Here is a 57,034-nt window from a genome sequence, read left to right on the forward strand (position 1 = left end):
AGCGAACTGCACGCCGGCCTGCACAAGGCCGAAGCCGCCGAAGAAACGCTTGACCTCGATGGGGCCCATGGCGCCCAGCGACTCGGCCAACTCGAGCGCTCGCCCGTGCGAACGCTCGGCACCGCCGACGGTGGCCGCGCCTTTCGCGCGGCTCAAACGACCGCCTTGCGTCGCGCGTCGGTCACGGGCGCACCGCCATGCACTTCGAGCAGGCGCAGCAGTGCCTCGGAGCTGTGGGCCTTGGCCCAGTCGCGTTCGGAATCGTTGATGCCGACGAGGTGCAAAAAGTCGAAGCGGCCCGAATCGAGCTGCGCCGTCGCAGGGTAGTGCTTCGGCTCCATCAGCACCACATGGCGCAGGACCACGGTGCCCTTCTCGCGGATCGCTTCGCCGACGGGAATGCGGTCGCCGTAGTCGAAGGGCTGTTTGTCTTCGCCGAAGTGCGAGTGCGCGAGCAGCACGTTGTAGGCGAGCAGGCGGCGCAGCAGCTTGATGGCCCATTGGTCCTGCGGCTGCGACCGCACTTCGATGACCAGCTCGGAGCCGATCCACGAATAGTCTTCCGGGTCGTAGTCGGCCGGCTCCGTTTCCCAGGGCGTGGAGCCGCCCGAGGTCACGTACAGCCAGGTGTTGCGCACGGGCGTGGGTGCGAACTCGAACACGCCCAGGTGCAGCCAGCGCGGATCGACGTCTTCGGCGCCCAGCGCCTTGAAGTCGTCGAAGTCCAGCACGTAGATGCCGGTGCGCTCGGGGCCGAACAGGCGCGGGTAGAGCGTCTCTTCGCGGTAGGCCCACACGTCTTCCATGGAACTCATCGGCGCATCCTCCTCGTTGGAACGAGGGCATTCTCGTCGTTCAACGTGACCGTTGCATACGCCGCAAGGCGGGCCATTCGAGGTTGGTGAAGGCGCGCAGCACCCACTCCACCGGACCGTACGCAAAGCGTGCCAGCCACCAGCGGCTGACCAGCATCTGCGCGCCGAAGATGCCGAAGGCCACCATCAGGCTCATGAACGGCCCGAACTCGCCGATGAGCCGCAGCCCATACGCCAGGAAGAGCCACGCGCACACCGCCGACTGCAGCAGGTAGTTCGACAGCGCCATGCGCCCCGCCGGTGCGAGCGCGTCCGCCAGCCAGCCGCCCCAGCGCGACTGGAACAGCAGCATCATCGCGCCCACGTACGTCGCCGTGAGCAGCGGCGAGGTGAAGACGCCGACCGCCAGGCCGAGCACGTCCCAGCGCGAGCCCGGCACGATCGACGCGGTCCACGCATACACGGCCGCGCCCGGCAGCCCCAGCACCAGGCCGGGCACCAGCAGGCGCTTGAACAGCGGGCGGTAGCGGTCGGCCCGTGCGAACAGATTGCGGCGGCCCTCGATGACGCCCGCGAAGAACATCGCCAGCGCCATCGGCGCCTGGACCAGCCCGAGCACGATCCACACCTGCGACAGCTCGCGCAGGTGCTGGCGGATGACCGTCGCCGCCGTGCCGCGGTAGGCCGCGAGTGCAGAGGCCGCGTCGGCCCTCGCTGTTCGAAGAACGTCTTCGGTCGCCGGGCCGCCCAGCATCGCGAGCATGCCGATGGCACCCCACACCAGCGCGGTCGCCAGCACCAGCCGCAGCGCCCAGCGCGCCAGCACCGCGTCGCTCTGGTGGCGCAGCGCCAGCAGCACGGCGCCGAGCACCGCGTAGGTCGTGAGGATGTCGCCATGGAACAGCAGCACCGCATGCAGTGCGCCGATGCACCACAGCGCCACCAGCCGGCGCGCCAGGCGCGGCACGAAGGGCTTGCCGCTGCGCTGCGCCGACTGCATCTGCAACGTGAAGCTGTAGCCGAACAGGAACGAGAACAGCAGGTAGAACTTGGTCTCGAACAGGAAGGCGACGGCAAAGGCCGCCACGCGGTCCAGCCCCGAACGCATCATCGGGTCGGGCAGCGGCTGGCCGTAGTACGGCGAGGCAAAGGCCGCGATGTTCACGACCAGGATGCCCAGCAGCGCAAAGCCGCGCAACGCATCGACGAGCGACTGGCGCTCGACTGCAACGGGGGTGTGGTTCATGCGCCCCGCCCCGGCTTCGCGAGAAAGCGGCCCACCACGCGCCGCAGCATCGGCGCCTCGCGCGCGGGGTCGAAGCCCGTGTCGAGCGCCAGGCGCGAGAACACGCCGTCGATGAGCGCGGCGATCCAGTTGGCCGATTGCACGGGGTCGAGCTCGGGGTCGATCTGCCCGCGCGCCGCGGCCTTGCGCAGCAGGGCCGCGAGGCCGTCGCGCATTTCGGTGTCGCCCGCGGCCACGCTGGCGCAGACCACCGGGTTGCGCAGGGTCTCGGCGGCCACCTCCAGCGCCAGCCGCGAGTAGCTGCGGTCGGAGGCAAAGACCATCACCACGTCGAGGAAAGACAGCACCACCTCCAGCGGGTCGGGCGGGTCATCGTCGATCGCGGCGAAGTACGCGGCCGTGTCGCGCCACTCCTCCTCGGCCAGGGCCTCGATGATCGCGTTCTTGCTGGGAAAGTAATGAAAGAGATTGCCCGGGCTCATGCCCGCGGCGGCGCAGATCTCGGCGGTGGTGGTGGCATGAAAGCCGCGCCGCGCAAAGCAGTCGCCCGCGGCCTCCAGGATCTGGCGGCGCTTGGCCTGCTGGCGTTCGGGGTCAACTTTGCGCACGGTGGTTCTCGCAGAATTCGGTCATGTCCGAATTATTAGACCGAGCGCTCGATCTATTCTGAAGGAAGCCTGAAGAAACCCTTCAGGCAGCGCGCGTGGCCGCAATGCCGCGGATGGTGTCCAGCAGCAGGCGCGCGCCCTCGCCCGTCTCGCTGCCGCGCCGCACGGTCACGCCCACCGGGCCTTCGGTGCTTGCCGTGTCGATGGCCACGCGCTGGAGTTCGCCGCGCGCCACGAAGCCTTCCACCGCGCCTTGCGGCGCGAACCACACGGCGTCGGAGCGCTGCAGCAGGCCCACGGCAAAGCTGGTGTCGGTCGCCTCCACCAGCCGCGCCGGCAGCGCCAGCCCCTGCGCGATGAGGAAGGCGTCGGCCGTGTGCCGGATCAGCGTGCCCGACACCGGCAGCACCAGCGGGTAGGCGGCCAGCGCGTCGAGCGTGGGCTTGCGCCGCGACGCCAGCGGATGGCCGGGGCGCACCACCAGCAGCAGCACCTCGCTGTACAGCTGCTCGAAGGCCAGGTCGGCCATGGCCGAGGCCTGCGCCAGCCGGCCCAGCACGAGGTCGATTTCGCCCTGGCGCAGCTGCGTCATGAGCTGCGCGTTGGTGCCGCTCACCACGCGCACGCGCATCGCCGGGTGCGCCGCATGCAGCCGCGCGACCGCTTCGGGCAGCAGGTGCGCCGCCATGTTCGGCAAGGCACCGACCGCCACGCGCAGCTGGTCGGCCTCGGGCTGGTCCATCGCCAGGCCCAGGCCTTCGCGCAGGCCGCGCAGCGCCGACACCGCGTGGCGCACCAGCACCTCGGCGGCCGGCGTGAGCTCCACGCCGCGCCGGCGGCGCAGCAGCAACTGGCGGCCCACGATCTCTTCGAGCTCGGCCACCGTCTTCGACACCGCCGGCTGCGTGAGCGACAGCGCCTCGGCCGCGCGCACCAGGTTGCGCTCCTGCGCCACCATGACCAGGCATTGCAGGTGGCGCATCTTCAGGCGCTCAAAGTTCATGGCTGACATGCAGTTCTCCTCGAAGCCAGTGGGGCGACGCGCTTTCAAATATAACCAGAGGGAATAGCTGGCGGAAGAGACTTCAGTTGTGCCGCGCCGCGCAGCCTTCTAGAGTGCCGTGGATACGGAGACAGACACAGCAGCCATGACCACGTTTTTTTCCTCGAAGCCTTCCTCTTCCTTTGGCGCGCGCCGCCGCCTCACGCTCGCCGCCGCCTGCGCCGCGCTGGCCCTCGGCCTCGCCGCCCCGGCCGCGCAGGCCCAGGCGAACTACCCCGCCAAGCCCGTGAAGTTCCTCGTCAACTTCCCGGCCGGCGGCCCCATCGACATCCTCGGGCGCGCGCTGGCCGACGCGCTGCAGAAAGACCTGAAGCAGCCCTTCGTGGTCGACAACCGCCCCGGCGCGGGCGGCAACATCGGCGCCGACGCCGTGGCCAAGAGCCCGGCCGACGGCTACACCGTGCTGCTGGGCATCGACAGCACCTTCACCATCAACCCGCACCTGTACGCGTCGATGCCCTTCGCGGCCAAGGACCTCAAGCCGCTGATGATCTTCAGCTCGTCGGGCCTGAGCTTCACCACCGCCGCCTCGGTGAAGGCCAGGACGCTGCCCGACTTCATCGCGCAGGCCAAGGCCGAGCCCGCCACCTTCAGCTCTGCCGGCAACGGCAGCCCGGGCCACATTGCCGCCGAGATCTTTGCGAGCGCCACGGGCGCGAAGATCGTGCACGTGCCCTACAAGGGCAACGCCCCGGCCGTGATGGCCATGCTGGGCAACGAGGTGCAGGCCGGCATCGTCGCCACGCCCGGCGTGCTGCCGCAGATCCAGGGCGGCAAGCTGCGCGCCCTGGCCGTCACCGGCCGCCAGCGCGCGCCGCTGCTGCCCGAAGTGCCCACCGTCGGCGAGCTGGGCCTGAAAGACCTGGAGTTCGAAGTGCTCTACCTCGCCATGGTGCCGGCCGCCACGCCCGAGCCCGTGATGCAGACCCTGCGCCAGGCGCTGCACAAGGCGCTGGCCCTGCCCGAACTCAAGGCCCGCCTGGCCTCGCTCGACATGGTGCCGCTGGCCGAAACCGATACGGCCGCCACCACGCGCCTGGCCACCGCGCAGGCGCGCTACGGCCGCATCGTCAAGGCGACCGGGATGAAGGTGGACTGACGGCCTTGCCGCTGCGCGCCGTGTTGTTCTTCTTGCCCTGGCCTGCTGCTGCCGCAGCAGCAGCCGCCGCGTGGCGCCCCCGGTCGGCCTTGGGCAGCACCGCCTGCGCCACCATGGTTTCGGCATGCGCCTGCAGCCGGTGCAGCGCGTCGTCGAAGCGCGCGGCATCGTCCGCGTCGAGCGTGCCCATCAGCTCGGCGTTGATGCGCGTCACCAGCGGAAAGAGTTCGTCGTACAGCGCCTGCCCCGTCGCCGTGAGGCCCAGCCGCACCTGCCGCCGGTCGCCCGCCAGCGCCGTGCGCGACACCAGCCGCTTGGCCACCAGCGAGCCCACCGCCTTCGAGGTGCGCGCCCGGTCCAGCTGCGCATGCTCGGCCAGTTGCGACGAGCCCAGCTCGCCCCGGCTGGCCAGCACCGCGATCAGCCGCCACTCACGCCGCGTGATGCCGAAGCGGCCCTCGCACAGCCGGATCACCATGCTGCCCGCCACCGCGAGCAGGCGCGACAGCCGGTACAGCAGCAGGTCGTCCAGCGGGCGGCGCGGCGTGGCGGCGGCGTCTTCGGCAGTCATGGGGCGGGGTCTCGAAAGGCCGGGTAAATCCGGGCGATGGTTGATTTGATCAATCGAATGTAGCGTCTCCAGAATCGTCCGCAGCCGCGGCCACCCGCCCGGCCACGCACAGACCCTGCCGAACGCCGAACGAGACCCCGGAGAGATTGACGATGCCCCAGCTTCCCGACCCGACCCGCCGCCGCACCCTGACCACCCTTGGCGGGCTGGCCCTTGCCCCCCTTGCGTCCTTCGCACCGCTTGCGTTCGCGCAGCAGCAACCCGCCGCCTTCACCCCCGGCCAGCCGATCAAGGTGCTCATCGGCGTGCCCGCCGGCGGCACGCAGGACGTGCTGACCCGCGCCATTGCCCACCAGGTGCGCGATTCGCTGGGCCCGCTCATCATCGACAACCGCTCGGGCGCGGCCGGCCGCATTGCCGTGGACGCCGTGAAGACCGCGCCGCCCGACGGCCACACCCTGCTGCTGGGCACCGCGAGCATGATGACCATGTTCCCCAGCGCCTACCGCAACCTGTCGTACGACCCGATCAAGGACTTCGTGCCGCTCGTGAACGCCGCGCGCTTCGAGCTGGCGCTCACCGTGCACAAGGACGTGCCCGCCAACACGCTGGCCGAGTTCATCGCCTGGGCCAAGGCGCAGGGCGACAAGGTGAGCTTCGGCTCGTACGGCGCCGGCACGCCCTCGCACTTCCTGGGCGAAATGCTCAACCGCGCGGCCGGCCTGAAGATGGTCCACGTGCCCTACCGCGGCTCCACGCCCGCGCGCCAGGACGTGATGGGCGGCACCGTGCCCGTGTACTTCGACACCATCGGCGGCGCGCAGCAGATGCTGCCCACCGGCCGCGTGAAAGTGCTGGCCACCAGCGGCGACAAGCGCTCGCCGCTCATGCCGCAGCTGCCCAGCTTCGTGGAGAGCGGCTACAAGGACGTGGTGGCCACCGCCTGGTTCGCCTACTACGCGCCGCTGAAGACGCCGCCCGCCACCGCCGAGAAACTGCGCACCGAAATCATCCGCGCCGTGAACAGCCGCGACGTGCGCCAGCTGCTGCTGCAGAACGGCATGTACCCCGTGGCCGACGGCCCCGAGGCGCTCGTGAAGACCATGCGCGAAGACATTGCCCGCTGGGCCGGCATCATGAAGGCCGTGAACTTCCAGGCCAATGACTGACCGACCGATCGACCACAAGGACACCCCCTTCATGATCCCGCGCGCCCTCCCCGCTTTCGCTTCTTCCTTCAACCCGGCCCGCCGCCGCCTCGCCACCGTGCTGGCCATGGCCGGTCTCGTGGCGGCCATCGCCGCCCCCACGCTCGCACGCGCCCAAGCCGCACTCGACAGCCCGCTGCGCATCGTCGTCGGCTACGCGCCCGGCGGCGCCACCGACCGCGTGGCGCGCATCGTGGGCGACAAGCTCGCGGCCCAGCTCGGCGTGCCCGTCATCGTCGACAACAAGCCCGGCGCGGGCGGCCGCCTGGCCGCGCAGCAGGCCAAGGCCACGCCCGCCAACCAGAACGTGCTGATGCTCGCCAACCCTGCCGTGATGGTGGTGGCGCCGCTCGTCTTCAAGGACAACGGCTACGACGCCGAGCGCGACTTCGTGCCCGTGTCGCACGTCAACGCCTACGACTTTGCGCTGGCCGTGTCGCCCACCCTGCCCGTGCGCGAGCTGAACCATTTGCTCGCATGGATGCGCGCCAACCCGCAACAGGCCAACGTGGGCGTGCCCGCCACCGGCAGCCTGCCGCACTTCTTCGGCCTCATGGTGGGCGAGAAGGCCAAGGTGCAGACCCAGGTGATTGGCTACCGCGGCTCCGCCCCGCTGCTGAACGACTTGATCGGCGGTCAGGTGCCCATTGCCGTCGACACCGAAGACGTCGTGCTGCCGCAGCACACCGCCGGCAAGCTGCGCATCCTGGCGCTGTCGGGCGAAAAGCGCTCGCCCTTCGCGCCCACCATTCCGACCTTCAAGGAGGCCGGCCTCGACCTCGCCGCCACCGGCTGGAACACCTTCTTCGCGCCGGCCAGCATGCCCAAGGAGAAAGTCGAGCGCCTGGCCACCACCATCCACGCCGTGATGCAAGACCCCGACACCCAACGCAAGTTCAAGGACGCCGGCATGACGCCGGTGGTGAGCACCCAGGCGCAGACCGCCGCGATGCTCAAGGCCTACAAGGCGCAGTGGGCGCCCGTGGTGCAGAAATCCGGCTACCAGCCCTGATCGAAAAACCTCTCAGCGACCTATGACGACACGCAGCACCCGCCCCAACATCATCTTCATCGTGGCCGACGACCTCGGCTATGCCGACCTCGGCTGCTATGGTGGCCGCGAGGCGCCTTTTGGCCGCGTGTCGCCCGTGCTCGACGGCCTAGCCGCCAACGGTTTGAAGCTCACGCAGGGCTATTCGAACTCGCCCGTGTGCTCGCCCACGCGCTTCGCGATGATCACCGCGCGGTATCAGTACCGCCTGCGCGGCGCGGCCGAAGAGCCCATCAACAGCCGAAGCCGCGGCAGCACCACGCTGGGCCTGCCCACCGAGCACCCCACCCTGCCGTCGCTGCTGAAAGACAGCGGCTACAAGACCGCGCTCATCGGCAAGTGGCACCTGGGCTACCCGCCCAGCTTCGGCCCGCTGCGCTCGGGGTATGAAGAGTTCTTCGGCCCCATGTCGGGCGGTGTCGACTACTTCACCCACTGCGATTCGGCCGGCCGCCACGACCTCTGGTACGGCGAAGAAGAGCACAAGGACGACGAGGGCTACCTGACCGACGTGCTCTCCAAGCGCGCCGTCGACTACGTCGAGCGCATGTCCACGCAAGAGGCGCCCTTCTTCTTGAGCCTGCACTACACCGCGCCCCACTGGCCGTGGGAAACCCGCGACGACGCCGACAAGGCGCCGCTCGTGAAGGACAACCTGTTCGACCTGTCGGGCGGCAACATCCATGTGTACCGCCGCATGATCCATCACATGGACGAAGGCATCGGCTGGATCATGGCCGCGCTCGAAAAGCACGGCATGGCCGACAACACCCTCGTCGTGTTCACCAGCGACAACGGCGGCGAGCGCTTCTCGGACAACTGGCCGCTCGTCGGCGGCAAGATGGATTTGACCGAAGGCGGCATCCGCGTGCCATGGATCGCGCACTGGCCCAAGGTGATCGCCAAGGGCGGCGAGAGCACCCAGCTGTGCATGACCATGGACTGGTCGGCCACCATGCTCGACGCCGCCGGCGTGAAGGCCGACGCGGCGTACCCGCTCGATGGCGTGTCGCTCATGCCCGTGCTGAAAGACGCCACCCACACCTTCCGCCGCCCCCTGCACTGGCGCATGAACCACCGCGGCCAGGAAGCCATGCGCGACGGCGACTGGAAGTACCTGAAGGTCGACGGCAACGAGTACCTGTTCAACATTCCGGCCGATGAGCGCGAACGCGCGAACCTGGGGAAGAAGGAGCCGCAGCGGCTGGAGGCGATGCGGGCGCAGTGGCAGGCGTGGAATGCGACGATGCCGGGGATTCCGGAGGATGCGACTGTGAGCCTTGGGTATTCGGTGAAGGATATGCCGCAGAGGTGAAGAGTGAAGGCGGAAATTTATCGTCGATAAGGCACTGATTTCCCTGTGGCTCCGTCCCCGAAGTACTGCCACTGGAGCATCGTTGGATGGCGGCTTGAAGCGGGGTACGTACTTCAGATTGGACAGTCGCACGGCGGCATCGCACAAAGCGGCCACTGACGGGTACTTCACCACTCCGTCGGCTTTACCCCGGAACAGCCCAGCCGTTGATGGCCACACAGCTATAGCCTCCTCGAACACAGGGTGGACGGCAAGCGGAGGATGTCGGGCATGAACGGAAACCGTCGACTAGCGACCGGCAACGACTTGGCGCCAAAGCGGAAGGCCATTTTTTCGATCGCTAGCCTCTGGAACATCTCTACTGAACGTTGATAGAGCCCCGGCCTTAAGATACAGCTCATTACAGTTGTTCAAGATTCGGGAGGCAGGCCTGCGGCCTTGTTGGGATGTACAAGAACTACTTCGGCGCAGGCCGACAAGAGCTTTTCGATTGGCTCTCACAAGAATGGATCGCTGAAGGGGCGGTCGCATGTTTCGTCGAAGGGTTCCCAGGTGTCGGGAAGTCGGATCTGGCGGCTGCGCTTTCAGCACACATTGAGTTGACCAAAGGCTGGACAAGCATCTACGTTGAAGTTCCTGACCAAGCAGCCCCGTCGTTCGCCGACCTCCTACTGGAAGCAGCCGAACTGCTCGCATTGCAGGGAAAAAAAGCGATGCTGGCTGCAATGGCGCAGGAGAATCCGAACCCGGCCTACGCACTAGAACGAGCGCTTCGCGACGAGGTGCTGATCGTCATCGACGAAGCCGGTCGACTTCTTGGCAGCAACGGCAATGCAACATCAGAACTCTTAGGTGTTCTTTCTTACCTCAGAAATCGTCTAAGCCTGCGTGGCCGCATATTGCTCCTGAGTGACGTGGTGATCGAGCGTGACCGGTGGTCGGAAGTCTTTCCTATTAAGTCGCTGTCCGCCCCTTCGATTCCCGAGGCTGTGGAGCTACTGACGGATCGCCTGGCCACGAGTGGTCATCCCAACGCAGTGCCAACCGAAAGGAAGGCAGACCTCGTACGGATACTCGGGCAGAACCCCCGCGCGATCGAGACACTCGTCGCAACATTGACTTTCGAATCGCTGGACGAAGTCATCGGGCATGAGCCAAGTATGTGGGAGGTCAACGACCGCGCAATGTCGCCCGAGTTTCTTGAAGCACTCGAGCGCCGTTTGTTAGAGCGCACCCTCTCGCATCTGCAGCCGGTGCAGCTAAGGCACCTCTCGATGCTCGCAGTTCATAGAAAAAGCTTCGAGTCATCGGCTTTCGAGGCCGTGACTTCTGGTGCACGCAAAGAGTGGCGTGACCTACGGCACAACCTAGTAAGTAGGTTCTTGATCTCCTTGCGGCTTCAGTGGCATGCACTCAACCCGCTTGTCCGCGAAATCTCCCTATCACGTCTACGAGAAAACACAGCCGAGTTCAAAACCGCGCACTCGTTGGCCGCTGACCACCACATGCGCCACTTTCGAGCGAAGAGCATCGTTCTAGATCATCAGAACCTGACGAATTCCTACGCAGAGCTTCGGTATCACCTCTTCAACGCAGAGCGAACTCAAGAGCTTCGAGATGTTGCATTGAGGCTTTGCGATCACTTCACAACGACATGGAAAGCCAACTCCCCGGTGCCGCAGGACCGTGCTGAACTCGATGAACGCATTGGTGTCCTCTCGACATTGCTACAGGACGAAGGGCCAAAGTCGCTTGAGTACTATCTTGCTCGATGCCTGAAGACTCGCGGCAACCCTAGGGACCTTCAAAAAGCGGTTATTCACGTTTCGCGTGCCACGGACGGAAACGGGCTAGCGGCAGCATGGCTGTCCGCGCCGAAGTAGAACTGAGCCACCGCGCCGCTTGAATCGTGAGCCAGGGGTGGAAGCCGACGCAGCAATGGTCGGCTGTGGATAAGTGTATGTCTTGCCTTGTTCTGTGACCTCCTTTCGCTTCTGTGATCGAACTCATAAGGCGCGAAGGGCGTAGCCCGTAGCGCCTTGCCACGCGCGGCGGCGGTCAATCAGCGGCGTCTGTTGGATCGGCCTTGGCGCCTGTCTTGCGGGTCTGCTCCCTGGCCTTGATGCGCTTCTTCGCCGTGGCGCTGCTGTGCAGGAATCGATGGCTCTCGTTGCCCGTCTCCACGATGTGACAGTGGTGCGTGAGGCGGTCGAGCAACGCGGTCGTCATCTTGGCGTCGCCGAACACCGTCGACCATTCGGCGAAGTCCAGGTTGGTTGTGATCACCACGCTGGTGTGCTCGTACAGCTTGGACAGCAGGTGGAACAACAGCGCGCCGCCGGCCTGACTGAACGGCAGGTAGCCCAGCTCGTCCAGGATCACCAGATCCATTCGCAGCAGGCTCAGCGCGATACGACCGGCCTTGCCTTGGGCCTTCTCCTGCTCCAGTGCATTGACCAGATCGACCGTCGAGTAGAACCGCACGCGCTTGCCGTGGCGCGTGATGCCCGACACGCCCAGAGCCGTTGCCAGATGGGTCTTGCCTGTGCCCGGACCACCGACCAAGACAACGTTGTGCGCGGCCTCGGTGAACTCCAGCATTGCGAGCAGGTGAACCAGCTTCTGGTCGACCACCGACGCGTCGAAGTCGAAGCCCGCCAGATCCCGGTGCACGGGGAAGCGCGCCGAGCTCATCTGGTGCTGCACTGAACGCATCGACCGGTCCGTGGTCTCAGCCTGCAGCAGATGTTCGACCAGCCAGCGCGAGGCATCCAGGCCGGACGCAGTTCCTTGCTCCGCCAGATCGCACCAGGCACTGGCCATGCCGTGCAGGCGCAGTGCCTTGAGTTCGACGGTCACATCACGCATGGTCCACCTCCTGTCCACGCAGGCTGTCGTAGCGTGCCGTGTTGGCCAGCGGCGGCGTGACGATCTGCAGCGCTGTCTCGGCACTCTGCGGTGTTGCCGGCGCGGTGAGCCGGCCGAGCACATTGACGACGTGCTCCACGCTGACCCGTCCTGACGGCGGACCGCTCTCCAGCGCCAACTCGACCGCCACGATCACCGCGTCCAGCCCCGCCGTCGGCACGATGGCCAACACCTGGGCCATCACGCGATCTCCACCGGCCTGGCGCAGCAAGCCGCGGCGCAGTTGCTGCAGCGCTTCGGGCATGTCTGCGAAGGGCGCACCGTTCCTCAATGCACCAGGCTTGCGCTGGATGAGCGGAATGTAGTGCTGCCAGTCGTAGCGAGTGCCCCCAGAGGCGCTCAGGCGCTCGTGGCGCGCCACCGCCGCGTCTTCTGCGACCACCACGACGTTGCCCGGGTACAGCCGCGTGCTGACCATCTGCCCGGCCAGCTCGCATGGCACCGAGTAGCGATTGCGTGCCACCGACACCAGGCAGGTGCTCGACACCCGCGCTGGCTTCTCTACGTAGCCATCGAAGGGCTCAGGCATGGGCATCAGGTGGGGACGCTCGTGCTCGAGCATCTCGGCCACGCTGAACTGGCTGTGCTCGGGATGCCGGACCTCGTTCCACAGCGCCCGGCAGCGCTCCGCCAGCCAGGCATTGAGTTCGACGAAGGAGCCGAAGCGACGCCGGGCCGCCTCGATCCAGATGCGCCGACGGCTGTCCTGCACGTTCTTCTCCACACGCCCCTTCTCCCAGCCCGAGGCCACGTTGCAGAAGTCGGGGTCGTACAGGTAGTGCGCGCACATCACGGCGAAGCGGGCATTGACGGTGCGGCCCTTGCCCTTGTGAACCTTGTCCACTGCGGTGCGCATGTTGTCGTAGATCCCGCGGCGCGCCACACCGCCCAGCGCTGCGAACGATCTCGTATGGGCGTCGAACAGCATCTCGTGGCCTTGGCTCGGGTACGCCACCAGCCAGAACGCACGGCTCGCACACAGCTTCAGGTGCGACACCTGCATGCGGTAATAGATGCCGCCGACAACCAGGCCTTCTTCGCTCCAATCGAACTGGAAGGCTTCGCCCAGCTCGAAGTTCAGCGGTACGAACGCCGTGACGTTGACTGTCTGCCCCTCACCCTGGCGCCACGTCCGCACGAAGTCAGTGATGGCTGAGTAGCCGCCGTTGTAGCCCGCAGCCTTGATCTCGGCGTGCAACGCGCGTGCCGTGCGTCGTTCGTGCTTGGGCCGCCTGGCATCGGCTGTCAATGCCTGCTTGAGTGCTTCCTCAAACGGGCTGAGCTTGTTCGGGCGCGGCTCGCGCCGGTACTTCGGCGCCTCCTTCACTGGTGCGCGCAGCCACTTCGACACCGTGTTGCGAGACAGCCCCGTCCTGCGCGCAATCTCTCGCTCCGACAGCTTGTCCCTCGCGTGCAGCCGTCGGATCTTGCCAATCATGTCCATGGTGATCACTCCTCGAACCCCGCCGCTTAAATAAACAGCAGGGTAGGTTGAACACCTGGCTCACTTTTACTTCGGCACTACGTACAAAACTGGCTCAGTTTCCGGTCGGCGCCAACATTCTGTAGCCGCTCCTCGCACAACGGAACAGCTTGTATCGCTATGGCCGGCATTGAGCCGAGACCTTGAGTTCAGAACACTACCTCGACTGGCTGCAACCAATGGTCCCGCACCGATCAATGGGCAATTGCCGCAATTCCTTCCTTGGCAACGGTAAGCAGCTTCAACGAGCGTTAAATTGAGGTCCGGTGCCAATGGCCCACATCAAAACCGGACACACAGTACAAATTGACGCTCGACCACGACCACACAAGAATTGGAGAGAGTGAACCGCCGCTGAATCGGAAAAATGCGGCGGCCCGACCAGTACCCTACCCCCTCCCACTCTCCCCCAACAACCTCTCCGCCTCCCTCGCCAGATCCGCCGCAATCCACAGCATGTGATCCCGGTGTTTCTCGCCGGCTTCCTCGAACCATCCGTTGCCGTCGCCGTAGCAGCACCACAGCAGGGAGTTCAGCTGGGCCAGTTTGATTTCGAGGAGGTCTCGGGCGTCTTCGCCCGTGGGGGTGGACGAAGGGGTCGCGCCGCGCGTGCGGCGGGGAGATTGGGGCGTAGAACGCCCGGCCATAATTCGATCAGCCATTTGGTGTGCCCTTTCAAAGGTGATGCACGTCTCTTGGTCAGACGGTCAGGGTGTTCACGCACCCTGGCCGTCGCCTTTTGTGCCTCACATTCGTGTCGCCGCTTCACAAAGAGGCATTGACACCCGCCGTGAGGCAAGGCGGTTCATTCGCTCGCACGAATCAATCGCTCGATCAATCAATGAATGTCTGGAGAGAAGGCGTTCCTTTCACGGGGTTCGTCGGCCGCTACAGCGGGCCGTCTTGTCGCGGGGGCATTCACTGTAGAGAAGCGAAGCCGCGCAAGAGAAAAGTACGCAACCGGCAAACTCATCTTGTGTGAGTCTCTCGGGGGCCGGGCTTGGTGCCGATGAGGGGTACGTCACAAGGGTCCACCTCCTCACATCGCAGGCGAGCGACTTCAACTGCGGCCATCAATTCGCACGTCACTGCAGGGTTTGACTGCCCGCCCTTTGCAATTCGATTGATGTCTTGCAGGACGGCTTCAACAGCAGTCTCCCAAGCCGCCCAGGCCTGCTGAATCGGCTTGCTCGTCGTAACGGGGATCGTTGCCATGCAGCGATGGTGGCACTTCCTGGTCTCACGTTCTGTGCGCTACCCCACATAAGGACCGGACGCGCAGCCGCAGATCACCGTCGGCGAATGCAGTGAATCAACGCGCTGTTGCCGCAGGTCGCCAGTGATGTGGCAGGAGCTCGGCGATCTGACTATCGCGCTGCATCGGCAGTCGAGTCAGGACGTCCTTGAGATAGGCATAGGGGTCGTGTCCGCTGAGCTTGGCCGACTGGATCAAGCTCATGACTGCTGCGGCGCGTTGGCCGGCGCGCAGGCTCCCGGCGAACAGCCAGTTGCCTCTGCCCACGGCGATGGGCCGGATCTGGTTCTCTGCCCAGTTGTTGTCCGCAGGCAAGCTCCCGTCGTCCAGGTAGCGCGTCAGCGCAGCCCAGCGCTTCAGGCTGTAGTTCAGCGCTTTGGCTGTTCCTGAGCCTTCCGGAACCTTCTGCCGCTGGGCGATCATCCAGGCATGCAGCGCCTGCGCGATCGGTCGTCCCCGCGCTTGGCGGATCCGTCGCCGTTCATCAGCATGGAGGTCCCTCACCTCGCGCTCGATCTCGTAGAGCCGGGCGAAGTACTGGATGCCAGCCTCTGCGATCTGGCTCTTGTTGGCCGTGTGCAGCTCGACGAACTTGCGCCGGGCATGGGCCAGGCAGCCAGCTTCGACGACGCCCTCGGCCAGCAGGGTCTTGTAGCCCGAGTAGTCATCACACACGAGTGCACCGCGCCATTCGCCCAGGAAGTCCCGCGCATGCTGGCCAGCCCGACTGTCGGCGAAGTCGTAGACCACCGCCTTCATGCCTTCGAAGGCGCCTGGCGTGTAGGCCCACAGGTAGGCACGGTGCGTCTTGCCTGTCCCTGGCTTGAGCATGGCCACGGGGGTCTCGTCGGCGTGCAGCACGCGGTGGGTAAGGATGGCTTGCTTGAGCGCATCGACCAGCGGTTGCAGACGTACGCCACAGGCGCCGACCCACGCGCCGAGCGTCGAACGCGGGATGGCGAGGCCGGCGCGCCCGAAGATGGCTTCCTGCCGGTAAAGCGGAAGGTGGTCGGCGTACTTGGCCACCATCACCTGCGCCAGGAGGCCGGCCGTGGGGATGCCCTTGTCGATCACCTGGGCCGGCACCGGCGCCTGCATCAGCGTCTGGCACTTCGCGCAGGCCCACTTACCGCGGACATGCCGCTCAACGGTGAACACGCCGGGAACGTAGTCGAGCTTCTCGGCCACGTCTTCGCCGATGCGTTTGAGCTCGCAGCCGCACGCACAGGTGGTCGACGCGGGCTCGTGGCGGACATCGACGCGCGGCAGGTGGGCGGGCAGCGGCATGCGGCGCGGCTGCTGCTTGTCCTCCGGCTTGGCTGGTGGGGAGCGAAGCTGCTTCAGCTCTTCTTCGATGGCCGCCAGGTCAGCGTCAAGCGTCTCCTCCAGAAGACTGGCCTGCGCCGCATCGAGCTTCTCGCTGCTCTTGCCAAAGCGCAGACGCTTGTACTGTGCGAGCTCGTGGGTGAGTTGGTCGACCTTGGTGGACTTGAAGGCGATCTCGCGCGTGAGCGTCTCGATCGATTGGTCCTTGGCCTCGAGCTGGCGCTGTTGCTCGGCGAAGCCATCGATGAGCCGGAGGGTCACCTCGTACAGTTGCTCTGCACGCAGGCCCTTCAGTTGTTCGGCATCCACCATGAATACGTAGAGTGCCGCGCGATCGTGCGACTGTCATCGGCGTTTGCCGCAATTGCACGGCTGCCGCGCGATCACACCACGGTGATGATGCCTGCTGAACCTACGCGCTGCCAGGGCAGCCCAAGCACGAGCGCATCAAGCTGCTCACGCGTCATCGCCATCTGCGTGCCCAGGCTCGCGTTGGCCCATAGGAATCGACCCTGGTTCAATCGACGTGCGCACAGCCAGAGACCAATGCCATCGTGCACGAGGACCTTCATGCGGTTGGCCCGCCGGTTGGCGAACAGGTAGGCGTGGTGCGGGTGCGCGGCCCCGAAGACCTTCACGACACGCGCCAGCGCCGTCTCCGTCCCGGCTCGCATGTCGATCGGCTCGGTGGCCAGCCACACGGCGTCAATGCGGATCAACGCAGCCATTCGCGCAGCCAGGCTGCGCACGACGAAGCCGACTCCACCGGCCAGTACACGACTGCGGTGGCGCTGCCTCTCTTCAGTTCAACGCGGATGTCGCGCATGGGCACCTCGGCTTCGGGCTGCACATCGAGTGCGATGAAACCGGGCATCGGCAAGGTCGGAGCTTCGGCCGCCTTCGACGCGGCCGCCTTCCGATCGTCGGCACGCCACCGGTGCACCACGTTCGCGTTCAGGTTGTACAACCTCGCGATCGCTGCGGCAGAGGCATCCGGTTGCCGGCACGCCTCCAGGACCTCGGCCTTGAGTTGCACGCTGTGCTTGCGACGGGTGGCCCGCTTAACCACACCATCTATCGTGTCCACATCATTCATCGCGGACACGATGCCTGTCGGCTCTCACGCGATCAAGATGACTTCACTGCGCGCTTACAGAGAAAAGAATTCGTCGACGATTTCTCGAATCGACGAGATATCTGAGGTGCCCCGGTTTTTCTGCTTCGCCGGAGGCGAGACGAGGCGAAGCAAGGTTCGGCGCGGGGCCGGCCGCTAGTGCGCGTGCGCGTGCGCGTGCGTGGCGCGCTCGGCGTCGCTGTCGTGGTGGTCCTGGCTGACGCCTCGCGCCGGCAGCGCGTCGGCCGCCAGCGCAAGGAAGAGCGCAAGGAGCAGCCACAGCGCCACGTCGCTCAACCGGTAGAGGTTCTTGCGAAAGCGCTTCGTGCGGCGGATCACGGCGTGCCTCCCAGAGCGAACGCGCGGGCGTCGTCGTTCACAGCAAGAAGAAGACAAAGCCCCATGCAGCGGACCGCATCCACCGCAAGGGCCGCGTCGTCCACGTCAGCCATGGGGCATGAGGTGGTACAGCTCCGGCAGAAAGCCGCCGGGCGCTGTGAGGCGCGACTTGAGCCGCACGACCAGGTGCAGGTCGTCCACCAGATGAATGTCGCCGCCGCGGTTCGTGAGCTGCAGCTTCACGGCCAGCAGGCCCTGCAGCTTGGCGCGGTGCCATTCGGCAGCGTCGGCGATCTGTGCGCGCGTCATGGCCGCGATGCCGATGCCGTGTTCCAGCTCGGCCGCACGCAGGCAGGCCACGACGCGGTCGACGCTTTTCAGCGTGCCCTCGATCACCTCCAGGCAACGCTCGGCCAGCCGCGTGGGCTCGTCGGCGGAGTTGCCGTACACGAAGGCCTCGTAGGGACGGGGTGCGCGCGTGGAATCGCGAGGCATGGGCTGCGGGCCGGCGTTGCGGCTCAGCGCGGCAGCAGGTCCAGGCATTGGCGGCGGCGCCACACGGCGCTGCGCACGGCCTGGCTGTCGTCGAACACGACCTTGTACTGGCACACGAGGTAGTTGGCCGACTGGGGCATCTGGAACTTGAAGTGGTAGTCCCACTCGGTGCCGAGCGCGCCGCGCTGTTGCTTCAGGGCCTGGCCGAGCACGGCGAGCACCTGGGCCTGGTTGAGGCCGGGCTTGATCTCGCGAAAGCGCTCGGGCCGCGACACGACGCCGTCGCGCAGAAAGGGCTCCTTGAAGTCGGGGCGGCGCGCCTCGACGTCGCGGTAGTCGAGCTTGTCGGGGTTGCTCACGGGGTCCACGGGGTTGTCGCGCGCCACCGCGGGAGCGGCGGCGCCGAGCAGCGCGGCGGCGAGCACGAAGGCGGCAGCGGCGGGGGATGCGTGCGGGGTGGTTTTCATGGCTAGCGTCCTCTTGGGTCGGATGGGTGTCGGATGGGTTTGCGGGGAGAGATGGGCGCGCGCGGGTCAGCGCTCGCGCATGGCTTCGCGCGCCTTGTTCAGCGGCTTGGTCAGGTAGTCCCACACGGTCTTGCGGCCGGTGCGGATGTCGGCGGTGGTCACCATGCCGGGCACGATGGGCATGCGGCGGCCGGCCTTGTCGGTGAGTGCGTCGGAGTCGGTGCGCACGAGCACGGGGTAGTACACGATCTCGGGCTTGACCTCGTCGCGCTGGGTGTCGGGCGCGATGGTCACCACGCGGCCCTTGAGGCCGCCGTACACGGCGTAGTCGTAGGCGGTGATCTTGATCTGCGCCTCCTGCCCCGGCCGCATGAAGGCGATGTCGCGCGGCGAGATGCGCGCCTCGACCAGCAGCTGGTCGTCCAGCGGCACGAGGGTCAGCAGCGACCCGTTGGGCGGCACGACGCCGCCGATGGTGGTGACCTGCAAGCTCTTGACGATGCCGCGCACGGGCGAGTTCAAGGTGAGCCGCTCGAGCGAGTCGGCGCGCCCGCGCACCACGGACGACAACGACTTCACCTCGGCATCGGCCTTGGCCAGTTCTTCGCGGCTGCGCACCATGTAGTTGGCGCGCGCCTCGGCAATCTTCAGCTCCAGGTCGGCGGCCTGGCGTTGCAGGCGGATGAGCTCGACGTTGCTGGCCGCGCCGCTCACCTGCAGCGAGCGGGTGATGTCGAGCTCCTTGCGCACGAGCGCGAGCGCCTGGCCCAGGCCGGACACGGTGTCGCGCAGGCTGCCCTGGCGCGAGCGAAAGAGCGCGCTTTCGGAATCGACCAGTTGCGCGTAGGCCTTCAGCTCGGCGGGGAACTGCAGGCTGCCCTGCCCTTGCACCTCGGCGCGCAGGCGCACGCTGCTGGCCAGGGCGGCGCGGTAGCGCGCGGCGGTTTCTTCCACGTTCGATTCGCCGCGCGTGGGGTCGAGCTGCGCGAGCACCTGGCCCTTCTCGACGATCTGGCCTTCGTGCACGCGCAGCTCGGCGAGGATGCCGCCTTCGAGCGACTGGATGCGCTGCTCGCGCGAGCTGGGAATCACCTTGCCCATGCCGCTGGACACCTCGTCGATCTCGAAGACCCAGGCCCACACGAAGAAGGCGAGCAGAAAGAGCGCAATGAACCACACGACGCGCGCGGAGCCGCTGGCGCGGGCCTCGTCAAAGTCGTCGGCGCCGCCGGGGCCCCACACGGTGGCGGTGGATACGGCCGGTGCTTGCGCGGCGGCCTGCACCTGCGCCTTGGTCAATGTCACGGCGTTCATGCCTGCCCCTCCTTGCTGCGGCCTGCGGAGGCCATCGCCTCGCGCGAGGCGACCGCGCCCTGGCGCAGCCGCGCCATCACCTGCTCGCGCGGCCCGTCGAGCACGACGGCGCCGCCGTCCACCACGAGGATGCGGTCGACCGCCTCGAGCACGGCCGGGCGGTGCGTGGCCAGCACCAGCGTGCGGCCGGCGGGCAGCGCGCGCAGGTGTTCGATCACTTCGCGTTCGGCCACCTCGTCGAGCGAGGCGGTGGGCTCGTCGAGCAGCAGCACGCCGGGGCGGCGCAGCAGGAGCCGCGCGAGCAGCAGGCTCTGGCGCTGTCCGCCCGAGAGGCCGCGCCCGCCTTCGAGCAGTGGATGGTCCAGCCCGGTGGGCAGGCGGCGCACGAAGGCCCAGGCGCCGGTGGCCTGCAGGGCCGCCACCAGTTCGGCGTCGGTGGCGTGGGGCGTGCCCATCTGCAGGTTCTCGCGCAGGGTGCCGTGGAACAGGCGCGCGTCTTGTGCAAGCAGGCCGACGTCGCGGCGCACGTCGGCGGGGTCGATGTGGGCCATCGACACGCCGTCGAGCAGCACGCTGCCCGCGCGCGGTTCGATGAGGCCCGACAGCGCCTGCAGCAAGGTCGACTTGCCCGCGCCGTTGCGCCCGAGCACGGCAATGCGTTCGCCGGCGCCGATGTGCAGCGTCTTCACGTGCAGCGCGGTGGTCTGGCCGTCGTGGCTGAAGACGGCGTCGCGCAGCGTGTAGTCGCCCTGCACGGCGGGCCGGTGCACGCGCGTTTCGTGGGGCGGGTGGTCGACCGGCAGCTTCATGAGCTGGTCGAGCGCCTCGCCGGCCACCTTGGCCTGCTGCCAGCGGTTGAGCACCTGCGTCACGCCGGCCAGCGGCGCGAGCATGCGGGTCGACAAAATCGATGCGGCGACGAGCACGCCGGTGCTCATGTGGCCGTCCATGACGAGCGGCGCGCCGAAGAACACGACGAAGGCGAAGGCGGCGCCCTGCACGGTCTGCGTCCAGTTGCTCAGGGTGTTGAGCAGCGCGCGCAGTTGCAGGCCCGAGTCGGCGTTGACGGCGTTGTAGTGGTTCCACTGGTTCTGGAAGCGCGGCTCGGCCTGCAGCCCCTTGATGTCGTCGATGCCCTGCACGGCCTCGACCAGCATGGCGTTGCGCAGCGACGATTCGCGCATGCCCGTCTGGGCCAGCGCGCGCAGGCGCGGCTGCGCCAGCAGGCTGGGCACGATCAGCAGCGCGCACGCGGCCAGCGGCACGAGCACGAGCCAGCCGGCAATGAACCAGAAGAGCACGCAGAACACGAAGAAGAACGGCAGGTCGGCCACGGCCGCCACGGTGGTCGACGTGAGCATTTCGCGCACGGGCTCCAGCTCGCGCAGCTGCGAGATGAAGGTGCCGGTGGCGCGCGGGCGCGCCGAGCCGCGCACGCGCAGCGCGTGGCCGAACACGCGGTCCGAAATGCGCAGGTCGGCGCGCTTGCCCACCACGTCGGTGATGCGCATGCGCGCGCCGCGCATGACCCAGCTGAACGCGATCGACAGCAGCACGCCGCCGAACAGCACATGCAGCGTGGGCAGCGACTGCGCGGGCACGACGCGGTCGTACACCTGCATCGAGAACAGCGTGCCGGCCAGCGCCATGAGGTTGTAGGCCAGCGACGCGACGAGGATGTGCGCATAGGGCCGCCAGTCGGCCAGCACGATCTGGCGCAGCCAGTGCGGCTCGACGGGGCGGATGTAGGCGTCCACGCGCGAGTCGGGCGCCGATTGCGCGGGCCGCAGCACGGCCATGGCCTCGAGCGCGGGTTGCAGCTCGTCCACGGTGCAGACGGTTTCCGCGCCCTGGTCGCCACCGAGCATCACGCGCAGGCCCTGCGCCGAGATGGCGGTGACCACGGCCACCTGCCCGTCGCGCAGCTGCAGCACCACGGGCAGGCGCCAGGGGCTCAGGGTGTCCAGGCGCGGCGCGACCTGGCGCACGGTGAGCCCGGCCTGGCGGGCCATCTGGCGCACGCGCTCGCCGATGTCTTCGTGCTCGCTCCACGCGGCGGCGCCGCGGATGCGCTCGCGCGAGGTGTCGAGGTGGTAGTGGGCGGCCACGGCGAGCACGGCGTCGACCCAGCCGGCGAGCAGCTCGGGGCCGCGCGCGGCGGACAGTTCGGGCACGGTGGTGGCGGTCATGGCTGGCCTCCGGCGACGAGCTCGCCCGCGTCGACCAGCCCGAAGGCTTCGCGCAGGCGGCCCGACTGGTACAGGCACTCGACCGCGAGGCGCTGCACCTCGTGCGCGCTCTCGGCCTGCTCGAAGCGCGCGCCGTGAAACTCCTGCTCGGCATTGAGCAGGTCGAGCAGCGAGCGCGTGCCCAGCTGCAGGTACTGCTCGCGGTACAGGTCGCGCGTGCGCTGCGTGCTGTGCACGCGCGCGGCAAGCACGGGCAGGCGCAGCGCGTGGCCTTGCGACTGCACGCGCGCGTCTTCGAGGCGCTGGCGCACGCTGAGTTCTGCGTAGCCCAGCGCGGCCTCGGCCGCCTCGACGGCGTGCGCGGCGGCGCGCTGGCGGGCCTGGCTGCGCCCGCCTTCGTACAGCGGCGCGGTGAAGTTGACGGTGAACGTGCTTTCGTTGGCCGACTGGCCGGCGGGCCGCGCGCCCGATTCGAGCCCCCGGTTGACGGCGGCGTTGAGCGACAGCGTGGGCAGCAGCTGCGCATCGGCACCACGCAGCGCGGCCTGCGCCATGTCGCGCTCGGCCTGCGCCATCTGCACGGTCGGCGCGGGCAAGGCCATCTGCGGCAGCGCGGCGCAGGCGCTCGCGAGCGGCGCGGGCGCTTCGCCGGCGATGTCGGCCGGCGCGCGGCCCTGGGTCAGGTGCATGAGGCTCAGGCGCCAGCGCTCGGCCTGCGACGCGGTGTTGAGTTGCTGGGCGCGCGCGGCCTCCAGGCGCGACTGCGCCTGCGCCACGTCGGACTGGCTGGTGGCGCCCTTGGCCTGGCGCTCGCCCACGAGGCCCGCCAGCGACTGCACGCCCTTCACCTGGGCCTGCGCAATTTCGCCGAGCGCCTGCTGGCGATGCACTTCGATCCACGCCTGCGCGGTGTCGCGCACCACGTCGTCGACCGCCACCAGCAACTTGGCGCGCGCGGCCGTGGCCGAGGCTTCGGCCTCGCTCACGGCACTCGACACCTTGCCGAAGTCGTACAGCAGCTGGGTCACCGACAGCGAGGCCTGGTGCACCTGGCGGCGACCGTCGGCCTGGAGCTGGCGGTTGCCCGTGCGCGCGCTGACGCCGGCGCTGACCTGCGGGTAGTAGCCCGAGCGCGCGGCCGCAATGCCCTCGCCCGCCTGCAGCGCCTGGCCGACGGCGTTGCGCACGGTCGGGTGCGAGGTGGCGGCCAGGCGCACGGCCTCGGCCATGCCCAGCGGGGCGGCGGTGCTCGCTTGCGCAAGCGCCGCCGATCCGGCGAGCAGGAAGAAAAGGCCCGCAGCAGCAGACGAAAGATGACGGGAAGCAAGCATGCGTGAAGACGTGCAGACCACCAGGTGCCGACGCCGCTAGCGGCGCCGGCACGCCGGTCGGTCAGTGGTGAAGCGCGAGGCCCATGTGGAGCTCGTCGTCGAGCGAAGGCGCCACGGGCGGTGCGTAGGCCGCGAGCGAATCGGCCGACGACGCCAGCGACAGCACCGTGGGAGACGCCTGCGTGCCACCGAAGGCCGGTGGGAACGCGGCCTGCAGCAGCGCATGCAGCGACTCGGCAGCGCCGAAGCCCTGCAGCATGTCGGACAGCTGCAGCCCGCCCCACGCCGGGCTGTCGCCGAAGGGGAAATGCGGCGCATCGTGCGGTTGCTGTTGCTCGATCGACACCGTGACTTCATCGACGCCGGCCAGGCCCAGTGAGTCGGCCGAGCTGAAGAGCGCTGCCGCCCCCGCTGCAGGCGTGTAGTTGACGTGCAGCGTCTGCGTGGCCACGTTGCTCGCATCGCCGTCGCGGTCGACCACCTGGTAGCTGAGGGTCTCGTCGTAGTTGTGCGAGGTGGTGGTGCGCGGTGCCACCTGGTAGCTGAACTCGCCCGTGTCGAAGTCCACCACCAGCTTGCCGCCCTTGTCGGTGGCAATGGTGACCTGGTGCGTCGCCTGGTTGTAGCTGTAGTCGCTGCTGGTGGCCGGGCCAGTCTTCGTCATCAGGCCCGTGACGCTGTCGAAGGCGTAGGTGGTGCCGTCGATGGTCAGCGTGGACACATGGCCACCGTCGGCACCGAAGCCCGACGAACCGCCGAGGCCGCCGGTCAGCAGGTTGCTGACCGTGGGCGGCACGCTGATCGTGCCTTGCAGCATGTCGTTCAGCTGGCTCGTGTCGGTGACGATCTTGCCGTTGGTGTTCGTGCCGGTGTTGCCGTTGTAGGCGATGGGGTCGATGATGCCCTGCGCCGCGGGCAAGAGGTCGGACCCGAGACCCAGTGCGAACGAGTTGATCTTGTTATTGGTGAGGAAGGTCTTCCAGATCGCTTCTTCCGCCGCCTGGATGCCGAAGTCGGCCGTGTTGCTGCCGTTGCTGTTGTTCCCGAGCTGGCCGGTGTTGCCGTCCCCCCGGGTCGGCTCGCCGTCCGTGAGGAAGTAGGACACGTTTTGCGCGCCCTGCAGCTTGCCATTGGCCTCGAAGCCGGTCATCGCCGTAGCCAGGGCGGCGTCGTAGTTGGTGCTGCCCCCGTCCTGCAGGCTCTGCACCAGCGTCTTGGCTTGGGCCGCCGTCATCCAGGCCTGTTGTGCCTGCCCGGTCGTGCTGAAGGTGACGAGTTGCACCCGCACATCGCCATACAGGTCGTAGCCGTCGATCAGGTTCTTGATGGCCTCCTTCGCACGCGAGAGCCGCGTCGGGTTCTCCTCGCCCATGCTTCCGGAGAGGTCCAGGATCACCATCAGGTTCGTGTTGATCGGTGCCACGTCGACGGACTGCTCGCCGTTCACGAGCACCGGCGCATCGTCCTTGACCGGCACGTTGAAGCCCACCGGCGCGCCGCTGAGCTGGCCATCGCTCACCACGGCCTCGAAGTGCAGGTTCGACACGCCCTCGCCGTTGCCCGCCGGGTGGTCGATCGGCGCCTTCAGCGTGACGGTGTAGCCCGCCTCGAACTGCCCCGCGCCCGTGGCGGTGACATTGCCCACGGCCACGGTCATCACCTGGGTGGTGACACCGCCGACGGTGACGCTGCCCGTGAGCGTGTGCGTGCCCGCGTCCCAGGTCCACGACACCGGCTGGCCGCCGGAGGTGACACCGGCCGGGCCGCTGAGCGACACCGACAGGTCGCCCGCCAGGCTGTCGGGGTCTGCGATGGAGATCTTGCCGGTCGATTGCACCGTCGGCTCGCCCGCCGCCGGGATGCCGCCGGGCAGGCTGCCTTCGGAGACGATGCCGGCGTCGGTCGCCGTGGCCGTCGGCGGGTCGTTCACCGGGTTGACGGTCACGGTCACCGTGCTGGTGGTCGTGCCGCCGTGGCCGTCGCTCACCGTGACGGTGAAGCTGTCGGTGCCGTTGAAGTTGGCGTTGGGAACGTAGGTGTAGGTGCCGTTGGGGTTCACCGTCACCGTGCCGTTCGACGGGTTGCTGCCCTTCACGTAGGTGAGCGTGTCGCCGTCGACGTCGCTGCCGACGATCTGGCCGCTGACCGGCGTGTCTTCGTCCGTGGTCTTGGTGTCGTCGGGAGCCTCTGGAGCCTCGTTGACGTTCTGCTCGTTGAGCGTGACGGGGATGTTCGTCGTGACGGTGCCGTCGCTCGCACCGACCACCAGGGCGTGCGCGTTGGCGCCTGCTTCGTAGTCGTTGACGAAGGCTGCAGCGCCTGCCGGGGTGAGGCTGATCGCGCCCGTGGCCGGATCGATGGCGAAGTAGCCAGCGTCGTTGCCCGAGAGGATGCTGTAGGTGACGGTTGCGCTGTCGATGTCGGTGGCGCGAACCGTGCCCAGCACGGTGCCCGCAGTGCGGTTCTCGTCGTAGCCGAAAACGTAGCCGGTGGCACTTTCCACCGGCGTGCCGCCGCCGTCGACGAACACCGGGGCGTCGTTGACGGGGTTGATGGTCACGTTCACCGTGCTGGTGGTCGTTCCACCGTGACCGTCGCTCACCGTCACCGTGAAGCTGTCGGTGCCGTTGAAGTTCGCGCCAGGGACGTAGGTGTACGTGCCATCGGGATTGACCGTGACCGTGCCGTGCGCCGGATCGCTGCCCTTGGCGTACGTCAGCGCGTCGCCGTCGACGTCGCTGCCGACCACTTGACCGCTGACGGGCGTGTCTTCGTCCGTCGTCGTCGTGTAGTTGGGCACCGTCGGTGCGTCGTTGATGTTCTGCTCGTTGAGCGTGACGGGGATGGTGGTGGTGGCCGTGCCATCGGTCGCACCGATCACCAGCGCGTGCGCGTTGGCGCCTGCCTCGTAGTCGTTGACGAAGGCCGCAGCGCCTGCCGGCGTGAGGCTGATCGCGCCGGTGAGCGGATCGATGGCGAAGTAGCCCTGGTCGTTGCCCGAGAGGATGCTGTAGGTGACGTTCGCGCTGTCGATGTCGGTGGCTTGGACTGTGCCGAGCACGGTGCCTGCGGGGCGGTTCTCGTCGTAGCCGAAGACGTAGCCGGTGGCCGTGTCGACCGGCGTGCCGCCGCCGTCGACGAACACGGGGGCGTCGTTGACGGGGTCGATGGTCACGGTGACGGTGCTGGTGGTCGTGCCGCCATGGCCGTCGCTCACGGTGACGGTGAACGTGTCGGTGCCGTTGAAGTTGGCGCCGGGGACGTAGGTGTACGTGCCATCGGCGTTGACCGTGACGGTGCCATGTGCCGGGTCGCTGCCCTTCGTGTAGGTCAACGTATCGCCATCGACGTCGCTGCCAACGACCTGGCCGCTGACCGGCGTGTCTTCGTTCGTGGTCTCGGTGTAGTTGGGCACCGTCGGTGCATCGTTGACCGGGTTGATGGTCACGTTCACCGTGCTGGTGGTCGTGCCGCCGTGGCCATCGCTCACCGTGACGGTGAACGTGTCGGTGCCGTTGAAGTTGGCATTCGGGGTGTAGGTATAGGTGCCGTCCGCGTTGACCGTCACCGTGCCGTTCGCGGGGTCGCTGCCCTTCACATAAGTCAGCGTGTCGCCATCCACGTCGCTGCCGGTCACTTGTCCGCTGACGGGCGTGTCTTCGTTCGTCGTCTCGGTGTAGTTGGGCACCGTCGGTGCATCGTTGACCGGATTGATGGTCACGTTCACTGTGCTGGTGGTGGTGCCGCCGTGGCCGTCGCTCACCGTCACGGTGAAGCTGTCGGTTCCGTTGAAGTTGGCACCCGGGGTGTAGGTGTATGTGCCATCCGCGTTGACCGTCACCGTGCCGTGCGCGGGGTCGCTGCCCTTCGTGTAGGTCAGCGTGTCGCCATCGACGTCGCTGCCGACGACCTGGCCGCTGACGGGGGTGTCTTCGTTCGTGGTCTCGACGTAGTTGGGCACCGTCGGTGCATCGTTGACCGGGTTGACGGTCACGTTCACCGTGCTGGTGGTCGTACCACCGTGACCGTCGCTGACCGTCACCGTGAAGCTGTCGGTGCCGTTGAAGTTGGCGCCAGGGACGTAGGTGTACGTGCCATCGGCATTGACCGTGACGGTGCCGTGCGCCGGGTCACTTCCCTTCACGTACGTCAGTGCGTCGCCATCGACGTCGCTGCCGACGACCTGGCCGCTGACCGGCGTGTCTTCGTTCGTGGTCTGGTTGTAGTTAGGCGCCGTCGGTGCGTCGTTGACCGGGTTGATGGTCACGTTCACGGTGCTGGTGGTCGTGCCGCCGTGGCCATCGCTCACCGTGACGGTGAAGCTGTCCGTACCGTGGAAGTTCGCGCCGGGTGTGTAGGTGTACGTGCCATCGGCGTTGACTGTGACCGTGCCGTGCGCCGGGTCGCTGCCCTTGGTGTAGGTCAGCGTGTCGCCATCGACGTCGCTGCCGACAACCTGGCCGTTGACGGGCGTGTCTTCGTTCGTGGTCTCGGTGTAGTTGGGGACTGTCGGTGCATCGTTGACCGGATCGATCGTGACCGTGATGGTGCTGGTCGTCGTGCCGCCATGGCCATCGCTCACCGTGACGGTGAACGTGTCGGTGCCGTTGAAGTTGGCATTCGGGGTGTAGGTATAGGTGCCGTCCGCGTTGACCGTCACCGTGCCGTTCGCGGGGTCGCTACCCTTCACGTACGTCAGTGCATCGCCGTCGACGTCGCTGCCGACGACCCGGCCGCCGACCGGCGTGTCTTCGTTCGTGGTCTGGTTGTAGTTGGGCGCCGTCGGTGCGTCGTTAACCGGATTGATGGTCACGTTCACCGTGCTGGTGGTCGTTCCACCGTGACCGTCGCTCACCGTGACGGTGAAGCTGTCCGTGCCATTGAAGTTCGTACCCGGGGTGTAGGTGTACGTGCCATCAGCGTTGACCGTGACCGTGCCGTGCGCTGGATCGCTGCCCTTGGTGTACGTCAACGTGTCGCCATCGACATCGCTGCCAACGACCTGGCCGCTCACGGGCGTGTCTTCATCCGTCGTCTTGGTGTAGTCAGGCACCGTCGGTGCATCGTTCACCGGGTCGACCGTCACGGTCACCGTGCTCGTCGTCGTACCGCCGTGACCATCGCTCACCGTTACCGTGAAGCTGTCCGTCCCATGGAAGTCCGGGTTCGGCGTGTAGGTGTATGTGCCATCCGGATTGACCGTGACAGAGCCGTTCGAAGGATTGCTGCCCTTCGTGTAGGTCAATGCGTCACCGTCGACGTCGCTGCCGATGACCTTGCCGTTGACGGGCGTGTCCTCGTTCGTGGTCTGGTTGTAGTTGGGCGCCGTGGGGGCATCGTTGACCGGATCGACGGTGACCGTGATGGTGCTGGTCGTCGTACCGCCGTGGCCGTCGCTCACCGTGACAGTGAACGTATCGGTGCCGTTGAAGTTCGGGTTCGGCGTGTAGGTGTAGGTGCCGTCGGGGTTGACGACCACCGAGCCATTCGAGGGATTGCTGCCCTTCGTGTAGGTCAGCGCATCGCCGTCCACGTCAGCGCCCGTCACCTTGCCGCTAACCGGGGTATCTTCGCTCGTGGTCTTGGTGTAGTTCGGTGCCGTCGGGTCATCGTTCGCCGGATCGACCGTCACCGTAATGGTGCTGGTCTTCGTGCCACCGTGGCCATCGCTCACCGTCACCGTGAAGCTGTCGGTGCCGTTGAAGTTCGCCCCGGGGGTGTAGGTGTAGGTGCCATCCGCGTTGACCGTGACCGTGCCATGCGCCGGGTCGCTGCCCTTGGTGTAGGTCAAAGTGTCGCCGTCGACGTCGCTGCCGACCACTTGCCCGCTGACGGGTGTGTCTTCGTTCGTGGTCTTGGTGTAGTCGGGCACCGTCGGTTCATCGTTCACCGGATCGACGGTGACCGTCACGGTGCTGGTGGTCGTGCCACCCTGGCCGTCGCTCACGATGACGGTGAAGCTGTCCGTACCGTGGAAGTTGGCTCCCGGGGTATAGGTGTAGGTGCCGTCCGCGTTGACCGTGACGGTGCCATGTGTAGGGTCGCTGCCCTTCACGTAAGTGAGCGTGTCGCCGTCCACGTCACTGCCAACAACCTCGCCGCTGACCGGCGAGTCTTCGCTCGTAGTCTTGGTGTAGTTCGGTGCCGTCGGGTCATCGTTCACCGGATCGACATTCACCGTAATAGTGCTGGTCGTCGTGCCACCGTGACCGTCGCTCACCGTCACCGTGAAGCTGTCGGTGCCGTTGAAGTTCGGGTTCGGCGTGTACGTGTAGGTGCCATCCGGATTGACCGTGACCGTGCCGTTCGCCGGGTCGCTGCCCTTCACGTACGTGAGCGTGTCGCCATCGACGTCGCTGCCAACCACTTGCCCGCTGATGGGCGTGTCTTCGTCCGTGGTCTGGTTGTAGTTGGGCACCGTCGGTGCGTCATTCACTGGATCGACCGTCACCGTCACCGTGCTCGTCGTCGTCCCGCCATGGCCGTCGCTCACCGTCACGGTGAAGCTGTCGGTGCCATTGAAATTGGGGTTCGGCGTGTAGACATACGTGCCGTCCGGGTTGACCGTCACCGTGCCGTGCGCCGGGTCGCTGCCCTTCGTGTAGGTCAGCGTGTCGCCGCTGTCGATGTCGCTGCCGGTCACGCGGCCGCTCACGGGCGTGTCTTCGGCCGTGGTCTCGGTGTAGTCGGGCGCGGTGGGCGCATCGTTCACGGGCGAGACGGTCACGGGCACCGTGACGGTGGTGGTGCCGCCCTTGCCGTCGCTGACGGTCACTTCGAAGCTGTCGGGCCCTTCATAGCCGGGCTTGGGGGTGTAGACGAACTGGCCCGTGGTCGGATCGACGGTGACGGTGCCGTGCTCGGGGCCCTTGGCGACGGTGTAGTTCAGCGTGTCACGGTCCGGGTCGGTGGCCTGCACTTGTCCGCTAACGGGCTTGTCCTGATCGGTGACGACAGGGTCGGCCTTGCCTTCGGGGCCACGGTTCTGCGCGGGAAGCAACGGCGGGATGAAGGCCGGGCCACCACCGCCGCCGCCACCACCGCCGCCGCCACCACCACCGCTCGCGGCGGCACCGACGCCCAGCACGCCGAGCGCGCCCAGCAACCAGCCCGGCACGCCGTCGGGCAGCAAGGCGCCGCCGGCGTCGTTCCATTCGATCTCGGTGAAGTGAAAGTCTTTCCAGGGCGCGGTGTACTGGCCCCACCACTGCACGCCGGCGCCGTCTTCGAGCACGAGGTCGTTGCGGCCGGCGTCGGGGTACTCGGCGAAGAAGCCGCGCACGGCGACTTCCTGGCCGTCGCGCAGCACGAGCACGAGGTCGTCGCCGCGGCGCTCGAACTTGAGCACGCTCTCGGGCGCGATCTTCAGCGTGACGATCGACGGGCGATCCAGAACCAGAGGGGCTTCCGCCGTCGCTTTGCGGGATGACGCGCCACCAGACTTGTAAACAGCTTCCATGATTGGTCTTTCTCCTTGACTCCGGACCTCGGGCCAGCCCTCGCTTTCAGCGAACAGCCCGGGTCGCACGTTGGGAAATCTCGAAGGCCGAGGGTGGCTCTCGAGGACTCGCCGGCGCGACCCGGTGCGCGGGTCACGCAGGCTTGCGCTTGCATGGGGCGGGATTCTTGGTTCGGGGGGGTGTCCGGACTTTTGCCGGAGAGGCCGTGGCGTTTGCCGTGGCGTACAACTGTTCACAAACGTGTGTGAATGTCGAATACTTCACACGATTGGCGAAAGAAAATCAGCAATTCGCAAGTTGGGAAAGCGAGCGCTGGCGGTCTTTTGGCTTACGGGCTTTTGCCGGAGCGTCCAATTCTTTTGATGGACGGAATCGGCCCGGCTATTTCCTGCAATACCGGACGGGCCCTGTCCAGCCCCCCGTTTTCCCTCTGACAGACCCCCTCGCCGCGGCACCTTTTTTAAGGCCTCGGGCGGCAATGGCGGGCGGATCGATCAGGAATGAAGACCGGTCATTGGATGAATTTGCATTTCTTGTGACAATGATTACCAAATTAATTCCTTGGTTACATTGTTTCGGCCACAGGGCGTTCCAACGCGGTGCCGGCGCCCCCTCTTTCCATGTCCTATTGGTCACCTCCGGAGCCCCGGAGAGCTCATCTTCTGGTTGTCGACGACAACGTTGACGAACTCAAGCTTTTGCTGGAAACGCTGCGGGGCACCGGCTACCGCATCACGCTTGCCTTCGACGCGATGGAGGGTTACCGGCGGGCGACGACGCTGCAGATGGACCTGGTGCTGCTGGACGTGCGCCTGGGCGGCACCGACGGGTTCGCCGCCTGCCGCCTGCTGAAGGCCGACCCGGCCACGGCGGACATTCCGGTGATCTTCGTGACCTCGTCGGCCAGCCTGGAAGAGCGCCTGACGGGCCTGCGGGCCGGCGCGGTCGACTACATCGTGAAGCCCTTCGACCCGGCCGAGGTGATGGCCCGCGTCGAGATTCACCTGGCGCTGGCGGAATCCCGCAGGGCGCGCACCGCCCCTGCCACGCAGGCGGCGCCCCCGCCCGACAGCCCCGCCGCGAACGACGGCGGCGCGCCGGGCTCTGGCATGGACCGCGCGCTCATGCAGGCGGCGGAGCGACTCATCCTGGCCGACCTGAGCCGCGTGCTGCCGCTGCGCGAGCTGGCGGCGCGCGTGGGCACGCACGAAAAGCGCCTGTCGCGCGTGTTCAAGGAGCTGACGAATCGCACGGTGTTCGAGTTCGTGCGCGAGGCGCGGCTGCACGAGGCGCAGCGCCTGCTGCTCGAATCGGCCATGCGCATCGAAGAGATCGCCGCGGCGGTGGGGTTCTCGAGCGCCGCGAATTTCGCGACGGCGTTTCGCGAGTACTTCGACTGCACGCCCTCGGCCTGTCGCCAGGCCGGTGTCGAACGTTCCGGCACCTGACGCGCGATGCATCCGGTGCGCACACGCCCCTGGTGGGCAAGCGGCTTGCTGCTCGGCCTGGCCTTGTGGTTGTGGGGCTTCGCGGCCAGCGCGGCGGAGGCCGTCAGGTTCAGCGCGCTGAACCGGGGCAATGTCTCCGTCGAACAGACCGTCGAAGTGCTGGAAGACCCCACGGCCCGCCTGTCGGCGCGCGAGGTGCTCGCCTTGCCCAGCGGCGGTGCGAACGGGTTCGTGCCCGCCACGCCCGACCAGCTGATGCGCGGGTTCTCGACCTCGGCGGTCTGGCTGCGCCTGTCGCTGGTCAACGATGCGCAGGAGGTGCGCACGGCGCGGTTCGGGCTCAACGTGACGTGGCTGCGGCATGTCGACTTTCATCTGCTGCGCACGCGCAATGGCCAACCCGCATGGACGCACGCACAGGCCGGCGTGTCCGACCCGATGGACGCCACGCACCGCCACGACCGCATTCCGCAGCTGCAGATCGACCTGCAGCCGGGCGAGTCGGTGCAGGTGCTGGTGCGCGTGATGAGCACGGGCCAGATCAAGCTGGTGCTGGAGCTGCACACCGACGAGGCGTGGCATCACATCGAACGCAACCATGCGCTGCTCAGCGGCCTGCTGATCGGCGGGCTGCTGGCCTTCGCGGTGTATTCGGCCGCGCTGTGGTGGATTTCGCGCGCGCCGATGCTCGCGTTCCAGGCCGGGAGCTTTGCGCTGCTTGCGCTGTACGAGGCCACCTACCGGGGCTATGCGCGCATTGCGCTGTGGCCCGACAGCACCGTCTGGAGCTACCGCGGCCACAGCGTGATGGTGGCGGCGACGGCGCTGTGCCTGCTGCTGTACTTTCACGAGCGCGGCCGCCAGAGCCCGGTGCGCGTGCCCGGGCGCCCGCTGCTGTTCGTGCTGGCCGGCGTCGAGATCGTCGTGCTGCTGGGCACTTTGTTCGGCCCCTACGCGACCTTCGCGGCCATCGGCATCGTGAACGCGCCACTGATCGTGCTCGCGCTGACGGTCTGCACCCTCATCTACCAGCGGCGCGCCGGGCCGGGCGGGCGGCTGTCGCTGCTGGTGATGCTCGTGATCTGCGTGGGCGCGCTGATGCGCATGTCGGCGCTGATGTTCGCGGAGCGTTCGATGTCCGACTTCGACCACTATGCGCTGGCGTTCCCGGGCATGCTGGTGGGCGCGTTCGCGATCACGGCCTGGTCGTTCCAGGAAACGCGCCAGCGCAATGCGGCGCAGCAGACGCTGCTGGCGTGGCAGGCCCAGGAGCAGCAGCGGCTCGAAGAAGAAGTGGTGCGCAAGACCCGCGCCCTGAGCGAAGCGCTGGGCCAGGCCGAGCAGCGCACGCGCGAACAGAAAGAACTGCTGGCCTACATCAGCCACGACCTGCGCGCGCCGGTGGCCACCATCCTGGGCAACCTGAAGCTGATGCAGGACGGCAGCGACACGCCCGCGCCCGCGCGGCTCGCCACCATCGAGCGCAGCGCGGCCTACCAGCTGGAGCTGATCGATGACCTGGTCGACTACGCCAAGGGCGAGCTGGCGCCGCTGGCCGTCGAGGCGCAGCCGGTGCAGCTGCGCACGCTGGTCGACAACGTCGCGCAGTACGCGCACGCGCTCGCGCAGCGCCAGCACAACAGCTTCGAACTCACGATCGACGGCGAGCTGCCGGCCCTGGTCCGCCTGGACGGCAAGCGGCTGCAGCAGGTGGTGCTGAACCTGCTGTCGAACGCGGCCAGGTTCACGCGCAACGGCGCCATCGGGCTGCGCTTGCAGGCACAGCCGAGCGACGGCGCGTGGCAGTTGCACTTCGAAGTGACCGACAGCGGCACGGGCATCGACGCCGACACGCTCGAGCGCATGACGCGCCTGCTGGCCGACAACGCGCCCAGCATGGCGGGCGGCGGGCTCGGGCTGGTGATTGCGCAGCGCATCGTGCAGCGGATGGGCGGGCGGCTCGCCATTCACAGCGGCATGGGCGCGGGGACGCGGGTGGTGTTCTCGCTGTCGACCGAGCCGGCGCCTTCGTCGGACGCGCCTGCACCGCCGCCATCGGAACCCATCGCCGCGCCGCGCCCGCGTGCCAGGCCCCGGGCGCGCGGCCGGCTGCTGCCGGTGCTGACGCCGCTGTCGCCGGCGCAGAAGGACGAGCTCGAAGTGCTGGCCCGCGACGGCCGCTGGAGCGACCTGCACGAGTGGGTGAACCGGCTGGCCACGGAGGCGCACAGCCAGCCGATGGTGCTGACGCTTCGCCAGGCGCTGGACCGGCTGGACTTCGAGCAGATCCGGTTGATTGCGCGCGCGGCGCCTTTGCGTCCGCTGTAGCCCGCTCTCGCCCGGAGGGGCCCACAGCCAGAACCCATGCGACCGGCAGGGTCGCCCGATGGGTGGGCTTTCGCTTTCTATTTCGATATATCTAGAATAGTCTCGACCCACTCAAGAAAGCCATCCCCATGCGCCACCTTCACCACGCTCCGCACCACCATCACCACCGCCACGCCCCGCGCGGCGAACACGAAGACGGCCTGGCCGGCGGCGGCCGCGGGATGCGCGGCGGGCGCGGCGGCGGCGCGGGCCGGGTGTTCGGCCACGGCGGGCTGCGCTTCGTGCTGCTGCAGCTCATTGCCGACAAGCCTTCGCACGGCTACGAGCTCATCAAGGCCATCGAAGACCGCCTGGGCGGCACCTACGCGCCGAGCCCCGGCGTGGTCTACCCCACGCTCACGCTGCTGGAAGAGCTGGGTTACCTGAGCGTGGAAACCGCCGACGTCGGCGGTCGCAAGCGCTACAGCATCACGCCGAGCGGACAGGAGTTCCTGGCCGCCAACCGCGAGACGGCCGACGCCATGATGGCCCGCATGGCGGGCGGCGTGGACGGCGCCGGCCCGCGCGCCGGACGGCCCCCGCAAGTCACCCGGGCCATCGAGAACCTCAAGCTCGCGATGCGCCTGCGCCTCGGCGGCGCCCCCCTCACCGAACAACAAGCCCACGAATTCGCCGCGGTGCTCGACAGCGCCGCACAACAGCTCGAACGCATTTGAACCAACCTGAAATGACCGACTTCACCACCACTGCTTCCTCTGCCAACACGCCCGACCGCACGCCCCGCCGCGTGCGCCACGAACTGCGCTTTCGCCAGCTCACGGTGAAAACCGTGCAGCGCGTGACGCCGCACCTGATCCGCATCACGCTGACCGGCGACGCGCTCGAAGGCTTCACCAGCCCCGGCTTCGACGACCACGCGAAGCTGTTCTTTCCCGATGCCGCCACCGGCCAGCTCAGGCTGCCGACCGCCGGCCCCGACGGCCCCGTGTGGCCCGAAGGCGGCCGTCCCGCCATGCGCGACTACACGCCGCGCTGCCACGACGCACAGGCCAACACGCTCGAGATCGACTTCGCACTGCACGACGCCGGCCCTGCCACGCAGTGGGCCGAGCAGGCCAAGCCCGGCGACATCGTCGGCGTGGGCGGCCCGCGCGGCTCGTTCATCGTGCCGACCGAATTCGACTGGCACCTGCTGATCGGCGACGACACCGCCCTGCCCGCCATCTCGCGCCGCCTGGCCGAACTGCCGGCCGGCGCGCGCGTGGTGGTGCTGGCGGAAGTCGACAGCAAGGCCGACGAGATTCCCTTCGAGACGCAGGCCGAGCTCACGCTGCGCTGGGTGCACCGCGAAGGCGCCGCACCGGGACTGAGCCCCGTGCTGGTCGACACGCTGAAAACCATGGCGCTGCCGGACGGCGACTTCCACGCCTGGGTGGGTTGCGAATCGGCGATCGCGAAGGCGCTGCGCGCGCACCTCGTGGGCGAGCGCGGCGCGAACCCGAAGTGGGTTCGCGCGTCGGGTTACTGGCGTCGCGGTGCCGTGGCGACGCACGACACGCACGACGAATAAGGAAGGCGCGATTCAGTCGCGAAGCCCGTGGCCGGGCTTCGCGCTAGAGCCAGCCGACGCGCTTGAACCGGTAGTAGAGGTACCCGCAAGTGCTGACGATCAACCCCAGCGCCATCGCGTACCCATAGCGGAATTTCAGCTCCGGCATGTGCTCGAAGTTCATGCCCCAGATGCCCGCAAACGCGGTGCACACCGCGAAGATGCTGGCCCAGGCGGCGAGCCGCTTGGTCACTTCGCTCTCCTCGATGGTGACCATCGAGAGGTTCACCTGCACCGCCGTGGCGATGGTGTCGCGCACCGCGTCGATCGAGCCGTTGATGCGCACCAGGTGGTCGCCCACGTCGCGGAAATACTCCTGCGTGCCCACGCAGATCTGCGGCACGCGTCCCCCGTGCAGCTTGCCCGCCGCCTCCACCAACGGCGCCACCGCGCGCTTGAGGATGAGACTGCGGCGCTTCAGGTCGTACAGCTGCTTGATCTTGTCGCGCGCCGCGCCGCCCTGGGCAAAGATCTGCTGCTCGATGGATTCGAGTTCCACTTCGAGCGCGTCGATCACCGGGAAGTAGCGGTCGACCACCGCGTCCATCAGCGCATAGAGCACGAAGCCCGCGCCATTGCGCAGCAGGTCGGGCTCGCGCTCGCAGCGCTCGCGCACGCCCAGGAAGCCCTGCTGGCTGCGGTTGCGCACCGACAGCACGTAGTTGCGGCCGACGAACACGTTGACCTCGCCCACGTTCACACTGTGCTCGCCTTCGGCTTCGGCCGAAGGCTCGACCAGGTGCATCACGACGAACAGCGAGTCGCCGTACTCCTCCACCTTGGGGCGCTGGTGGCCATGCTGGGCGTCTTCGACGGCCAGCGGGTGCAGGTCGAACTCGTCCTGCATCTGGGCCAGCTCTTCGGGCGTGGCGTCGCTCAGCGCCACCCAGACGAAACAGCCGGCGCGGGAGATGTAGTCGCTGATGTCCTCGACGGGAATGTCGGCGAGCTTGGCGCCGTTTTCATAGGCCACGCAGTTGATCAGCATCGGAGCACTTCCATCGTCGAACTTGAAGGGAGGTCAGGCCGCCGCATCGGTCGGTGCGGTCGCGGCCAGGCGGGCCGTGTCGGCCAGCGAGGCCTCGATGGCCTGCGTCTCGCGCGCGAGCAGGGCCAGCCCCTGGTCGGCGAACGCGCGGTGGCTGGCCACGTCGGCCCACAGGCTCGCCGCAGCTTCGGCACACGTCAGCGACGTGAAGCGGATGCGGCCCTTGGCCAGCGCGACGAAGCGCTGCTCGCGCAGCGGATCGGCCCGGTCCCAGGCGCCGCCGATGAGCACGCGCTTGCCGCGCTTGATGCGGGGCTCGCGCTCGGCGAAGAAAGGCAGCTTGGCGCCGAACCAGCCCGGCAGGCCGGTGTTCAGCGCGGTGTCGAACGCCGAGGGGGCGGCGTGCGCCTTGGCAAACTCGCGCAGCGTGCCGAGCTGGTAGAGCGCCGGGTCCTTGGCGCCGCCCGTGCCCTCGACAGGCCGGATGACGGACGGGCCGCTGTTGCCCGTGCCCGGTCGCCCCTCGGGCCGTTTCGACTTGCGCAGGTCCGCCAGTTGGGCTGGCGACATGCACAGATACAGCGCCGCGAGGTCAGCGGGCAGGGTGGCGGTGTCCGGGAGCGCGTCCGCTGCAGGGCCTTTGATTTCATCCGACGGGGCCATGGGCGCCTTTGTTCTTCACGCGGGGTTTGCGCCGAGGGATTTTAGGAGGGCAGTACAGGCCGCCCGGCCGCGTCAGTGCTCGGGGCCGCCCTGCCCCTGCCCCTGCCCCTGCCCCTGCCCCTGCGGCTCGGGCGCTGGGGCCGGCAGCCATTGCAGTTCGTCCGGCAGGTACGGCCGCGACCAGCTCATGCCGTCCAGCCGCACGCGCAGCGTGAGCCCCCGCACGGTGGTCACGGTGCCGGGCTGCCCGTGCACCAGCACCCTGGCGCCCTTGCGGGCAGGCACATGAAATCGTTTCCGGATGTCCTCGTAGCTCACTGGGGTCTCCATGGAGAAAAAAGGTCGCGTGCGCCCGCGTAGTCATGCGCATGCGCATGGCTACGCACGGGGGAGCTGTCTGGATTCAAGGACGGCCAAAAAAGCGCGTGCGGCGGGGCGCCGCGCCTGGAACAGGCCGCGTGGTGGATCTGCGCCGGATCCCCACAAAGTTCACGGTCATCGGGACCGGCATGGTGCCACGCGAGGCGAAGACCTCCGGCGCTTCTCGACAATGCCGACCCGAGCCAGAAGCACACGACCGCCCGGCGACCCCTCTCAGGAAGAGCAGACCATGAAGACCGACACCGCCATCCGCCACGTCACCCCGCCGGGCACCAACCTCTTTCTGGAACTGGGTTTTGCGCCAGCCAAGGCCCGCCGCCTGCAGGCCGCATCGCACAAGCAGATCGACGACACGCGGGTCGCAATGCGCAACCGCATCGGCAAGCCGGTCACACCGACCGTCGGCTGATCCCCGTCCGCCCGTCCCCGATAATCGCCCGAGTGAAAACGACGACTGCCCACCCCGCCCCCTCCTCCAGCGACTTCTCCGGGCACACGCCCATGATGGCGCAATACCTGGGCCTCAAAGCCGACCATCCGGACACCCTGCTGTTCTACCGGATGGGCGATTTCTACGAACTGTTCTGGGCCGACGCCGAAAAGGCATCGCGCCTGCTCGACATCACGCTCACCCAGCGCGGCCAGTCGGCGGGGCAGCCGGTGCTGATGTGCGGCGTGCCCTTCCACTCGGTCGACACCTACCTCGCACGGCTCATCAAGCTGGGTGAATCGGTCGCCATCTGCGAGCAGGTGGGCGAGGTCGGCGCCAGCAAGGGGCCGGTCGAACGCAAGGTGGTGCGGGTGGTCACGCCCGGCACGCTGACCGACTCGGAACTGCTCAACGACAAGAGCGATTCGCTGCTGCTCGCCGTGCATGCGGGCACGCGCAATTTCTGCGGCCTGGCCTGGCTCAGCGTGACAGGCGCAGAACTGCGGCTGGCCGAGTGCCCGGCCGACGCGCTCGAAGCCTGGATCGCGCGCATCGCACCGAGCGAGCTGCTGTACAGCGCCGAGGTCACGCCCGCCTTCGAGCAGCGCCTGAAGGCCGCGCGCGCGGCCGTGCCGTTCACGCTGTCGCTGCGTCCGGCCTGGCAGTTCGATCCCGGCCTGGGCGAGCGCAAGCTCAGCGAGCAGATGGGCAGCCACAGCCTCGCGGCCTGGAACGCCGAATCGCTGGGCAACGCGCACGCCGCCGCCGCCGCGCTGCTGGGCTATGCCGAGCACACGCAGGGCCGCGCGCTGTCGCACGTGCAGCGGCTGTCGGTGGAGCGCGACGGCGACCTGATCGAGCTGCCGCCCACCACGCGCCGCAACCTGGAGCTGGTGCAGACGCTGCGCGGCGAAGACTCGCCCACGATGTTCTCGCTGCTCGACACCTGCATGACGGGCATGGGCAGCCGCCTGCTCAAGCGCTGGCTGCTCTCGCCGCGCCGCGACCGCAGCGAAGCCCAGGGCCGGCTCGACGCCATCGGTGCGCTGCAGTCTCCCGGGCCCGGCGCCACCGCCGCGCCCTGGCGCACGCTGCGCGAGCAGCTGAAGAACACGAGCGACGTGGAACGCATCGCGGCGCGCATCGCGCTGCGCCAGGTGCGCCCGCGCGAACTGGTGGCGCTGCAGCTCGCGCTGGCGAAGGCCGAGCAACTGGCGCCGCTGCTGCCGGGCGCCGCCGCGCTGCTGGCGCAGATCACCGAACGCCTGGCGCCGCCGCCGGGCTGCGCCGACCTGCTGGTGCGCGCGATCAAGCCCGATCCGTCGGCGCTGGTGCGCGACGGCGGCGTGATCGCCACCGGCCACGACGCCGAGCTCGACGAGCTGCGCGAGATCAGCGAGAACTGCGACGACTTCCTGCTCAAGCTCGAGATCAGCGAGCGCGAGCGCACCGGCATCAGCAACCTGCGCGTGCAGTTCAACCGCGTGCACGGCTTCTACATCGAGGTGACGCAAAGCGCACTCTCGAAGGTGCCCGACAACTACCGCCGCCGCCAGACGCTGAAGAACGCCGAGCGCTTCATCACGCCCGAGCTGAAGGCCTTCGAAGACAAGGCACTGAGCGCGCAAGACCGTGCGCTGGCGCGCGAGAAGTGGCTGTACGAGCAGCTGCTCGACGCCCTGCAGCCCTCGGTGCCCGCGCTCACGCAGCTGGCCGGCGGCATCGCTGCGCTCGACGCGCTGTGCGCGCTGGCCGAGCGCTCGCACACGCTGAACTGGCGCGCGCCGACCTTCGTGTCGCACCCGTGCATCGAGATCCAGCAGGGCCGCCACCCGGTGGTGGAGGCGCGGCTGGCCGAGAAATCGTCGGGCGGCTTCATCGCCAACGACACGCAGATGGGGCCGCAGCAGCGCATGCAGATCATCACCGGCCCGAACATGGGCGGTAAGTCGACCTACATGCGGCAGGTGGCGATCGTGGTGCTGCTGGCCTCCATCGGCTCGCACGTGCCGGCCACGGCCTGCCGGCTCGGGCCGATCGACGCGATTCACACGCGCATCGGCGCGGCCGACGACCTGGCCAATGCGCAGTCGACCTTCATGCTCGAGATGACCGAGGCCGCGCAGATCCTGCACAGCGCCACGGCGCAGTCGCTGGTGCTGATGGACGAGATCGGCCGCGGCACCAGCACCTTCGACGGCCTGGCGCTGGCGGCCGGCATCGCGGCGCAGCTGCACGACCGCAGCAAGGCCTTCACGCTGTTCGCCACGCACTACTTCGAGCTCACCGAGTTCCCGGCCACGCACCACGGCGCCGTGAACATGCACGTGAGCGCGACCGAGTCGGGCCGCGACATCGTGTTCCTGCACGAGATGCAGCCGGGCCCGGCCAGCAAGAGCTACGGCATCCAGGTGGCGCGCCTCGCGGGCATGCCCGCGGCGGTGGTCAACCACGCGCGGCAGGCGCTCGATGCGCTCGAATCGCAGCATGCGCAAACGCGTGCCCAGGTCGACCTGTTTGCGCCCCCGCCCGCCGCCGAAACCCCCATGGCCAGCGCCGTAGAATCCGCGCTGGCTGCCCTCGACCCGGACACCATGAGCCCGCGCGAAGCCCTCGACGCGCTCTATGCCCTCCAGAAACTGAACGCACGTGAACGCAGTACCGCATGAGCGGGCCCAGTTCCTGCAAGGCGAACCCATGACTTATTGCGTAGGCATCAAACTCAACGCCGGCCTGGTGTTTCTCTCCGACTCGCGCACGAACGCGGGGGTCGACCACATCAGCACCTTCCGCAAGATGATCGTCTACGAGCAGCCGGGCGACCGCGTCATGGTGCTGCTGTCGTCGGGCAACCTGAGCATCTCGCAGTCGGTGCGCGAAATCCTGCAGATCGAAGAGCTGCGCGAAACGCGCGAAGACGGCACGCAGGGCGAACCCATCACCATCTGGAACGCCAAGAGCATGTTCGACGCCGCGCGCGTGCTGGGCTCGGCCGTGCGCCACGTGTACGACCGCGACGCCGAAGCGCTCAAGCATGCGGGGCTCGATTTCAACGTGTCGTTCATCTTCGGCGGGCAGGTCAAGGGCGAAGGCATGCGCCTGTTCCTGGTCTACGCCGCGGGCAACTTCATCGAAGCGACCACCGAGACGCCCTACTTCCAGGTCGGCGAGTCGAAGTACGGCAAGCCCGTGCTCGACCGCGTGCTCACGCCCGAGACGCCGCTGGACGAAGCCGCCAAGTGCGCGCTGGTGTCGATGGACTCGACCATGAAGTCGAACCTGTCGGTGGGCCTGCCGCTGGACCTCGTGGTGTACGAGGCCAACAAGCTCGAGACCGACCGCGTGATCTGCATCGACGCCGACAACCCCTACTACCGCATGATGCACAACAGCTGGGGCCAGAAGCTGCGCGAGGTGTTCGACAGCATCGAAGACCCGGTGTGGGACGACAGCGCCACCGAACACCCGCTGCGGATGCCGGCCACGCGCCACAGCCCGCTGCGAAAAATCTCGACCCCCGACGAAAAGCTCATCTGAATCTGTCCGTGCCTCCTGTCATCTTTTCGCACGGCAACAGCTTTCCGGCGAGCACCTACCGCGTCGTTCTCGACAGCCTTCGCAACCGGGGCTTCGAGGTCGACGCCATCGAGAAATTCGGGCACGACCCGAAGTACCCCGTCACCGACAACTGGCCGCACCTGGTGCAGCAGCTGGCCGACTTCGCCAAGCTGCGCGCCGACCGCGCGGGCGGCCCGGTGTTCCTCATCGGCCATTCGCTGGGCGGCTTCCTGAGCCTGATGTGCGCGGCGCGCCATCCCGAGCTGGCGCGCGGCGTGCTGCTGATCGACTCGCCGATCCTCGGCGGCTGGCGCGCGAACACGCTCAACGTGGTCAAGCGCACGCCGCTCATGAAAAGCATTTCGCCCGGCGCCACCAGCCGCAAGCGCCGCAACAGCTGGGAGCATCGCGAGGCGGTGTTCGAGCACTTCCGCAGCAAGAAGGCGTTCGCGAAGTGGGACGAGCAGGTGCTGCACGACTACATCGACCACGGCACCTTCGACAGCGAAGACACGCGCTCGCTGAGCTTCGACCGCGACGTGGAAACCGCCATCTACAACACGCTGCCCCACACGCTGGGCGGGCTGCTGCGCCGCCATCCGATCAAGTGCAAGGTGGCCTTCATCGGCGGACGCCAGTCGGTCGAGATGAAGCAGGTGGGCATGGCCATGACCGAACAGGTCACCAAGGGCCGCATCACGATGCTCGACGGGAGCCACCTGTTCCCGATGGAGAAGCCGCTGGCCACGGCGGCGGCCATCGAGGCCTCGTTGCGCAACCTGATGTAGGTGGTGTTCAGGCGGTGCGGCAGGCGACCGCGTCGCCGACGCGCAGCACACCGCCACGCAGCACCCGCGCCGTCACGCCGCCATGCCCGCGCATGGCGTTGTAGCCACCGGGGCCGAGCAGTTCTTCCATGCGCGAGCAAGGCTCGCAGGGCCCGGTGATCTCGAGCAGCACCTCGGGCCCGAGCGCCAGCACCAGCGGCTGGTCGCGAAACAGCGAGCGCGCCGCCAGCAGGTTAAGGCCCGACACCACGAGGTTGCGGCGCAGCAGCCCTGCGTCGACACCCGCCACACGCTGCGCGAGCGCCGCGACAACCGGCAGGTGCTCCGCCTGGATCAGCGTGACCTGCCGCTTGCCACCGCCGCGCCCGGCACTGCTGCGGTCACCGGCCAGGCCCAGCCCTTCGATGGCCTGCACCTCCTCCACCGATTGAACTGGCGCGCGCCGCGCGGGGCGCAGCAGGATGGCATCGAGCCGGCCGGGGTGCGGGAACTGCCGGGTCAGGGCGTGGAGGTCGGACATGCGCCGCATTGTCCACGCGGACTTTTTTTTGCGCACCGCTGTCGGCCCGCCGCATACTGGCGCGTCCTTGGGGTTGAACCGACCTTCTTCGAAGCGACACGCACCGCGCCGACGATGACCACCACCGAGCTGAGCTGGATCGCCACCATGCTGACCGCCGCGCGCCCGCGCGCGGTGGCGGCGCTGCTGCGCTACTTCCGCGACCTGGACACGGCCGAGGAAGGCTTCCAGGAAGCCAGCCTGCGCGCGCTGCGGCACTGGCCCGAGCACGGGCCGCCCGACGATCCGCTGGCATGGCTGATCCTCGTGGGGCGCAACGCGGCGCTCGACGAGCTGCGGCGGCGTGACCGGCACGATCCGCTGCCCGAAGCCGATGACGGCGACGCGGACATGGCCCTCGACCCCGACCTCGCCGAACAGCTCGACCAGTCGCACTACCGCGACGACGTGCTGCGCCTGCTCTTCGTCTGCTGCCACCCCGCGCTGCCGCTCGCGCAGCAGATCGCACTCGCGCTGCGCATCGTCTCGGGGCTGTCGGTGTCGGAGATCGCGCGCGCCTTCCTGGTCGGCGAGCGCGCGATGGAGCAGCGCATCACGCGCGCCAAGCAGCGCGTGGCCGCGGCCGGCCTGCCCTTCGATGCGCCCGGCGCGCGCGAACGCGGCGAGCGGCTGGCGGCCGTGGGCGCGGTGGTCTACCTGCTGTTCAACGAAGGCTACGCGGCCAGCGGCGGCACGGCCCATGTGCGCGTGGCGCTGTGCGAAGAGGCGATCCGCCTCGCGCGCCTGCTGTGCGACCTGTTCCCCGACGAGCCCGAGACCACCGGCCTGTGCGCCCTGCTGCTGTTGCAGCACGCGCGCGCCGATGCGCGGCTGGACGCCGGCGGCATGGTCGTGCTGCTTGAAGACCAGGACCGCACGCGCTGGCACCGCGCGGCGATCGACGAAGGCCTGGCCCTGCTCGACACCGCGCTGCGCCAGCGCCGCATCGGGCCGTACCAGCTGCAGGCGGCCATCGCGGCCACGCACGCGCGGGCCGCGCGCGCCGCCGACACCGACTGGGCCGAGATCGACCGGCTCTACGCCGGGCTCGAAAAGCGGCAGCCTTCTCCGGTGGTCACGCTCAACCGCGCGGTGGCCGTGGCCAAGGTGCGCGGGCCCGGGGCGGCGCTGGCGATGGTCGACGGGCTGGCGGAGCCGCTGTCGGCGTACTTCCACTTCCACGGCCTGCGCGGCGGGCTGCTGATGCAGCTGGGCCGCGCCGACGAAGCGCGCCGCGCCTTTGCCGACGCGCTCGCACTGGCGCGCACCGCCGCCGAGGCCGCGCACATCCGTCTGCTGCTGGACCGTCTCGGTGCGGGCGCCTCTTCCGACTCCCTTCAAGCAAAGGACGAACGATGCTCTATTCCATCCTGATCTACGGTTCCGAAGCTGCGGCGGCCGGCTGGGCGCCCGAGGTCGAAGACGAGATGCTCGAGCGCCACACCGACCTGCGCGACGAGCTGCAGGCCGCCGGCCGGCTCGGCACCGTGCTGCGCCTGATGCCCGACACCGCCACCACCGTGCGGCACGCCGGCGCCGCGCATCCGCTGGTGACCGACGGGCCGTTCGCCGAGACGAAGGAGCAGCTGATGGGCATCTACATCGTCGAGTGCGAGTCGCTCGAAGACGCGCGGCATGCGGCGCGGCGGCTGGACTTCGAGGGCGGCGTGTTCGAGATCCGCCCGGTGACCTGGTACGACCCGGGCGTGATCGCGCCGCGCATTCCGCAGGTCTGAAAAAACCCCACTGCGCTGTCGGATCAGCAGGGCCTGCGCCGTCCTTGGAACGAGCGCCCGCATGTCGCGGGCGCCAAACACTCCAAGGAGAAACGTCCATGCCCTCGAATGTCCCCTCTTTGCAAGACCGCGGCGCCGTGATCCACGGCGGCAGCGGTGCCCTCGGCGGCGCCGTCGCCCGCGCCTTTGCACGCGAAGGCGCCCGCGTGTTCATCACCGGCCGCAACCGCGACAAGCTCGACGCGGTCGTGCGAGACATCACCCAAGCCGGCGGCCATGCGCAGGCCGCGGTGGTCGACGCGCTGGACGAAGCCGCGATGCTGCGCCACGCAGCCGAGGTCGCCGAGCAGGCCGGCGGCATCGACCTCGCGTTCAACGCGGTCGGCGTCTTCCATGTGCAGGGCCGGCCGCTGGCCGAGCTGTCGCTGGAGGACTTCTTCCTCCCCATCCACGCCTACACGCGCGCCAACTTCCTCACCGCCAAGGCCGTGGCACCGCACATGGCGGCGCGCGGCGGCGGCGTGATCCTGTCGGTGTCGACGCCCGCCTCGCGCCTACCCGGCCCCGGGTACCTCGGACATGCCGTGGCCTGCGCCGGCGTGGAGGGGCTCGCCCGCCACATGGCGGGCGAGCTGGCGGTCTTTCGCATCCGCACGGCCTGCATCCGCTCGCACGCGATTCCCGAGGCGGTGGCCGCGGGCTCGCACAGCGGCGAGGTGTTTCGCCCGGCGGCCGAGCGCATGGGCCTCACGGTCGAACAGATGCTGGCCGCGCGGCCCGAGGGGCTGCTGGTCGAACGCCTGCCCTCGCTGGACCAGCTCGCGGGCACGGCAGTGTTCCTGGCCTCGCCGCAGGCCGGGGCCATGACCGGGGCAATAGTCAACCTGAGCGGAGGGGTCATCCTCGATTAGGGTTGTGGTCGCCTTGAATTAACATCAAGATACAAATAGGAACTTTAGAAACAGTCGTTTCATTTAAGAAAAAACGTTGCACCACGTACACCACGGCTCAAAAATGTCGTCCTATGTCTGCCCCTCTCCTGGAAGACGTTGAAGTGGTCTCGCTGAGCCCCGCGCTGGTGGTCGAAGACGATCCGGCGATGCGCGAGCGCCTGGCGTACGTGTTGTCGACGCTCGGATGCGACGAGCCCCAGATCGCCTGGGCCGACAGCCTGACCTCGGCCCGCTCGCTGCTGGAGCAGCAGCATTTCGGTGTGGCGCTGATCGACATCGGCCTGCCCGACGGCAGCGGCGTCGACCTGATCGAGTGGATGCACGTGCACCACCGGCTGGTGCCCGCCGTGGTGATCTCGGCCTGGCGCACGGAGGCCGTGATCTTCGCGGCGCTGCGCGCTGGCGCCATCGGCTACCTGCTGAAGGAACGCGACGACCTCGAGCTCAGCATCGCGCTGCGCAGCATCGAGCAAGGCGGCGCGCCGATCGACCCGGCCATCGCCCGCCGCATCCTCGGCTGGGTCGCGACCCAGCTGCCCGGCCTGCCCTCGCCGCCCGACGACCCGTCGCTGACGCCGGCCACCACGCCCGTCATGCTGACGCCGCGCGAGCGCAAAATCCTCGAGCTCGTGTCGCAAGGGATGAGCAACCGCGACATGGCGGAGGCGCTGTCGATCTCCAGACTGACCGTGGAATGCCACACCAAGAACATCTACCGCAAGCTGGCCGTCAACTCGCGCACCGAGGCGGTCTACCAGGGCCGAAGGCAGGGCCTGCTGCGCTGAGGTTCCTTGCGGGCCTGCTGCTGTGGGCCCTGTGGCTGCTGCTCTCGACGGGCAACGCACACGCCCAAACACCTGTTGTTCCTGAACTGCGCGCCGAAGCCGCACGCGGCACCGGCTGGGACGACACGACCCCGCCCGCCGACGGCTGGACGCCCGTTGCCCTGCCCGACAGCTGGGCCACGCGCTGGCCCGGCTTCGACGGCGTGGTCTGGTACCGGCTGACCTGGGAGCAGCCCGCGCCGGTGACCGAAACCGGGCTGCTGCTGCACTACCTGAACATGGCCGGCGAGGTCTCGCTCAACGGCACGACGATCTGGCGCGACCGCAGCCTGGTCGAACCGCTCACGCGCGCCTGGAACTCGTCGCGCTACTGGCTGCTGGCCGCACCGCAGCTGCGCGCCGGCACCAACACGCTGCTGGTGCGCGTGTCGGGCCTGTCGGCCTACCAGGCCGGGCTGGGGCCAGTGAGCCTGGGCACGCCCGCGGCCATGCAGGCCGAGTTCGGCCGCGAGCAGCTCATGCGGCGCGACCTGCAGGTGTTCGGCCTGGCGACCAGCGCGGCGGTGTCGGCCTTCTTCGCGGCATGGTGGCTGCTGCGCCGGCGCGAGACGGCCTACGGCTGGTTCGCGGCGATGTCGGTGCTGTGGCTGCTGTTCGGCTACAACCAGATCGCCACCAGCCCCTGGCCCTTTGCCAGCAACCACAGCTGGCAGGCGCTCAACACCTCATTGCTGCTGTTCTTCAGCGTGTCGTACGGCGTGTTCGTGCTGCGCTTTGCCGGGCGGCGCCTGCCGCGCCTGGAAATCGCGGCGTTCGCGGTGGCGGCCGTCGGCGTGCTCGACCTGTGGTTCGCGGGCACCGCCAACCTGCCCACCCACCGCGCGATCTGGACGCTGGTGGGCGGCCTCACGATCATCGTGGTGAACAGCAGCGGCATCTTTCACGCACTGCGCCACCGGGGCAGCCCGATGCGTTCGCTCGCGCCGTTCATGGCGGTGTCGGCGCTCACGGGCGCGCACGACCTGCTGGTGTTCACGCAGGTGATCGACAGCAACATCTACTACACGACCATGTCCTCGTACGTGCTGCTCTTGGGCATGGCGCTGACGCAGGCCGGGCGCTTCGTGCAGAGCCTGCGGCGCATCGAGAACTTCAACACCGAGCTGATCGAGGAAGTGAACGCCGCCAAGGCCGAGCTCGCGTCCACGCTCGCGCAGCAGCACGCGCTGGAGCTCGCGCACGCGCGCATCGGCGAGCGCGTGGCGCTGGTGAGCGACCTGCACGACGGCCTGGGCGGCATGCTGGTGGGCAGCATCGCGACGCTGGAGCGCACGCCCGAGCACCTCAGCGCACCGCAGTTGCTGGCGATGCTCAAGAGCCTGCGCGACGACCTGCGGCTGATCATCGACGCCACCGGCCGCGACGACGGCGCGCGCGCGCTTGGCGAACTGCTGGCGCCGCTGCGCTACCGCAGCGCGCAGCTGCTGGATGCCAACGGCATCGACTGCCGCTGGAAGGTCTCGGGCATCGACACGCTCGAACTCGCGCCCTCGCAGAGCCTGGACCTGATGCGCTTCCTGCAGGAGGCGCTGACCAATGTGCTCAAGCACAGCGCGGGCCGGCGCGTGGACGTGACGGTGGCGCGCGCGGGCGCCGAACTGCAGCTCAGCGTGCGCGACGACGGCCGCGGGTTTGCAGTGGACGGCGTGAGCGGCGGCGCGGGGCTGCGCAACCTGCGGGCACGGGCACGCCGCCTGGGCGCGCAGCTGCAGCTACAGTCGCGCCCCGGCGAGACGCAGGTTCTTCTGCGGATGCCTCTGGGCGGTGCAACGACTACTTGACCAGCGCCAGCGTGCCCTTCATGAGCGACGCGTGCCCCGGGAACGAGCAGAACCACGCATAGCTGTCTCCCGCCTTGAGCTTGCTCACGTCGAAGCTCACGGCATCGGTCTCACCGCCACCGATGACCTTCGAATGCGCGATGACGCGGGCATCGCCCTGCTTCACGTAGGCCTTGTCCAGCCCCGCGCCGATGCCGTCCGCCGCCACGCCCTGCGCGTCGGCGGCCTTGCTCAGCACCCAGTTGTGGCCCATCGAGGCCTTGGGCAGCTTGCCGACGTGCTTGAGCTTCACGGTGAACTGCTTGCAGCTGGCCGGCACCGCGATGGCGCTCTTGTTGAACTGCATCGCGTCGTTGCCTTCGATCTCGATGTCGCAGGTGGCGGCCAGCACGGGGCCGGCGAGCAGCGCCGTGAAAAGCAGGGCCGCGGTGGTTCTCGTCTTCATCACATGGTTCCTTCGGTGAGGTGCCGATTCGGCACGCCCCACTGTGCGGTGGGCGTGCCGCAAGCCACTTGCGATGAATCAATGCGCGCGAAGAAAAGCCTCAGAGTTCGAGCACCAACCGCCCTTCGCAAGCGCGAGAACAGCAGGCCATCATCTTGGTGTTCGCATCGCGCTCGCTGCGCGTGAGCACCACGTCGCGGTGATCGACCTTGCCGGCCAGCACGCGCACTTCGCACGAACCGCACAGGCCTTCCTCGCAGTCGCTCTGCACATCGACGTTGGCCGCGCGCAGGGCCGTCAGCAAGGTCTGGTCGGGCGGCACGGTGATCACGAGGCCGGAGTCTTTCAGCTCCACCTCGAAGGCATGTTCCTTCGACGGGTCGAGCGTGGCCAGCGTCGATTCGAAATGCTCCACGCGCAGCGCGCCCTCGGGCCACGCGGCGCAGCAGTCTTCCAGCGCTTCGAGCATGCGCAGCGGGCCGCAGGCATACACCTGCGCGCCGGGCACGGGCGTGGCCAGCAGCGCGCGCAGGTCGTTGCGCCGGCCTTCGTCGGCGGCATGCACGTGCAGGCGCTCGCCGTGCAGCGCGGCCAGTTCGTCGACGAAAGCCATGCTCGCGCGGCTGCGGCCGCTGTAGTGCAGTTCGTAGTCCATGCCCAGCGCCTTCGCGCGCCGCGCCATCGCGCTCACGGGCGTGATGCCGATGCCGCCGGCAATGAAGATCGCCTTCGACAGCGACTCGTCGAGCCGGAAGTGGTTGCGCGGGCCGCGGATGCGCAGGCGGTCGCCCACCTTCACGTTCGCATGCACCCAGGCCGAACCGCCGCGGCCTTCGGGCTCGTGCAGCACGGCGATCTCCAGCGCGTGGGCTTCGTCGGGGTCGCCGCACAGCGAGTACTGGCGCGACAGCTCGGACGAGCCGCATTCCACGTCGATGTGCGAGCCCGGCGTCCAGCGCGGCAGCGGCTTGCCGTCGGGCGACACCAGGCGCAGGCGCACGATGCCGTCGGCCACCGGCGTCACGCGCTCGACCACCACCGGCCGCGCGATGGCATGCGCCGACGGCTCGCCGATGCGCACCGGCACCTGCACGTCGCGCAGGCCGGCGTTGGCGCGCTCCGGGTTGGCGCGCGGGTCCCACTCGACCCACAGGTGCTCGGGGCCGCGGAACGAGGTGTTGGGCACGTAGCTGAAGCGCTGCTCCGACAGGCGCATGTGCGGCAGGCGGCGCGTGAACTCCTCCAGGAAGATCTGCATCTCCATGCGCGCCAGGTTCTTGCCCATGCACTGGTGCGAGCCGTAGCCGAAGGTCAGGTGGTCGCTGGCGTTGTCGCGGCGGATGTCGAACAGGTCGGCATCGGCGAAGTGGCCTTCGTCGTGGTTGGCCGACGAGGTGACGATCAAGAGGCGCGAGCCCGCCGGCAGGTCGACGCCGCCGACCTGCGTGTCCTTCGTGACGAGCCGGCGCCAGGCGGCCACCGAGCCGTTGTGGCGCAGGCACTCTTCCACCGCGTTGGGAATGAGGCCCGGGTCGTCGCACAGCTCCTGCCACACCTGCGGATGCTGCAGCAGCAGCTTCACGGCGTTGGCGGTGGCGTTGGCGGTGGTCTCGTGCGCGGCCACGATGCCGGCCATCATCATCGAGTGCAGGTACGAGTCGGTGACGACCTCGGGGTGCTGCATCTGCTTGCGAATGCCGTACTGCATCCAACCCGGTGCGTCGGGGTCCTGGCGCATCTTGTCGAGCACCTTGCCGGCGTACTGCCAGAAGTTGCCGACGGCATGCGCCACGGCCACCTGCTCTTCGGGCTTGGGGCGGCCCCAGGTGTTGACGGTGTGCGCGATGGAATATTTGCGCAGCGTGTCCATGTCTTCCTCGGGCACGCCGAGAAAGTGCAGCGCCACGGTGAGCGGAATCTCCCACAGCATCTGGTCGACGAGGTCGGCGCGGCCGTCGTCGATGAAGCGGTCGACATAGCTGCGCGCGAGTTCGCGCACTAGCGGCTCGTGGTGCTTCAGCGCCTCGGGCGTGAACGGGTCCATGAGCGCGCGGCGGCGCGGCATGTGGGCCGGCTCGTCCTCGTTCACCAGCGTGCGGTTGAGCGCAAAGCCGTAGCTTGCGAGCACGGCGTTGGCTTCTTCGCCCGTGGGCGTGATCTTCTCCAGCGCGTTCGACGGGCTGAAGGTGAGGTTGTCGCGGAACACCGCCTTGATGTCGTCGTAGCGCGTGATCACCCAGTAGCCCAGCTTGGGGCTGTAGAAGATCGGCTCCTGCTCGCGGGCCCAGCGCACGTACTCGGGCGGGTCCTGCTGGTAGCCGTCCTCGAAGGGATCGAACTCGGCGGCGCGCTGGCTCACGGGGCAGCCGGTGGGCGTGCGCTCGGCGGAGAGCGCCCCGTGCGCGACGGGGCAACCGGAGGTGCGCGAAGGCATGGCGGTATCGGACATGGCAGCAGACTCAGTCGAGCGTGATCTTCAGGTCGCGGATCAGCTTGTGCCAACGCGCGGTCTCGGCCTTGAGCAGTTCGGTGTACTGCGCGGGCGTGTTGCCCACGGGCTCGACACCGAAGTCGACCATGCGCTTGTTCACCGAGGGCTCGTGGATGGCGGCCACCAGCTGGCGGTTGAGCGTGTTCACCACGTCGGCCGGCGTGGCCGCGGGCACCACCACGCCGACCAGCGCGGCGGCCTCGACGTTCTTGTAGCCGAGCTCGGCGAAGGTGGGCACGTCGGGCAGCTGCGGCAGGCGCGTGGGGTTGGCCACGGCCAGCGGGCGCACCTTGCCGCCCTTGATGAAGCCGGCGCCGGCGGCCATGTCGACCATCATGGCCGGCAGCTGCCCGCCGACCACGTCGGCCAGCGCGGGCGCCGCGCCGCGGTACGGCACGTGGACCATGAAGAGCTTGGCCTCCACCTTCAGCAGCTCCATCGCCAGGTGGTGCGGGCTGCCCGCACCGGCCGAGGCGTAGTTGATGCCGCCCGGCTTGGCCTTGGCCTGGGCGATGAAGTCCTTGGCGGTGGCAAAGCCCGAGTTGGCGCCGACCACCAGGATCATCGGGAACTTGCCCATCAGCGTGACGGGCGCCAGGTCCTTGGTGGGGCTGTAGCTCAGCGACTTGTACAGCGCCGGGTTGAACACCAGCGTGCCGTTGTCGGCCGAGAGCACGGTGTAGCCGTCGGCCGGGGCGCGCGCGGTTTCGGCGGCGGCCAGCGCGGTGTTGCCGCCCGGCTTGTTGTCCACCAGCACCGGCTGGCCGACCTGGGTCGACAGCGTCTGGGCGACGGTGCGCGCGAGGAAGTCGGAGCCGCCGCCCGCTGCGTAGGGCACGAGCCAGCGGATGGGCTTGGCGGGGAAGGCACTGGGGGTGGTCTGGGCGCTGGCAGCGGTGGCCAGGGCAGCCAGGGACAGGACCGCAAGGCCGCGGGCGAAGTGCTTCTTCATCGGGGTGTCTCCGGGGTGGAAATTGTGTATTGCGTAATTATCATACGCATTGCGTAATCACCAAACCACGGGTTTACCCGGCCACCGAGGCCGCCACCTAAGATGCCGACGACATGACCTCCCCCGCCGAAGCACCCCCGGTTCCCTCTTCCCCTCCCCGCGAGCGCCGCCAGCGCGTGCAGTCCGCCGAGACCGGCATGGCCGTGCTCAAGGGCCTGGCGCACCTGGGCGGGCGCAGCAGCCTCACGGCGCTGGCCACCCATGTCGGCGAGAGCCCGGCCAAGGTGCACCGCTACCTCGCGAGCCTGATGGAAGAAAGCCTGGTGCGCCAGGACACCGCCTCGCAGCACTACTACCTGGGCCCCGAGGCGATCCAGATCGGCCTGGCCGCCATGCGCCAGGCCGACCCGATCCGCGCGGCCGAGCCCTGCCTGATCCGCCTGCGCGAATCGCTGGAGGTGACCTGCTTCGTCGCGGTGATGGGCAACAAGGGCCCGACCATCGTGCGCTTCGAGGAGCCGGGCCTGCCGGTGACGGTGAACGTGCGCGCCGGCTCGGTGATGTCGATGCTGTGGTCGGCCACCGGCCGCGCCTTCCTGGGCCTGCTCGACGAGTCGCGCGTGGTCGCGCTGGCCGAGCAGGAACTGGCCGACGCCACCGAGGACATGCGCGCGCTGCTCGATGCCGACGACCCCATCGGCGCGCTGCGCCGCGAGGTGCAGCAGGCGCACTGCGCCATCGTGCGGGACACCTACCTGCGCGGCATCAGCGCCGTGGCGGCGCCGGTGTACGACTACGCGGGAAGGGTGTGCGCCGTGATCACCGCGCTGGGCGCCACGGGCGGGTTCGATCCGTCGATCGACGGGCCGATCGCCATCGCCGTGCGGCGGGAGGCGAAGGCCGCCGGCGCGCTGCTGGGCGCGGCGGCCTGAGGCTGCTGGCTTATTCCGCCCAGACCACGGCGCCGGTCCACGCCGTGGCCAGCACCACGATGCCGAAGGCGATGCGATACCAGGCGAACGGAATGAAGTTGTGCGTGCTGATGTACTTCAGCAGCCAGCGCACGCACAGCCATGCGCTGATGAACGAGAAGGCCAGGCCCACCGTGAACATCGGAATGTCGGTCACCGACAGCAGCGCGCGCTCCTTGTAGAGGCTGTAGGCGCCTGCGCCGATCAGCGTCGGAATGGCCAGGAAGAACGAGAAATCGGTGGCCGCCTGGCGCGACAGGCCCAGCAGCATGCCGCCGATGATGGTCGAGCCGCTGCGGCTGGTGCCGGGGATCATCGCGAAGCACTGCACCAGGCCGACCTTGAGTGCGTCCCAGGGCGTCATGTCGTCCACGTGCTCGACGCGCACCGAACCGGGCGGGCGCTTCTCGGCCCACAGGATGATGAAGCCGCCGATGATGAAGGTGCTGGCCACCACGGTCGGGATGAACAGGTGCGCCTTGATCATCTTGCCGAACAGGAGGCCCAGCACCACCGCGGGCAGGAAGCCGATGACGATGTTCAGCGCCAGCCGGCGCGCCTTGGGCTGGCGCGGCAGCGCCACCACGGTCGAATGGATCTTCTGCCAGTAGACCAGGATCACCGCGAAGATCGCGCCGGTCTGGATGGCGATGTCGAACACCTTGGCCTTGGCGTCGTCGAAGCCCAGCAGCGAGCCCGCAAGAATGAGGTGGCCGGTCGACGAGATCGGCAGGAATTCGGTCAGACCCTCCACGATGCCCATGACAGCGGCCTTGGCCAACAAAACGATATCCACGCGTACTCCTTGAAAGAGCGGCAATTATGGCGAGCCCCCCGGTCAGGCCCTGTTCAGGCGCCGTTGCGCCGGCGAAACGCCAGGCAGCCGACCCACGGAAATACCTAGTTCGGGTGATGTTCGACGTCGGCGCATTAATACATATTGGTAACAGTTATTCATCTGCGTCCGAAGGAGCATCCATGTCAACGTTCACCACCGGGAGTGAACTCGAGGCGTGCGTCGCTGAAGAACGCCCCTCGACGCTCGACGACCATGTCGAAGACCGTCTCAAGAGCCCCTGCCAGCGGGAGCGGGAGCAGTGCCACGGCATGCTGCGCGTGGCCGAAGCCACCGGCGCCTCGGCCCACGAGCTGCGCCAGCTGACGCAGCGCCTGGCCGACATCGACCACTGCGGTGCCAGCGCCTGCATCGTCGCGCAGGGCCACGTGGAGGCCGACCGCATGGCCTCCGGCCTGCAGGCCGACGCCGCCCTGTGCATCGACTTCCGGCTGCTGGAGCCGCTGGGCCCGGCCCACGACAAGAAATGGTTTGCGCGCTGGAAGTTCTGGAGCTTCCTGCTCGGCGCGGCCGGCCCGGTGGCCGCGCTCACGCTGCAGGGCCTGGCGCTGCGCCCGGCCGAACCGCACGACGCGCACGCCGACCTGGTCGCCAGGTCGCGCAAGGTGCTCGAAAGCTGGCGCCGCACCTCCGACACCCTCTTCTGGCACGCGGTGGAAGACTACGTGCGCCAGCAGGCCTTCTCGCTCGAGACCCAGGCCTACCTGATGCACTGCGTGGCGTCGGTCTTCGCCGCCGAGGCGCCCATGCGCTCCAACGCCGAGCGCGAGCGGCTGGCTGCCGTGCTCACCGACACCTACTGCGACGCACTCGGCACGGCGGCGACCATGCCCTCGTCGGACATCTACCGCCGCCTGGCGCAGGGCCTGGAAACCGACAGCGGCAACGCCGGCCCGGGCCGTCCGCTCGCGCGCGGCGAGGCGGCGCAGGTGGCGATGACCACGCTGTTCACGGTCGTCGGCAACGGCGGCTCACACTGAAGCTGAAGCGCGACGACGCAGCGCGCGCACCGCGCTGTCGACCGTCGTCAGCACCGGCAGGCCGCTGGCCGCCTCGCAGGCGCCACGCGCCCGCGCCATGCTGAACTGAGCCAGGGCGATGCGCGTGCAGCCGCGCGCACGCAGTGCGGCGGCCTGTTCGGCGATGAGCGCGTCGTGGCGTTGCGTGTCGCCCGCATCGAGCGCGGCCAGCGCGCCCTCGGCCAGTGCGAGTTCGAGCGCCATGCCCGCAGGAAACTCCGGCGGCATCGATTCCAGCGTGCGCGCGAAAGTCGCGATCAGGCCCAGCCGGCCTTCGCCCTGCACGGCCTCCTCAATCATGGCCTCGTTGGGCTTGAGCACCGGAATGCCCGCGTGCCGCTGCGCCACCGCCTCGATGCACGGCCCGAAGGCCGAGCAGGTGAAGAGGATGCCGCGCGCGCCCGTGTCCACCGCGTACTGCGCCAGCCGCTGGAAGCGTTCGTGCATCGCCGCGTCGAGCCCCTTGCCGTCGCGCGCGAGGTCGGCCGAGAGGCTGTCGTCCAGCAGGTTCATGCGCACGGCCTCGGGCCAGTCGCGCGCGAAGGCTTCGTTGATGGGGGCGACGGAATGCGAGAGCGCGTGGATGAGGGCGATGCGTGTCATGAAGTCGGGTGAAATCAGATGCCCTTGGACGACGGGTTGGCAAAGGCCTCCTTCGTCTCGGCATTGAGCGGGTAGTTGATGTTGATGCCCTTGGGCGGAATCGGCGACATGAACCACTTGCTGTAGAGCTTTTCCATCTCGCCGGACTTCATCATGCCCGACACCACGCGGTCGACCAGCGCCTTGAAGGCCGGATCGTCCTTGCGGAACATCAGCGACTGGTTCTCGGTGCGCAGGCTCTCGCCGGTGATGACGAAGTCCTTCGGGTTGCGCGCGTTGGCGATCTGGCCCGCCAGCAGGATGTCGTCCAGCACGAAGGCCTGCGCGCGGCCGCTCTCGACCAGCAGGAACGAGTCGGTGTGGTCCTTGCCCGAGAGCTGGTTCACCTCGAGGCTGCGGCCCTTGTCGGCCGCGCGCAGCAGGCGGAACGACGTGGTGCCGGCGGTGGTGACCACCGTCTTGCCCTGCAGGTCGGCGATGCTCTTGATGCCCGAATCGGCCTTCACCAGGGTGCGCACGTTGTAGCGAAAGATGTCCGGCGAGAAGGCCACCTGCGACTGGCGCTCGACCAGGTTGGTGGTGGAGCCGCACTCGATGTCCACCGTGCCGTTCTGCACCAGTGGGATGCGGTTGGCCGAGGTCACGGCCTGGTACTTGATGTCGAGGGCCGGCAGCTTCAGCTCGGTCTTCACCGCGTCGACGATGCGGTTGCAGATCTCGATGCTGTAGCCCACGGGCTTGAGGTTGGCGTCCAGGTACGAGAAGCCGAACGAAGCCTCGCGGTAGCCGAAGGTGATGGCGCCGCTGGCCTTGATCTTGGCGAGCGTGTCGTTGGCGGGCTGCGCCTGCGCGGGAGCGGTCGGTGCCAGGGCGGCAAGGGCCAGCGCGAAGGCGGCGGCGGCGATGGAAAGCGACGGGCGAAGCTGGGGCATGGAACGCTCCTCGGAACGGCG

General features: G+C 68.2%; 48 protein-coding genes (1 of these 48 only partly in view). 20 read left to right on the forward strand and 28 right to left on the reverse strand.

What is annotated here, in order from left to right; genetic code table 11:
- The 5 genes from ACAM42_RS23040 to pcaQ form a co-directional block, all read right to left on the reverse strand.
- A protein-coding gene (locus ACAM42_RS23040) for a TfoX/Sxy family protein (RefSeq protein ID WP_369632798.1) crosses the window boundary here: on the reverse strand, positions 1-69 show its 5' end (the start). 249 nt of this gene lie to the left of the window's left edge; only the first 69 of its 318 coding nucleotides appear in the window; its start codon is at positions 67-69; the stop codon falls past the left edge of the window.
- An 83-nt stretch (positions 70-152) separates the two neighbouring features.
- Positions 153-815, reverse strand: a complete 663-nt coding sequence (locus ACAM42_RS23045; RefSeq protein ID WP_369629528.1) for a suppressor of fused domain protein — start codon at positions 813-815, stop codon at positions 153-155.
- Between the two features lie 40 nt (positions 816-855).
- Complete coding sequence (locus ACAM42_RS23050; RefSeq protein ID WP_369629529.1) at positions 856-2,061, reverse strand: DUF418 domain-containing protein; 1,206 nt, start codon at positions 2,059-2,061, stop codon at positions 856-858.
- Positions 2,058-2,669 (reverse strand): TetR/AcrR family transcriptional regulator, encoded by a 612-nt coding sequence (locus tag ACAM42_RS23055; protein ID WP_369629530.1) that lies wholly within the window; start codon positions 2,667-2,669, stop codon positions 2,058-2,060. Before ACAM42_RS23055 ends, ACAM42_RS23050 begins: the two co-directional genes overlap by 4 nt.
- An 82-nt stretch (positions 2,670-2,751) precedes the next feature.
- A complete protein-coding gene (gene pcaQ, locus ACAM42_RS23060) occupies positions 2,752-3,681 on the reverse strand; it encodes a pca operon transcription factor PcaQ (protein WP_159276039.1) in 930 nt (309 codons plus the stop codon).
- Positions 3,682-3,817: 136 nt separating this feature from the next.
- Between pcaQ and ACAM42_RS23065 the strand changes: the two genes are divergently transcribed.
- Positions 3,818-4,831 (forward strand): tripartite tricarboxylate transporter substrate binding protein, encoded by a 1,014-nt coding sequence (locus ACAM42_RS23065; protein WP_369629531.1) that lies wholly within the window; start codon positions 3,818-3,820, stop codon positions 4,829-4,831.
- On the opposite strand, the gene ACAM42_RS23070 is transcribed toward ACAM42_RS23065, so the two are convergent.
- Positions 4,803-5,402: a MarR family winged helix-turn-helix transcriptional regulator gene (locus tag ACAM42_RS23070; protein WP_369629532.1), complete on the reverse strand. Its 600-nt coding sequence runs from the start codon at positions 5,400-5,402 to the stop codon at positions 4,803-4,805. The genes ACAM42_RS23065 and ACAM42_RS23070 overlap by 29 nt on opposite strands.
- Before the next feature lie 152 nt (positions 5,403-5,554).
- Here ACAM42_RS23070 and ACAM42_RS23075 point away from each other — a divergent pair, with 152 nt between their 5' ends.
- The 4 genes from ACAM42_RS23075 to ACAM42_RS23090 all read left to right on the forward strand — a co-directional run bounded on the left by ACAM42_RS23075 (position 5,555) and on the right by ACAM42_RS23090 (position 10,859).
- Positions 5,555-6,571: a Bug family tripartite tricarboxylate transporter substrate binding protein gene (locus ACAM42_RS23075; protein WP_369629533.1), complete on the forward strand. Its 1,017-nt coding sequence runs from the start codon at positions 5,555-5,557 to the stop codon at positions 6,569-6,571.
- Positions 6,572-6,677: 106 nt separating this feature from the next.
- Positions 6,678-7,622: a Bug family tripartite tricarboxylate transporter substrate binding protein gene (locus ACAM42_RS23080; protein ID WP_369632799.1), complete on the forward strand. Its 945-nt coding sequence runs from the start codon at positions 6,678-6,680 to the stop codon at positions 7,620-7,622.
- Positions 7,623-7,644: 22 nt separating this feature from the next.
- Positions 7,645-8,976, forward strand: a complete 1,332-nt coding sequence (locus ACAM42_RS23085) for a sulfatase (protein ID WP_369629534.1) — start codon at positions 7,645-7,647, stop codon at positions 8,974-8,976.
- A 446-nt stretch (positions 8,977-9,422) separates the two neighbouring features.
- A complete protein-coding gene (locus tag ACAM42_RS23090; RefSeq protein ID WP_369629535.1) occupies positions 9,423-10,859 on the forward strand; it encodes a hypothetical protein in 1,437 nt (478 codons plus the stop codon).
- A 175-nt stretch (positions 10,860-11,034) separates the two neighbouring features.
- On the opposite strand, the gene istB is transcribed toward ACAM42_RS23090, so the two are convergent.
- The 12 genes from istB to ACAM42_RS23150 form a co-directional block, all read right to left on the reverse strand.
- Complete coding sequence (gene istB / locus ACAM42_RS23095) at positions 11,035-11,844, reverse strand: IS21-like element helper ATPase IstB (protein WP_119558754.1); 810 nt, start codon at positions 11,842-11,844, stop codon at positions 11,035-11,037.
- Positions 11,837-13,348, reverse strand: a complete 1,512-nt coding sequence (gene istA, locus ACAM42_RS23100; protein ID WP_119558755.1) for an IS21 family transposase — start codon at positions 13,346-13,348, stop codon at positions 11,837-11,839. The genes istB and istA overlap by 8 nt, the downstream gene beginning before the upstream one ends.
- A 1,351-nt stretch (positions 13,349-14,699) precedes the next feature.
- Positions 14,700-16,280, reverse strand: a complete 1,581-nt coding sequence (locus ACAM42_RS23105; protein WP_369629536.1) for an IS66 family transposase — start codon at positions 16,278-16,280, stop codon at positions 14,700-14,702.
- Positions 16,281-16,351: 71 nt separating this feature from the next.
- Entirely contained in the window at positions 16,352-16,696 is a 345-nt protein-coding gene (gene tnpB, locus ACAM42_RS23110; RefSeq protein WP_369629537.1) for an IS66 family insertion sequence element accessory protein TnpB, read from the reverse strand.
- Entirely contained in the window at positions 16,684-17,064 is a 381-nt protein-coding gene (locus tag ACAM42_RS23115; RefSeq protein ID WP_369629538.1) for a transposase, read from the reverse strand. Before ACAM42_RS23115 ends, tnpB begins: the two co-directional genes overlap by 13 nt.
- 174 nt (positions 17,065-17,238) lie before the next feature.
- Positions 17,239-17,421, reverse strand: coding sequence for a hypothetical protein (locus tag ACAM42_RS23120; protein WP_369629539.1), 183 nt, complete (start codon positions 17,419-17,421; stop codon positions 17,239-17,241).
- A 105-nt stretch (positions 17,422-17,526) separates the two neighbouring features.
- Complete coding sequence (locus tag ACAM42_RS23125; RefSeq protein WP_307693486.1) at positions 17,527-17,916, reverse strand: hypothetical protein; 390 nt, start codon at positions 17,914-17,916, stop codon at positions 17,527-17,529.
- Positions 17,917-17,939: 23 nt separating this feature from the next.
- Complete coding sequence (gene bamE, locus ACAM42_RS23130) at positions 17,940-18,383, reverse strand: outer membrane protein assembly factor BamE (protein ID WP_062479197.1); 444 nt, start codon at positions 18,381-18,383, stop codon at positions 17,940-17,942.
- A 66-nt stretch (positions 18,384-18,449) separates the two neighbouring features.
- A complete protein-coding gene (locus ACAM42_RS23135) occupies positions 18,450-19,697 on the reverse strand; it encodes an HlyD family efflux transporter periplasmic adaptor subunit (protein ID WP_062479200.1) in 1,248 nt (415 codons plus the stop codon).
- Complete coding sequence (locus tag ACAM42_RS23140; protein WP_369629540.1) at positions 19,694-21,886, reverse strand: type I secretion system permease/ATPase; 2,193 nt, start codon at positions 21,884-21,886, stop codon at positions 19,694-19,696. The genes ACAM42_RS23135 and ACAM42_RS23140 overlap by 4 nt, the downstream gene beginning before the upstream one ends.
- On the reverse strand, positions 21,883-23,217 hold the full coding sequence (locus ACAM42_RS23145; RefSeq protein ID WP_369629541.1) for a TolC family outer membrane protein: 1,335 nt from the start codon (positions 23,215-23,217) through the stop codon (positions 21,883-21,885). Before ACAM42_RS23145 ends, ACAM42_RS23140 begins: the two co-directional genes overlap by 4 nt.
- A gap of 61 nt (positions 23,218-23,278) precedes the next feature.
- Positions 23,279-30,676, reverse strand: a complete 7,398-nt coding sequence (locus tag ACAM42_RS23150; RefSeq protein WP_369629542.1) for an Ig-like domain-containing protein — start codon at positions 30,674-30,676, stop codon at positions 23,279-23,281.
- Positions 30,677-31,297: 621 nt separating this feature from the next.
- Between ACAM42_RS23150 and ACAM42_RS23155 the strand changes: the two genes are divergently transcribed.
- The 4 genes from ACAM42_RS23155 (at position 31,298) to ACAM42_RS23170 (ending at position 36,023) form a co-directional block, all read left to right on the forward strand.
- Positions 31,298-32,125: a helix-turn-helix domain-containing protein gene (locus ACAM42_RS23155; RefSeq protein WP_369629543.1), complete on the forward strand. Its 828-nt coding sequence runs from the start codon at positions 31,298-31,300 to the stop codon at positions 32,123-32,125.
- Positions 32,126-32,140: 15 nt separating this feature from the next.
- On the forward strand, positions 32,141-34,453 hold the full coding sequence (locus tag ACAM42_RS23160) for a sensor histidine kinase (protein ID WP_369629544.1): 2,313 nt from the start codon (positions 32,141-32,143) through the stop codon (positions 34,451-34,453).
- Positions 34,454-34,581: 128 nt separating this feature from the next.
- Positions 34,582-35,169 carry a PadR family transcriptional regulator gene (locus ACAM42_RS23165; RefSeq protein WP_062474958.1) on the forward strand — a complete coding sequence of 196 codons (588 nt, stop codon included), beginning with the start codon at positions 34,582-34,584 and terminating at the stop codon, positions 35,167-35,169.
- 11 nt (positions 35,170-35,180) lie between these two features.
- The gene (locus ACAM42_RS23170; protein WP_369629545.1) at positions 35,181-36,023 is read left to right on the forward strand and encodes a siderophore-interacting protein; all 843 of its coding nucleotides are present in this window, start codon (positions 35,181-35,183) and stop codon (positions 36,021-36,023) included.
- Positions 36,024-36,066: 43 nt separating this feature from the next.
- Here ACAM42_RS23170 and corA read toward each other — a convergent pair whose 3' ends face one another.
- The 3 genes from corA to ACAM42_RS23185 form a co-directional block, all read right to left on the reverse strand.
- Entirely contained in the window at positions 36,067-37,050 is a 984-nt protein-coding gene (corA, locus tag ACAM42_RS23175) for a magnesium/cobalt transporter CorA (protein ID WP_159276025.1), read from the reverse strand.
- 33 nt (positions 37,051-37,083) lie between these two features.
- Positions 37,084-37,713 (reverse strand): hypothetical protein, encoded by a 630-nt coding sequence (locus ACAM42_RS23180; protein WP_095746135.1) that lies wholly within the window; start codon positions 37,711-37,713, stop codon positions 37,084-37,086.
- 72 nt (positions 37,714-37,785) lie between these two features.
- Entirely contained in the window at positions 37,786-38,043 is a 258-nt protein-coding gene (locus ACAM42_RS23185; protein ID WP_369629546.1) for a polysaccharide deacetylase, read from the reverse strand.
- Positions 38,044-38,323: 280 nt separating this feature from the next.
- Here ACAM42_RS23185 and ACAM42_RS23190 point away from each other — a divergent pair, with 280 nt between their 5' ends.
- The 4 genes from ACAM42_RS23190 to ACAM42_RS23205 all read left to right on the forward strand — a co-directional run bounded on the left by ACAM42_RS23190 (position 38,324) and on the right by ACAM42_RS23205 (position 42,870).
- Entirely contained in the window at positions 38,324-38,503 is a 180-nt protein-coding gene (locus ACAM42_RS23190; protein WP_354344846.1) for a hypothetical protein, read from the forward strand.
- 92 nt (positions 38,504-38,595) lie between these two features.
- Positions 38,596-41,193, forward strand: coding sequence for a DNA mismatch repair protein MutS (gene mutS, locus ACAM42_RS23195; protein WP_369629547.1), 2,598 nt, complete (start codon positions 38,596-38,598; stop codon positions 41,191-41,193).
- A 28-nt stretch (positions 41,194-41,221) separates the two neighbouring features.
- Entirely contained in the window at positions 41,222-42,061 is an 840-nt protein-coding gene (locus tag ACAM42_RS23200) for a proteasome-type protease (RefSeq protein WP_062474940.1), read from the forward strand.
- A 2-nt stretch (positions 42,062-42,063) separates the two neighbouring features.
- Positions 42,064-42,870 (forward strand): alpha/beta fold hydrolase, encoded by an 807-nt coding sequence (locus ACAM42_RS23205; RefSeq protein ID WP_174250240.1) that lies wholly within the window; start codon positions 42,064-42,066, stop codon positions 42,868-42,870.
- A 7-nt stretch (positions 42,871-42,877) separates the two neighbouring features.
- Here ACAM42_RS23205 and ACAM42_RS23210 read toward each other — a convergent pair whose 3' ends face one another.
- On the reverse strand, positions 42,878-43,390 hold the full coding sequence (locus tag ACAM42_RS23210) for an MOSC domain-containing protein (RefSeq protein WP_369629548.1): 513 nt from the start codon (positions 43,388-43,390) through the stop codon (positions 42,878-42,880).
- Positions 43,391-43,504: 114 nt separating this feature from the next.
- Here ACAM42_RS23210 and ACAM42_RS23215 point away from each other — a divergent pair, with 114 nt between their 5' ends.
- From ACAM42_RS23215 to ACAM42_RS23235, 5 genes are all read left to right on the forward strand, one after another.
- Entirely contained in the window at positions 43,505-44,803 is a 1,299-nt protein-coding gene (locus tag ACAM42_RS23215) for an RNA polymerase sigma factor (RefSeq protein WP_369629549.1), read from the forward strand.
- A complete protein-coding gene (locus tag ACAM42_RS23220; RefSeq protein ID WP_070062632.1) occupies positions 44,785-45,165 on the forward strand; it encodes a YciI family protein in 381 nt (126 codons plus the stop codon). The genes ACAM42_RS23215 and ACAM42_RS23220 overlap by 19 nt, the downstream gene beginning before the upstream one ends.
- Before the next feature lie 98 nt (positions 45,166-45,263).
- A complete protein-coding gene (locus ACAM42_RS23225; RefSeq protein WP_369629550.1) occupies positions 45,264-46,076 on the forward strand; it encodes an SDR family NAD(P)-dependent oxidoreductase in 813 nt (270 codons plus the stop codon).
- A gap of 113 nt (positions 46,077-46,189) precedes the next feature.
- Positions 46,190-46,903, forward strand: coding sequence for a response regulator transcription factor (locus tag ACAM42_RS23230; protein ID WP_062474925.1), 714 nt, complete (start codon positions 46,190-46,192; stop codon positions 46,901-46,903).
- Positions 46,813-48,744, forward strand: coding sequence for an ATP-binding protein (locus tag ACAM42_RS23235; protein WP_369629551.1), 1,932 nt, complete (start codon positions 46,813-46,815; stop codon positions 48,742-48,744). Before ACAM42_RS23230 ends, ACAM42_RS23235 begins: the two co-directional genes overlap by 91 nt.
- Here ACAM42_RS23235 and azu read toward each other — a convergent pair.
- The 3 genes from azu to ACAM42_RS23250 form a co-directional block, all read right to left on the reverse strand.
- Positions 48,737-49,189, reverse strand: coding sequence for an azurin (gene azu / locus ACAM42_RS23240; protein ID WP_369629552.1), 453 nt, complete (start codon positions 49,187-49,189; stop codon positions 48,737-48,739). The two genes, ACAM42_RS23235 and azu, sit on opposite strands and share 8 nt — an antisense overlap.
- A gap of 100 nt (positions 49,190-49,289) precedes the next feature.
- Positions 49,290-51,638 carry a cytochrome P450/oxidoreductase gene (locus ACAM42_RS23245; RefSeq protein ID WP_369629553.1) on the reverse strand — a complete coding sequence of 783 codons (2,349 nt, stop codon included), beginning with the start codon at positions 51,636-51,638 and terminating at the stop codon, positions 49,290-49,292.
- A 10-nt stretch (positions 51,639-51,648) separates the two neighbouring features.
- Positions 51,649-52,632: a Bug family tripartite tricarboxylate transporter substrate binding protein gene (locus ACAM42_RS23250; protein WP_369629554.1), complete on the reverse strand. Its 984-nt coding sequence runs from the start codon at positions 52,630-52,632 to the stop codon at positions 51,649-51,651.
- A gap of 113 nt (positions 52,633-52,745) precedes the next feature.
- Between ACAM42_RS23250 and ACAM42_RS23255 the strand changes: the two genes are divergently transcribed.
- On the forward strand, positions 52,746-53,564 hold the full coding sequence (locus tag ACAM42_RS23255; RefSeq protein WP_159270951.1) for an IclR family transcriptional regulator: 819 nt from the start codon (positions 52,746-52,748) through the stop codon (positions 53,562-53,564).
- Positions 53,565-53,574: 10 nt separating this feature from the next.
- Here ACAM42_RS23255 and ACAM42_RS23260 read toward each other — a convergent pair whose 3' ends face one another.
- A complete protein-coding gene (locus ACAM42_RS23260) occupies positions 53,575-54,399 on the reverse strand; it encodes an undecaprenyl-diphosphate phosphatase (protein WP_369629555.1) in 825 nt (274 codons plus the stop codon).
- Positions 54,400-54,581: 182 nt separating this feature from the next.
- Between ACAM42_RS23260 and ACAM42_RS23265 the strand changes: the two genes are divergently transcribed.
- Positions 54,582-55,439 (forward strand): hypothetical protein, encoded by an 858-nt coding sequence (locus ACAM42_RS23265; protein ID WP_369629556.1) that lies wholly within the window; start codon positions 54,582-54,584, stop codon positions 55,437-55,439.
- Here the strand turns inward: ACAM42_RS23265 and ACAM42_RS23270 are convergent.
- Positions 55,431-56,081, reverse strand: coding sequence for an aspartate/glutamate racemase family protein (locus ACAM42_RS23270; protein WP_307637585.1), 651 nt, complete (start codon positions 56,079-56,081; stop codon positions 55,431-55,433). The two genes, ACAM42_RS23265 and ACAM42_RS23270, sit on opposite strands and share 9 nt — an antisense overlap.
- 14 nt (positions 56,082-56,095) lie before the next feature.
- Positions 56,096-57,013, reverse strand: coding sequence for a transporter substrate-binding domain-containing protein (locus tag ACAM42_RS23275; protein ID WP_307637586.1), 918 nt, complete (start codon positions 57,011-57,013; stop codon positions 56,096-56,098).
- Positions 57,014-57,034 lie beyond the last annotated feature (21 nt).

The organism is Variovorax sp. V35 (assembly GCF_041154465.1).
Lineage (GTDB): Bacteria > Pseudomonadota > Gammaproteobacteria > Burkholderiales > Burkholderiaceae_C > Variovorax > Variovorax boronicumulans.

Coding starts and splice junctions, on each gene's coding strand:
- ACAM42_RS23210 (WP_369629548.1), bottom strand. CDS start 43,390: ATGTCCGACCTCCACGCCCTGACCCGGCAGTTCCCGCACCCCGGCCGG.
- ACAM42_RS23045 (WP_369629528.1), bottom strand. CDS start 815: ATGAGTTCCATGGAAGACGTGTGGGCCTACCGCGAAGAGACGCTCTAC.
- ACAM42_RS23185 (WP_369629546.1), bottom strand. CDS start 38,043: ATGGAGACCCCAGTGAGCTACGAGGACATCCGGAAACGATTTCATGTG.
- istA (WP_119558755.1), bottom strand. CDS start 13,348: ATGGACATGATTGGCAAGATCCGACGGCTGCACGCGAGGGACAAGCTG.
- ACAM42_RS23220 (WP_070062632.1), top strand. CDS start 44,785: ATGCTCTATTCCATCCTGATCTACGGTTCCGAAGCTGCGGCGGCCGGC.
- ACAM42_RS23080 (WP_369632799.1), top strand. CDS start 6,678: ATGGCCGGTCTCGTGGCGGCCATCGCCGCCCCCACGCTCGCACGCGCC.
- ACAM42_RS23190 (WP_354344846.1), top strand. CDS start 38,324: ATGAAGACCGACACCGCCATCCGCCACGTCACCCCGCCGGGCACCAAC.
- azu (WP_369629552.1), bottom strand. CDS start 49,189: ATGAAGACGAGAACCACCGCGGCCCTGCTTTTCACGGCGCTGCTCGCC.
- ACAM42_RS23270 (WP_307637585.1), bottom strand. CDS start 56,081: ATGACACGCATCGCCCTCATCCACGCGCTCTCGCATTCCGTCGCCCCC.
- ACAM42_RS23140 (WP_369629540.1), bottom strand. CDS start 21,886: ATGACCGCCACCACCGTGCCCGAACTGTCCGCCGCGCGCGGCCCCGAG.
- ACAM42_RS23090 (WP_369629535.1), top strand. CDS start 9,423: ATGTACAAGAACTACTTCGGCGCAGGCCGACAAGAGCTTTTCGATTGG.
- ACAM42_RS23115 (WP_369629538.1), bottom strand. CDS start 17,064: ATGAATGATGTGGACACGATAGATGGTGTGGTTAAGCGGGCCACCCGT.
- ACAM42_RS23230 (WP_062474925.1), top strand. CDS start 46,190: ATGTCTGCCCCTCTCCTGGAAGACGTTGAAGTGGTCTCGCTGAGCCCC.
- ACAM42_RS23105 (WP_369629536.1), bottom strand. CDS start 16,280: ATGGTGGATGCCGAACAACTGAAGGGCCTGCGTGCAGAGCAACTGTAC.
- ACAM42_RS23070 (WP_369629532.1), bottom strand. CDS start 5,402: ATGACTGCCGAAGACGCCGCCGCCACGCCGCGCCGCCCGCTGGACGAC.
- mutS (WP_369629547.1), top strand. CDS start 38,596: ATGATGGCGCAATACCTGGGCCTCAAAGCCGACCATCCGGACACCCTG.
- corA (WP_159276025.1), bottom strand. CDS start 37,050: ATGCTGATCAACTGCGTGGCCTATGAAAACGGCGCCAAGCTCGCCGAC.
- tnpB (WP_369629537.1), bottom strand. CDS start 16,696: ATGGCTGCGTTGATCCGCATTGACGCCGTGTGGCTGGCCACCGAGCCG.
- ACAM42_RS23050 (WP_369629529.1), bottom strand. CDS start 2,061: ATGAACCACACCCCCGTTGCAGTCGAGCGCCAGTCGCTCGTCGATGCG.
- ACAM42_RS23135 (WP_062479200.1), bottom strand. CDS start 19,697: ATGAACGCCGTGACATTGACCAAGGCGCAGGTGCAGGCCGCCGCGCAA.
- ACAM42_RS23085 (WP_369629534.1), top strand. CDS start 7,645: ATGACGACACGCAGCACCCGCCCCAACATCATCTTCATCGTGGCCGAC.
- ACAM42_RS23215 (WP_369629549.1), top strand. CDS start 43,505: ATGACCACCACCGAGCTGAGCTGGATCGCCACCATGCTGACCGCCGCG.
- bamE (WP_062479197.1), bottom strand. CDS start 18,383: ATGAAAACCACCCCGCACGCATCCCCCGCCGCTGCCGCCTTCGTGCTC.
- ACAM42_RS23245 (WP_369629553.1), bottom strand. CDS start 51,638: ATGTCCGATACCGCCATGCCTTCGCGCACCTCCGGTTGCCCCGTCGCG.
- ACAM42_RS23065 (WP_369629531.1), top strand. CDS start 3,818: ATGACCACGTTTTTTTCCTCGAAGCCTTCCTCTTCCTTTGGCGCGCGC.
- ACAM42_RS23275 (WP_307637586.1), bottom strand. CDS start 57,013: ATGCCCCAGCTTCGCCCGTCGCTTTCCATCGCCGCCGCCGCCTTCGCG.
- ACAM42_RS23155 (WP_369629543.1), top strand. CDS start 31,298: ATGTCCTATTGGTCACCTCCGGAGCCCCGGAGAGCTCATCTTCTGGTT.
- ACAM42_RS23250 (WP_369629554.1), bottom strand. CDS start 52,632: ATGAAGAAGCACTTCGCCCGCGGCCTTGCGGTCCTGTCCCTGGCTGCC.
- ACAM42_RS23150 (WP_369629542.1), bottom strand. CDS start 30,676: ATGGAAGCTGTTTACAAGTCTGGTGGCGCGTCATCCCGCAAAGCGACG.
- ACAM42_RS23165 (WP_062474958.1), top strand. CDS start 34,582: ATGCGCCACCTTCACCACGCTCCGCACCACCATCACCACCGCCACGCC.
- ACAM42_RS23075 (WP_369629533.1), top strand. CDS start 5,555: ATGCCCCAGCTTCCCGACCCGACCCGCCGCCGCACCCTGACCACCCTT.
- istB (WP_119558754.1), bottom strand. CDS start 11,844: ATGCGTGATGTGACCGTCGAACTCAAGGCACTGCGCCTGCACGGCATG.
- ACAM42_RS23200 (WP_062474940.1), top strand. CDS start 41,222: ATGACTTATTGCGTAGGCATCAAACTCAACGCCGGCCTGGTGTTTCTC.
- ACAM42_RS23235 (WP_369629551.1), top strand. CDS start 46,813: ATGCCACACCAAGAACATCTACCGCAAGCTGGCCGTCAACTCGCGCAC.
- ACAM42_RS23125 (WP_307693486.1), bottom strand. CDS start 17,916: ATGCCTCGCGATTCCACGCGCGCACCCCGTCCCTACGAGGCCTTCGTG.
- ACAM42_RS23170 (WP_369629545.1), top strand. CDS start 35,181: ATGACCGACTTCACCACCACTGCTTCCTCTGCCAACACGCCCGACCGC.
- ACAM42_RS23225 (WP_369629550.1), top strand. CDS start 45,264: ATGCCCTCGAATGTCCCCTCTTTGCAAGACCGCGGCGCCGTGATCCAC.
- ACAM42_RS23265 (WP_369629556.1), top strand. CDS start 54,582: ATGTCAACGTTCACCACCGGGAGTGAACTCGAGGCGTGCGTCGCTGAA.
- ACAM42_RS23255 (WP_159270951.1), top strand. CDS start 52,746: ATGACCTCCCCCGCCGAAGCACCCCCGGTTCCCTCTTCCCCTCCCCGC.
- ACAM42_RS23145 (WP_369629541.1), bottom strand. CDS start 23,217: ATGCTTGCTTCCCGTCATCTTTCGTCTGCTGCTGCGGGCCTTTTCTTC.
- ACAM42_RS23180 (WP_095746135.1), bottom strand. CDS start 37,713: ATGGCCCCGTCGGATGAAATCAAAGGCCCTGCAGCGGACGCGCTCCCG.
- pcaQ (WP_159276039.1), bottom strand. CDS start 3,681: ATGTCAGCCATGAACTTTGAGCGCCTGAAGATGCGCCACCTGCAATGC.